Consider the following 57671-nt stretch of genomic DNA (forward strand, 5'->3'; position numbering starts at 1 on the left):
AATCCTGTGGGATAACAGCCCGGATTGCTAACAAACTGAGCGTTGGCAATTTTCTCTCGCTGCCCTGGATTCAATTCTGGGAAGCCATATGCCCAACCTTCAGCTGTTCGATAGGCAGTACTGGCATCAAGAATTTTCACCTTATCACTGCTAACCAAGCCAACAGCTTCGCGGGCTGCATCATCGGGCAAGCAGAGAACAGCAACGTCAACAGCATTAATTAGTTTTGCTCGCTCAGTTGAATCCTTGCGCTTGGATGCCTCAATACTGACTAACTCAATGTCATCCCGTTGGTTGAGACGCGAGTAAATTTGTAAGCCAGTGGGTCCCGATTCCCCATCAATAAACATCTTTGGTTTATAGGTCATATAAATTTTTAAACCAGTTGACAAAGGTTTGCGCTTTTGGGTGTTGTGGATTCAGAATACGTTCCATGATAGCGTTATGCAATTGCCTTCCAGGGGGATTTTGCCATGCCAACCAAGTATATATTTGTGCCTTATCAACATGAGGATTGATGAATTCTGCTCCTCTACTTTTTGCTTCTGCTACTACTTCTTGAGTATATTCCCAAAGTGGTTCGCTTCCATCTGGAATCATATATGCTAAGAAAGTTTCTAACATACCTTGCATTTGATTATCTGGCATAAGCCAGACACCAAACTTAATTCCATTGGTCGTGGTATGAACTAATCCCGTGTTTGGCAGTTTCTTAGGAATATCAGGCATACTTTTTAAACAAGCATTTCTAATACTTTCCCATCTTCCTGATGGATTCTCATCTGCATCTACCATCAATCCAAGTGCAGTCAATCCTGATGCTTTTAACTCTGTAGAGATAACATCTGCATCAATAAACTTGTCGCTTCCATAGGGTTCAATATGGACAACTGCTTTCTCCTTTGTGTTTCCCCAAGGAATTCCGTTAGCTTCAATCAGATATGGTATGACTCGTTTATCTTGCTCACCTTCTACTATCAGCTTTTTGGCTAAATACTTACTTGCCATTACTAACGTACCTCAATTCCTCTTTGAGTAGCAATGACAATTTCACGTTGAGTAAAGGCTACAGCTGTTTGCTTCTCACGCTCAACACGTTGAATTGTGATTCCATCTTCTGTTGCGTCTTCCTGATTGGCAATGCTAGCTAAACTTGTCCAACAGTCACTATTGTGTGTAGTTGCAAAAACTTGTACATTCAGTCTTGTTGCAGTTTTCCAAACAAGCTTCCACATATCGGACATGGCAGTGAAGTGCAGCCCAGTATCAATTTCATCAACAAATAGAAATCCATTTTTAGCACAGACAGTCGAGAGCGCAAGCCCTAAGATACGCCATATGCCATCCCCCATACTACCTATAGGTACTCGTTGATTGCTATCAGAAAGGCGGATAACAAATCCACCACGAGAATCAATGGAAGACCTTCGTTGAGTAATTGAAGCAATACGCTCGATTCTTGGTTCAATTGTCTTAAGAGCTTCTTGTACAAGAGTCTCTTCTGGTGTTAAAACCACTCGATCGAACAACTCGATCATCTTCTCAGTTGTTAAGGAAGATGATGTAATGAATTGTGTTCTTGGTAAAGTATTTTCCGTGCTTCTACGATAAATTGGTCGAAAAAACTCAGTAGAAAGACCACCATCGGATGATATGGAAAACGCTAAGTCTTCTGTTTCACCTCCATAAATCCATTTGACGATAAATCCAAGTTTTTTGATATCATTAGAATCTTCATCCAACAGGCTAAGTTGTTCATCAACATCGGAATCATCATGAAGCTTTGGACGCTTTGAACGCCGTATTGCTATCGAGCCAACAACGTGCTCGCTGATATTGTCATTCATGCCCCATATTGTAAATCTACTGCCTGTTTGAATTTCGTGCCCATAAAAAAGGTGACGTATGTCAAGCTGACGGCTTCCCCTGCCATCATTCCCAAAAAAATATTCACCCCGGTTTGTCATGACCTCAGCTAATGGCTCAAGATTATTGCGGGAGCACAAAAGCTGAATAGCTTCGAGTATGGATGTTTTGCCACTGTTATTCTTCCCAACCAGCAGGTTTATCCGACCTAGTTGCTGAAGCTCGAAGGACTGAAAACCACGGAAATTTTCTATTTTTACTGTTTTCAACATAATTTTCCAGGTCTAAGAGAACACTCAGGCAATGCCCGATCGGCAAATCAGTGGTCTTTACAACTCTCACTTTAGCAAAAGAACAGTTTCTTAATTCAAAAAGGAGCGATCGCTGTTCATGATTCACTTAAATTCACAAGGGATTCCGGAAAAAATCAAAAATCCTTAACCATTACTTAGAGCTTACCGAGTGAAAAAAGTAGTAATGTAAAGAAGTTCACTTGTCCGATTGCGATCGTTCCCTGAACCTATCAGGACGAAAAGCTTCCTGTGGGCATTCACTTCAAAAATACGGTAATTCAACTGCTGCCTTTTAACCTCGATCGAACTCACGTTATTCCATGCCTAAAAAAGTACGATCTTCACCCAAAGCCACTACAATAACAACACTGGCTCTCTCCTCTGTTCATCTCCGTTTAGAAGCCATAGAAAAAGAACATCAATGGCTGCTGAAACAAATCAAGAAAAAACAAACCGAACTGAACAACTTTGTTGAGCAGATGCGTTCTCTAGCTACGGACATATTTCATAGAGCTAGTCCTAGCGTCAAGAAATTGGCAGAACTCGATAAAGAAATCCATGCTCTGTTTGATGAAATATTCGCTACCAGAAAATTTGGCAAGCAGACGAAGAAAGATGTTGAAGGAATCTACCGTGACCTTCAGATGATGGGAATCATTAGTCCCAAGTCTAGCAACCAGGAAGAAGATTTAGAACTGGATCAACTGTTTGAGACTGATGAACAGGAGAATGATTTTTCCCAGTCAGGCGAAGAAGGACACTATCAACATCAGGGAACAGAACACAATTTAGGATCTTCCTTTGAAAAAAAAACTGATGCTTCAAAAAAGATTCGCCAGACGTTTTTGCGGTTAGCTGAAATCTTTCACCCAGATAAGGTGACAGATGGGGAAACACAGATGCGTCATACAGAGATTATGAAGGAACTTAACAAAGCTTACCAAGAGGGGGACTTGGCGCGGCTGTTGGAAATTGAACGGCAATATCAAGCAGGCGAATCTGTCGCAAGTAACAATGAAGATGATTTGACCAGAAAATGCACGCGGTTAGAACAGGAAACTGAATTTCTTAAAACCCAATATGAAAACCTGAAACAAGAACTGCGTCTGGCGAAACATAGCCCGGAGGGTGCGATGGTTTCTGATTATCGTAAAGCGACTCGTACAGGAATCGATCCTCTGGGACAAATGTTAGAACAGGTTGAAGCTGAGCTTGAGATTGTTGCCGATATTCGTAATTTTGTGAGAGATTTTCGCGAGCAAAAAATAAGCGTTAAAGAATTTCTCTATGGTCCGCCAATTATGCGCCGGAGAAATCAAGACATTATGGAAGACCTACTCGAACAAATGTTGGAAGATTATGATAAGATAGTAATCTTTTAAATTTCCTATCTCTGACAAATATCTTACCGTAAGGCAATGCCACTAAATTGTTGAAATAAACTTGTAGCGTAAGAATCTGTCATGCCAGAAATATAATCTGTCACTCTCAAAATTTTGTGATAGGTATCTTCTTCAGGGGTAGGGCGATCTTCCTTGGGAAGCAAATGATAGACAAACTTCCCTTTTTTGCTTCTTTCCAAAACTGCATCAACAAATTCAGCAAATAGTTTTCCTAACACTTCATACCCAGCAACTCTAATACCAATAACACTGGGGTGGTTGAAAACATGAGTGCTGGTTGTCTCCGCAATGACTTCAAGATGTTTGGCATAGGTACTTAAAGACAACAAATGTCGGTCAAACTCACCGGAGAGTATGTCTTTTTCGTATTCCAGGAAAATAGCAGCCGCCTCTTGAACTAATTTATTGATTGCACCAGCACGCAGATGCTTAACTTTTTCTTCATCGCTTTCTTGATTGTCTTTAAAGTCAATTTCTGCAATTTCATTCAGCAAATCCTTTGCTAGATGAAAAGGAATGTAACCCATACGGTGGCTGTCTTCTACATCTACAATTGAGTAACAAATATCATCTGCTGCTTCCATTAAAAAAGTCAGAGGGTGGCGAGACCACCATGCTGCATTATCGTGACGGCGAATTAACCCAACTGTTTCTGCAACCTCAGCAAATAAATCTTTCTCTGCTTGAAAAAAGCTGTATTTTTTAATACTGCTACCAGCGTAACCGTTGAGGATATCCTGTGGGATGTAAGATTCTCTGGGGTATTTTGTGAAAGTCGCTAAAGTTGGACAGGTGAGTTGCATTCCTCCAAGTCTTTGTGACATCTCTAGTTTGGAGAGTATACGAAATCCTTGGGCATTACCCTCAAACAAATCAAAGTCAGTTTTTTGATGTATGCTGAGCAATTCTTGTCTTTGATGGTTAACAGTTGTGCTGTACCACGCATCAAATCCAGCCCGAATTGCATCTTCCCCAGAATGACCAAAAGGCGGATTCCCAATATCATGTGCTAGACAAGCAGCAGCGATAATATCACCGAAATCTGATGCACTCAATCCAGACTCATCCAGGTTGTGTCTTTTTATAATTGTGGTTCCAGCAATTCTACCTAAAGAACGACCAACACAGGAAACTTCTAAGCTGTGAATGAGACGAGTCCGAATGTAATCATTTCTGGGCAAAGTGAAAACCTGGGTCTTGTCTTTTAGGCGACGAAAAGGAGAGGAAAATACTAAGCGATCGTAGTCTCTCTGGAAATAAGTGCGGTCTAACTCAAGATTTTCTGGTTCTTTCTTGCCGAGTCTTTTTGGTGTTAGGAGTTTTTTCCAGTCCATCATGGAGGTGTTTTGAAAGTAAATTTGTCATTTAATTCGTAGGTAGGGCTAAAGCCCACTAATAATATGAGAATGTAGTTCTAAGGGCTCTCAACCGTTCGCCCCTACCGATGTACTTCATTTACCTAAAAAATACTGTATATCTACTAAACACTTATTTCAGAAACACTCGCAACATTTGTCAAACTACTATCCACTTTAGGAGTAACACTAACAGTAAGTTTTAATCCCAGGGCATTTAACCAATTACCTAAGTTATAAATTGCCTCAGCACCAGTTTGTGAAAGTAATTCATCTAATTTTTCCAGGTGTAGTTTTGCTTGTTCTGGCGTCATGTGTTCTTCTCCTAGCGCTTTTGCTACATGAGTTAACGCCAGTTGAATTAATCTAGCATCGAATTCTTCTCCCTCTTCCGATTCCAAATGAGTATCAAGATAAATTGCAGCATAGTTTGGATCTTTTAGACGTAAAATTAAATCATCAAAATAACTATCACTAGTTGGCATTTTCTCTGCTCCTAAATTCTTTCCAAAATTCTATTGCTTTGAGAATATCTTGCTCTTGAGTACTTTTATCGCCTCCACATAGAAGCAGTACAATTGCTGTTCCAATTTGTCCAAAATAGATACGGTATCCACAACCAAAGTTGATTTTTAATTCACACACTCCTTCTCCAACCGAACGATAATTACCAAAATTGCCAAGACTAACTCTGTTGAGCCTTTTTTCAATGATAGTTTTGGCTTTGCCATCTCGCAATGATTCAAGCCATTCGGCAAATGGAACCCTGCCATCACTGGTAATGTAACGTCGGATATCTCTTGGTTGTGCTTCCATAATTTATAGCGATTCTCATTTAAATCACATACATTACCACGAATCATCTGAAGATGCCTGAAACAGCGCGTCTCAACATCTATGTACTTTATGGAACTGAGAATCTCTATATACGTAGGGGAGGAATTGCCCACCAAACCATTGATATACAAGGCTTTTTGTGCCATTGCACTTCAAATGCCTTACACAAATCGTCTCTTTCATTTTGTCATTCAATCAAAGGTGGTTGGCATCCACCAGATAAACACTAGCCAAGTTCAGCTTATATATAAACTTTTGTAAAGAATTGCCGATTTCCAACCCTCCAACTCCGATAACCCTTCAGATAATTCAGGGGAGGACTGGTGCTGTGATGATATTCAAACGTGAACTACCCACACTTCCGCTGACGCGGTAAGTGTTGGCTTCTAGTTTCATCAGCCGATGCCTTCAAATCTTGCGACTTGCGGGTCTTATTCCGCTTCAACCTAGCAGTACCGGGGAACCCTCCGGCAGTGACTTCAGGACAAGCCTGAGAGTTTAGTATTCGGATACCTTCGTTCCGTATGTTCAGCGATGCGTTCCCGTCTCTATCGTGATGAGTTTTACAGGATGGGCAATCCCATTCTCGGATATCCAATGGCAACTCATACTCAACATGACCACAATTTGAACACATCTTAGAACTGGGGAAGAATCTGTCAATTTCTATGAGCTTTCCGTCTTTACGTTTCAGCTTATAATCCAAGAAATTAACAAACATTCCCCATCCGGCATCCGAAATAGATTTGGATAACTTACGGTTCCGTACCAGTCCCTTTACGTTGAGGTTTTCAACTGTAATGATTTCGCTTTCATCTACAAGCTTTCTTGATACTTTATGCAGAAAGTCTTGACGGGAATTTGATACTTTTTCGTGAACTTTCGCTACCAGTCTTTTAGCTTTAGCACGAGACTTACTACCTTTCTTCTTCCGAGCTAGTTTCTGTTGTTTTCTAGCCAGGTTTTTCTCGTGCTTTTTTATATGCTGAGGATTTGAATATTTTGTAACACTCGTACCATCGTGGACAATAGCAAAATCTTTAATTCCCAGATCAATACCAAGAACTTTATCGTCTATGAATTGATTTTCACCATCTTCTGTCTCACACAGAATAGACGCAAAGTATTTGTCTGTAGGAGTTTTGCTGATAGTGACAGTCTTGATAATGCCTTTAATTTCTCTGTGAAAAACAGCTTTAACCACCCCAATCTTAGGAATATTCAAGCAGTCTTCAATTAGGGACTTCCAGATAAAAAAATATTCAACTTTCTCTTGTGGTGCGGGCATCTTGAGAGCCACTAATTTAGAACGGGCGTCCTCGCCCGTTCCACAAGATGGATAATTCCCATGCTTGACACAAGGCGAAATCTAGTCTTAGGATATATAAGATACAATTAAAAGCAATAGCTTCGCTACAGCATAGTGGCAGATCGGCTAAGTTTGCGAGACGAGAGCGATCGCCATAAGAACACAAATCCCATAAAAAGATGCTCCACAAGAAAGAAGCTCCTTAATCAGCAAGCAGTTTGTATTAGTGAACTCCACAAATGGCGGCTCTTGGTGGGAACTATCAAATGTGTCCTTTGCAAAACAACACTTTCGTTGTAAAAAAGACAGTATTTACACGCAAAACACAATATAAAATCTTTACTAACGAGTAAGGATTATACGGAGAAAAAAACTCAGTCTGCCTGTGGAAACTATTAAACACGGCAAAATGTGAATAAATTCTTTTTTTCTGCGTCCGTCAAGCGATCGGAAAGCTCTCCATAAATTTTCTGGTTGTTATCGAAAAACAAACGAAGTATAACGGTTAAGATAGAATTATTAAGGCTTGTTTACAGAATTTCTATATTTTCCCAAATTCTGTTACGGCATTAGACCGCCAGATATAAGTTCTAAAATCCCATCTAGAGTTGACGAAACATACTTATGACGCTCCCAATCCGTAACGTCGCAATCATTGCCCACGTTGACCACGGCAAAACATGGCTCAAAAATTCTATCTAATATTTCCTTAGGGATTCCGGTTCCCGTGTCAGATACAGTAAGAGATATGTAGGGACCAACTTTTGCTTCAATATGATTGTAGGCGTATTGTTGGTCGATCCAGAAATTTTTAGCGGAAATCTGTAGAATACCACCTGTTGGCATGGCATCACGAGCATTGATGCTGAGATTCATTAAGACTTGGTGCAATTGAGTTGCATCGCCCGAGATATTCCAAAGATTCGATGTTGGTATATCTGTACGTATTTCTATGGTTTTGGGAAATGTTTGCTTGACAATTTGTTCAATTTCCGAAATTAAACTCTTGACTTGCAAAGGTGTGAATTTACTTTCTAGCCCTCGGGAAAACCACAGCACTTGTTTGACTAAATCTGCCGCACGTCTAATGTTAGTTGCTAATATTGAAAGCCAACGTTGACTTTTGTTATCTGAAAGGTTCTTCTCCAAGAGTTGAACCGTCATCATCATTGGTGTTAGCGCATTGTTAAGGTCATGGGCAATACCGCTTGCTAGTGTTCCCAAGCTTTCCATGCGTTGCGCTCGCAGCAATTGAGTTTCAAACTGTTTTTTCTGTGTAATATCAGTGTTGACAGTTAAGATGGCTTTGACTTGTCCCTCAGAATCCAGCATTGATGTCCAACGACTCGAAACGATGATTTCCTTCCCTTCTTTCGTGATTTGATGTAACTCACCTTGCCAAGAGCCATATTCAGCCAAAGCTTTTTCGATGTTTTGGGGTTGAGATAAATTTTCTGACCGATACAGAAGTGCATTAGCATTTTTACCAAGCGCTTCCTTTGCTTTCCATCCGTAAAGATTTTCAGCCCCTTTGTTCCAAAATTTAATTTGTTGGTTACTGTCGTGGACGAGAATTGCGTCTGTTGTAATATCGAGTAACGCAGCTTGTTCGCTGATTTTCTGTTCTGCTTGCTTGCGTTCTGTTATATCAAGGACAAAACCTACGGTGGTTTGTTGCGACTCTTCCAAAAGAGCACCAGCGACCATCACGGGAACACGGCTTCCATCTTTGCGAATATATTCCTTCTCGAAAGGCGTACAAGCTCCAGAACTGTGTAATTCCGCGATCGCTTTTTCTTCTAAGTGCCAATATTCCGGTGGAGTCATTTTATCCCAACGTAATTTTCCAGATCTCAGTTCTTCTCGTTCATGCCCCACCATCTCGAGAAAGGCATCGTTTGCCTCTGTAATTTTGCCGTTAAGGTCTGCTAAAATAATCCCGATAATATTTGATTCTACCAACCGTCTAAATCGAGCTTCGCTTTTTTGGAGTTTGCAAAACGCCGTATCGAGTTTCTTTTCCGAACGCTTGCGATCGCGGATTTCCTTTTCTAAACGTTCATTTTGTTCCGTGAGCCTTTTTGTTAAATTTCTCAGACGCAGGTGAATCTTCACTCGCGCCAAAACCTCTTCATGCTCTAATGGTTTAGTGATGTAATCGACTGCTCCGACATTTAAACCTTTGACCCTTTCCGTTCTCTCTGTGAGAGCGGTCAAGAAAATCACAGGAATTTCTTGAGTAACAGGATTTATTTTCAAGCGACGGCAAGTTTCAAAACCATCAATTTCAGGCATTAAGACATCTAACAAAATTAAATCTGGCAATGCACATTCTGCCATTTCTATTGCTGCTTCTCCATCTTCTGCAACCAAAACTTTAAAACCCTCATTTTCTAGAAATCTAAATAAAATTTCTAAATTAATCGGTGTATCATCGACAATTAAAATTACACCTTTTTCCTCTTTACAAAAATTCATTTTTCCTCTTGAATATCAAAATATTTTTTCAATTTTTTAGCTTCAATTGATATCTTGTCTGAAACCATCTCAATGTCTGATTTCCTGAAATTACCTACGATTAAAAATCAAAAAATGTCATTCAAATTTATGTAAATTCTAGCAAATAGTCGCAGTTATAAAGTAGAGGTAATACCTAAAATTTCACTACTATAAATGTTATCTACTATACCTATTTTTCTTTGACTCCCTTCTAACCAGAAGATTACCTAAAGAGGTATCTATTGGTGGGCAGTGCCCACCCTACAAAAATCGGAAATTTTAGAGCGGAATGGGAGTAGTATTGCCTTGTTAGAGTGGCAATTACTCCTTTGACAAAAAGTTTAATCTTTGTAGTTCATGAAACTTTATAAATTCCAATGACTTGATAATATCTTCTAAAGAGCTTAGCAGTCAAAGAGTATGAGTTTCTAGAAATTAATTTCTATTATCATACTTAATGACGTTGGTGCATGATATAACACCAACGCACCCTATAAATATTAGCGATTTTATGCATGAGTTGGGAATTACTCAAAATATTGTAACAATTGTGTCCGAACACGCCAAAGGGACAAAAGTAAGACGAGTATTACTAGAAATTGGTAAACTTTCAGCCATTATGCCTGAGGCTGTAAAATTTTGTTTTGATGTTTGTACTCAAGGGACTATTTTAGAAGGTGCAAAGTTAGAAATTTTGGAAATTCCCGGATTAGCACATTGTTGTCAATGCGGAGCAGAAATTCCTTTAGAAAAGCCCTATGGTCATTGTCAGTGTGGCAGTATACATTTTAATTTAATAGCAGGTACAGAATTGAAAATAAAAGAAATAGAAATTGAAGAAGCTAGCTATCCGATGTAGTAGGCAGAATCAGTGCCGCTCGAAATATTTCTTCACTGTATTTACTCTTGACTTTTTTCTTACCTATGTGTGTAACCTGCGGTTGTTCCGATAACACTGAAGCTAAAATTACTAATCTTGAAACAGAAGAAATACAAGTAATGACGAGTAACGGAAAGGCGCACCCACATTATCATACTCATACCTTACCCGATGGTACAGTCATCACCCATTCTCACAGCGACCACCCAACAGAACCATTTCACGTTCATGCCAAATTACACGGCACAACTATATCCTTAGAGCAAGATATTTTAGGCAAAAATAACCTGATAGCAGCACAAAATCGAGGATGGTTCAAAGGTCGAAATATTCTAGCTTTAAATCTCATGAGTTCTCCTGGTGCAGGAAAGACAACTTTGTTAACGAGAACTATTAACGATTTAAAACATCAGTTGGCTATAAGTGTCATTGAAGGTGACCAAGAAACCGCTAATGACGCCAAAAAAATTCAAGAAACAGGCTGTAAGGTTGTACAAATCAACACTGGAACAGGCTGCCATTTAGAAGCAGCAATGGTAGAACGGGGGTTACAACAACTCAGCCCTCCGTTAAATTCGGTTGTGATGATTGAGAACGTGGGTAACCTAGTGTGTCCCGCCTTGTTTGATTTGGGTGAAAATTCCAAAGCCGTGATTCTCTCAGTGACGGAAGGAGAAGATAAACCAATAAAATACCCCCATATGTTCCGTGCCAGCGACGTTATGATTTTGACAAAAATTGATTTGCTGCCTTACGTACAGTTTGACGTTCAGCGTTGTATAGAGTATGCCCAGCAAGTCAATCCTCAAATTCGGATTTTTCAGGTTTCTGCATTGACTGGCGCTGGGCTTGAAAATTGGTATGGCTGGTTGTTGGAACAAGTTTCTTTGAACAGTTAATAGTACAGTGTAGAGACGTAGCACGCTACGTCTCCAATCTTATCTGAACCGTATTGATAACTGTCTACAGCCAATCTCTATAAGCTGATATTTCATTTACACTAACTTCTATCGGTGCTCCTTTCCCAAAAGGAGGATGAACCGTGATTTTTGCGTTACTAGCAAACCTCTCTAGCCTATTCCCAATTTGTGGAATATTACTGACTATATGCCAATAAGTGACTATGTCAGGGCAATCAATAACCAGGGTCAAAATACCGTCATTTGTTGTAATATACCACTGACAACTGTACAACAAGGCTCTTGTAATCTGGTCGCAGGCTTCAAAGAAGCATCTGCCGGTAGAGCGTTCAAGCTGCCAACGCAGGATTCTATCAATTTGCGTTGCTTCAGTTGGTGGCATATCTTCCGGAGGAAGGAAGGGTTTCTTCATCATAATCTTGGGGATTGTTAGTAGTTAGTGGTCAGGGGTTAGTGTTAGTTGTCAAAAATCACTGCTAACTACTAATGACCAACCACTAACCATTTTCTCAGACATAGTTCCGCACTTCTTGGTTGTAGCGCGTCAAACTTTCTAGGTTCTTTTGCAGTATTAAAGATAAAGGTTTGAGTGCCAGTTTCCCTAAATTTAGTTCATCCTGAAATCTTTTAATGCGATCGCGACAAGTTGCAACATCACCAATGATTGAGTTTTCGATTAAATAGTCCTCATCAAAGCAGATGTTGGTGCGGTCAAAAGGTTTCAGATTTTTATTTGGGCTGTTCTGCATAACTTGAGCAGCGTTAGCTTTCATCTTCATACTAAATTTTTTGATGAAAGGTAAAGCTTCACTGACTGCTTCATCACAAGTCTTACCGACATAAAAGAAGCGTGCCAGCATCAAATCTTCAGCACCACTAGAATTTAAGGCACGATATTTGGCAACTGTAGCCTTCAATCTTGTTAGGGAAAACGGAGGTCCTCCCATTAAGCCAAAGGAATGTTTTGCGGCAAAAGCGATACCATCGTCATCACCGCTTGCTATGTAAACTGGAATTCTCTGTTGTAATGGTTTTGGGTGAATTGTCAGGCTAGAGCACTGAAAATATTTCCCATTGAACGATACATTCGTTTCGTACAAAAGCTTGTGAATCAACGCCGTTGCTTCAAGCATAATAGGACGAGATTCACTCATAGAGATGGCGAAATGCTTGTTTTGTTCTGGAAACGGCCCTCCTTTGGCTACTCCAAATAAGAGTCGTCCATTACACAAATTGTCTAGCGTAGCAATGTCTTCTGCCACTCGAATAGGATTATGAAAGGGCAACAACACTGCTGCTGAACCCAGTCGAATTCTTGACGTCACACCTGCTAAGTGCGCCATCAATAATAAAATTGACGGGTTGAGATTGGATTCGTTAAAATGATGTTCTGCAACCCAGGCTTCTTCAAAACCCAGGCTTTCCGCATGTTTCACCAGCATGACTTGCTCTTCAATAGCAAGACGGGAGTTCTGGTGATGGTTTTCGTAGTTACAGAAAAGTCCAGTTTTCATTGCAAGCGTTATTTTTTCTTCCTAGGTTGAAACCCAGTGCAAATCCAACCACAAGCGCGGATGTGCGTCTTTAAGCTTAGACATTGGATCGCGCAGCAATCGCGTTGCATTTAGGAAAACTACCTGAACCAGCCCCATGTTTTCTGCAACCTCTCGAAGTATTTCTTTTTGAGATTGCACATGATGCATGATATCTTCAGAGCAATAAATACCTAAATATAGCAACCGTTTGGGAGGCCGTCCCCAGTAAGTAGAGATAACTTTTACATAACAACCGTCTAGTAGCTCCCCTACTTTTGGGTAATAGTGATTGACGACCCTGAGAAATTCTTGGGCTAGGATGTCTTCACTAATCATTACGACACGTGATTTTTGTAGGGATTATATCACTTTCTTTAATATAACATACATTTGTTATATTAATATGACAAATATTGAATTTTTGACTAAATTAAGAATTCAAATAAAGTATGAAAGATGAAATATAAAGTATGAAGGATGAAGGATGAAATATAAAGTAAACCCCACCAATAAATTGAGGGGCTTGTATCCATATATCAACCTATTTTTCATCGTTTATACTTTATCCTTTATCCTTCATACTTTTTTTCACCTGATATTGCGTTCTGATACCAAAACCTCAGCCACCAGATATGGCAAATCTTTGAGATCGGTGTGACCTTCTGAGCCAGAGATAGGAGAGACAAATATATAGTTTGGGTCACAGGCTCCAGTATCGTAGACTTGGATATACCATTTATCAGGAAAACCTGCTACACAGATTTCTACAATATACCAAGATTGACCAATAAGGCGAGAATTAACAATGACAAACCACTCTCTGTCCTCATCTGAGATATTCCACTCAGCCATGAGAAACTCTAACGCGATTTGTGCTGCGTGAGTTTCTGTTAATAACATTGTTACTCCTGCGCTGCTTCTGCTGAATTTGGAATTTGAGGATAGAGTCCTAGTTGTTTAGAAAGCTCGCGTGCAACATGAATGAGAAACTTGGCACCATCTTGATTGCCTTGGTGTGCAAATCCAGTTGCCACTTGCAACATTGTCTGTATTAAGCCAGCATCAATTAATTCTAAATGAGCTTCTAAAACTTCGGGTTCTTGACCATTAGGACAACGCAGCAGTTGGTCAATGAGGTTGAAATATAAGTTTTGACGTTGTTCTGCAGTTTCTTCCGAAATTGGTTCTGTGATTGGTTCTGACATAATCTTTTATTACTCTATGTTTTGTTGCCAAACTCTTTCCAGCATTTCTACTTGTTGCTGAAAAATAGCAGTACGGTAAATAAGATATCTATCGTACAAAATAACGAACACTCCTACCAAGATAGGAAAAAATAAGAAAAAAAATTGTATTATTCTAACAATTCGGTATTTTTCAATTGGATTTAGGGATGATTTTGTAAATTTAGTATCAAATAGTTGAAATTGAGATTTATCCGAGTAAGAATTCCTACTTTTTTGCATGGGTACTAATTTAGCTTTGCTTTCATAGTTCTGCTCGGCTTCACAACCTAATGCCCGTGTTTGCACTAAATCTATGTGTTCTTCCCAAATCATGCCAAACACAACTATTTCTGGAGAAAGCACTATTAAAGTTACTAAAAAAACTGTGAAAACCCGAACAATTCTAGACTTCATATAACAGTTAGTAGTTAGTAGTCTGTAGTTTGTAGTTAATAGTTAATGCTTAACTGTTTTAAGAAGCCCCCCCTAGTTCCTCAGCTTTCGCCTTAGAATATAGGGGGGTAGAGGGGAATCTCTGCGTAAATCCTATAGCTTTTATATCAGGAGTGTTGGTGCAGAATAGTTTTACTCAACGGGATCAAATTAATTAAATTAATTAGGGCTGTACTCAAAGTCTGGAATCATTACTAGATAAACTTTTTAAGAATTTTCTGGGTAAAGGGTGCTAGATTTTTGGCTGACGGGTACTAGCCTTTATGAAATGAGGTGCTGGCATTTGTGTACTCAAGTTTTTCTTCTATGCACTCATTCGCTACAGCTTTATCTAAGTCGGTACAAATAATGTGAACTGGTAAGGGTCGTTCTTTGATATTCGTCGTTCGTCATTTGTCTTAAACAAAGGACAAAGGACAAAGGACAAAGGACTCTCAAGATAGTGATATTGAATTCTGCCCACTTACTTAAATGTCTATTTTTAGGAGCGGATTGATGCGGATTGCTCGTGATGTGACAGAACTTATTGGACGGACTCCTCTAGTTCAGTTGAACAAAATCCCTCAGTCTGAGGGTTGTGTGGCTCGGATTGTGGTGAAATTGGAAGGCATGAATCCGGCGGCGTCCGTAAAAGACCGTATTGCTGCGAGTATGGTAAAAGCAGCAGAAGAGAGAGGGTTGATTGAGCCGGGAAAAAGTATTTTGGTCGAGCCTACATCCGGTAATACGGGAATTGGGCTGGCTATGGTAGCAGCGGCGCGGAACTACAAATTGATTCTGACTATGCCTGAAACAATGAGTTTGGAACGACGCGCTATGCTGCAGGCTTATGGTGCTTCTTTGGAGCTGACACCGGGAACTGAGGGTATGGGAGGGGCAATTCGCAAAGCAGAAGAAATTGTTGCCAACACTCCCGGTGCTTTTATGTTACAACAGTGTCATTTGTCATTGGTCATTGGTCATTTGTCATTTGTCATTGGTCATTGGTCGTTGGTTATTGGTCATTTGTCGTTGGTTATTGGTCATTGGTCGTTGGTCATTGGTCGTTGGTCGTTGGTTATTGGTCATTGGTCGTTGGTTATTGGTCGTTTGTCGTTGGTTATTGGTCGTTTGTCGTTGGTTATTGGTCAATGGGAAGTGGGGGTAGTTCATGAAATCTGCTTCAAGCGGTATCCCAGACCGTGAACTGTCTCAATCAAATCTTCTGGGGCGGCTACAGCTCGCAGTTTCTGACGTAAAGCTTTGATGTGAGCCTTAACTGTATCCTCTTCTGGGGGGTTTTCACTGTTCCATAAATTTTCCAAAATAACCGCACGGCTGAGAACTCTGCGTCCATTGCGGAGTAATAGCTCTAGCAGACTAAATTCTTTGGGAGTTAACTGCAAAGGAACATTAAGATATGTGACTTCGTAGGTACTGGGATTGAGGAGTAAGCCACCCCACATGAGAACGGGGGTAGAGGCAAAACTTCCCCGCCGTAATAAAGCACGGATACGAGCTAATAATTCTTGCAAATCGAAGGGTTTGACGACATAATCATCTGCACCTGCGTCTAACCCGTTCACTTTATCCGTCTTGGTATCACAGGCTGTTAGCATTAGTATGGGTAAGTTATGACCTTGCTGGCGCAAGCGCTGACAAAGACTGATACCGTCTAGCATGGGAAGCATGATATCAAGCAAAATCAAGTCGTAGGCTATCATCTTCACCTGTTTCCAAGCAGATTCGCCATCTTTCACTAAATCTACTACGTAAAGCTGATCCGTTAAAGCTTCACATAAAGCTTCTGCTAAGCGACTATCATCTTCAACAAGCAACATTCGCATATCAACTACAAAGAAATATTGAAAAAATCTTAGTTCAAAAATCAGGGAATGCTATCAATCATCATATAAATTTTAGAGAGTTCCTGCTGTGTTGCAAATGAAATGGTTGATAGAAAGAAAAATTCTAACTTGTGGATTTGGACTTGCTGTACTCATTCTCGCTGTTGTTAATACTGTGTCATATCAAAACACAGCAAAGCTGTTTACCAGGCAAAAACAAGTAGAGTCTTCCTACGAAGTTTTGCAAAAAGTTAGAGATATATTAACTACACTAAGAGATGCTGAGAGAGCAAGACGTGGTTATATTATTACAGGCAAACAATCTTATCTAGAAACTTACGACACCGCTATTCAAAGTATTAATACTGAATTTAAAGAAGCTCGAAGCGCTACTGCTTATAGTTACAAACAACAACAGAAGCTCAATCTTATTGAACCTCTTATAACTGAAAGAGTTAACTTAATCAAGAAATCAATTCAATTATACAAACAAAATCGATATGATACCACAAATCAAATAGCCCTGACCGATAAAGGTTTAATGCTCCACGACCAAATTTGGCGTATTATTGCTGAAATTGAAAACGAGGAGCAGTTACTATTACAGCACCGCAGAGCAGAATCAGAGCAAAGTTTTCAATTCACAACAACGATGACGATCGCTGGTTCCTGTTTTAGCTTTGGGCTATTGTTTGCCATTTACTCACTCCTTCAGGAGCAAATTTGCCAACGACAGCAATTAGAAAAGGTTTTAAGAGAAAGCAAAAAAAGATACCGGAAATTATTTGAAGTTAATCCCCATCCTTTATGGGTTTACGATTTGGAAACTCTCAAGTTTTTAGTTGTCAATGAAGTTGCTGTTAAACAGTATGGTTACTCTCAAGCAGACTTCTTATCTATGACGATTAAGAACATTTTTCCACCAGAAGATATTTCAAAGGTTCTTAATAGGATTTTGCAACTCTCCTCAGAATTTAAGCAAGTGGCGATCGAGAGACATCAAAAGCAGGATGGTACCTTAATTGATGTTGAAGTCACCTCCCACGAACTTATTTTCAGAGGAAGACTGGCAAGATTAGTACTTGCTCGAGACATCACTTTAGAAAAACAAGCACGAGAGGCAGCAGAAATCAGGCGAAACTTGGAAAAAGAACTAGAAATGCACGAACTCAAAACTCGCTTTTTTTCTATGGTGTCTCATGAATTCCGTACTCCTTTGAGTACTATTTTAATCTCAGCCCAGGTTCTGGAAAACTCTAAAGAATGGTCGGAAGAAAAAAAGCGAAAAAACCTCCAGCGAATTCAATCTTCTGCTAAAACAATGACACAGCTGTTAACAGATATTCTTACTCTTACTAGAGCAGAAGCCGGAAAATTAGAGTTTAAGCCCCAACCTCTCAATTTAGAGGAGTTTTGTTATTTAATCGTGGAAGAAATCCAATTTAGTACCCGTGCTCAACAAGAGATAATTTTTGTGAATAATTCTTGGGAAAAAATAGCTTGTATGGATGAAAAACTTCTCCGTTCAATTATCGGCAATTTACTTGATAACGCTATCAAATATTCGCCTCCTGATAGGCAAATATACTTTACCCTTACAAAGGAATCAGGACAGGCTATTTTCCAGATTAGTGACCGAGGAATTGGAATTGCTCAAGAAGAAAAAGAACAATTGTATCAAGCTTTCCAAAGAGGTAAAAATGTGGGTGATATCCCTGGAACGGGATTGGGTTTGGCTGTTGTGAAAAAATGTTTAGAATTGCATGAGGGAACTATCACTTTGGAAAGTCAACTTGGGATTGGAACTACGTTTACCGTTTCACTTGCCTGGAAACAAGACTGTTTTGAACCAGGAACAGTGCCGAGACAGGGATTCCTTAAGGATATCTGTATGCCTGAGACTAAGACAAACCAAGTACAGTATTTCCTCAAAAAAGATGAATAAAAACCGAGCAACTAAAATTTTAGGATATACTGACGCCATATCTTCAGGAGTGTCACTATGGCGAGCCAACGCTTGAGCAAACTGCTGAGTTTCAGTTTTGTCAGTTTGTGTTTCTGCTTTGGTATTGGTATCGGGTTATTCATTCGTTTTGGTCAGTTACAGCAAACGCAAGCTGCCACGACATCCACAGATACCTTGCCAGTACCTTTCTCAATTCCAGAGTTCCCAACATCAGATACCATCACCATCCAAGCTGTTGGAGATATTATCCCCGGAACAAATTACCCTACCAATAAACTTAAGCGCGATCGCAACCAGTTACTCCCAAAATCAGTGCGAGCATATTTACAAAGAGCCGATCTTCTCTTTGGCAATTTTGAAACCAGCTTAACAAACCACCCCTACAGTGCCAAGGATATCACGCGAGGGCGGGTTTTTGCTTTTCGTTCCCCACCTTCATATGCTCAACTTTTTGCTGATGTTGGGTTTGATGTCATGAACATAGCAAACAATCATGCGCGAGATTTCGGGTTAGTGGGACTCCGAGATACTGTCAAGCATCTTAAAGCCGTAGGTATAGACACATTAGGTCACAAAAATCAAATTCTTGTATTAGAACTTGACAATGTTCGGGTTGCGATGATTGGCTTTGCGCCCTATGAATATTACAACTCCATCCACGATTTAGAAACAGCCACAGCACTGGTACAAGAAGCAAGAAGAAATGCAAACATTGTCATTGTCTCCATGCATTCGGGTGCAGAAGGAACGGGGGCATTGCATGTTAAAAACAAAACCGAGTATTTCTATGGCGAAAACCGAGGAAATTCCATCTTATTTGCTCGGACAATGATTGATGCAGGAGCAGATTTAGTCCTGGGACACGGACCTCATGTTCCGCGAGCAATGGAAATTTATAATAACAAACTTATCGCATACTCTCTAGGCAATTTTCTAGGATACCGAACTCTATCTACAGCAGCCCAAACAGGTTACTCAATGATTTTAGAAGTCAAGTTCAACTCTCAGGGAGATTTGGTATCGGGTAAAATTATTCCCGTTCGTTTGGATCGGCAAGGCATTCCTCGTATCGATCCCAGTTTTCGCACAGTGGGGCTTTTGCGTTATTTAATTGATAAAGATTTTCCTAACAAACAGGTGAAAATTGATAAGAAAGGTGGGATTGTAGTCGAGAATAGCGATTTAGTCGCGGAAAAGGAATAGGCACGGTGGGCAGTGCCTACAAAAATCGGTCATTTTAGAGCGTCCAAGGAGTCATTCTACTTACAACGCCTGTTTTAAAGCTTCCCGATTTAACACCTGATTTAACTTCCCACTGCGATAACCTTCCAAATCAAGGGTTACGTAGGTAAAACCAAATTCTTGAAATGCAGAAACGACTGGCTGCAAATCAGTCTTCAACACAAATTCCTTGATTTGTTCTGGTGGCAATTCTATCCGCGCCGTATCTCCCTCAGAACGTACTCGCAAATTGTTATAACCTAACTTTCTTAAGTAGATTTCTGCCCTCCCCACGCGCTGTAGCTTAGCTACAGTAATCTCTTCGCCGTAAGGAAAGCGCGAACTCAGGCACGGTTGTGCGGGTTTATCCCACCAAGGCAAACCCAGTTCTTGGGAAAGTTGCCGAACTTCAGCTTTAGTGATACCAACTTCTGCTAGGGGAGAACGGGCACCTCTTTCCTTTGCCGCCTGAATTCCCGGACGGTAATCGTGTAAATCATCGGCATTCACTCCATCCACTACATATGGATATCCCAATGCAACCGCAAGTGGCTTGAGTGTATCGTGCAGTTCGCTCTTACAAAAATAGCACCGATTCACGGGATTAGAGGTGTAATTGGGATTTTCCATTTCGTGTGTTTCGATGATTTTATGAGGAATCCCAATAGTTGCTGCTTGAACCTTGGCATCTTCCAATTCTTCTGGTAATAACGACGGGGAAACAGCTGTGACAGCCAAAGCACGTTCGCCCAAAACATCATATGCTACCTTGGCTATCAACGTACTATCCACACCACCAGAGTAGGCAATCAATGCCTTCTCCATCTCTAGAAAAATACTTTTGAGTTCCTGAAGTTTTTTTACCAGCATCATTTTGTTCACTTGCGCCCATGATAGCACCCAACTATCCCCATTTTAGTTGGGCAACCAACAAAATGAAGTCAATTGAGCTTGGGCGCTATCGCTGCAGCCTTTTGCGCGGATCGCGATAATATTCTCTAGATAGTGCTGAAAGATTGTATATGATGCCAAAATTATGGATTTACAACTAGCTCAATTAATAGTTAACGGTATTGCTGTGGGAAGTATTATTGCTTTGGCAGCAGTGGGACTAACGCTGACTTACGGAATTTTACGCTTATCTAACTTTGCCCACGGTGATTTTTTAACATTAGGGGCTTATCTGACGTTCCTACTAAATACGGTATTTAGGATAAATATTTGGTTGTCTGTGGTAGTGGCGGCAGTGGGGACAGTTGCCGCAATGATTTTATCAGAAAAGTTGTTGTGGTCAAGAATGCGCTCTATTCGTGCCACATCTACGACATTCATTATTATCTCCATTGGGTTAGCTTTATTTATCCGCAATGGCATTATCTTTATTTGGGGGGGAAGTAATAAAAATTACGACCTACCCATTAGCCCTGCTTTAGATATAGGTGGCTTAAAAGTACCGCAAAATCAAATTTTGGTCTTGTTCTTGGCTATACTAGCTATTCTGGCGCTGCACTACCTTCTGCAAAACACCAAAATTGGCAAGGCAATGCGGGCTGTTGCTGATGATTTGGATTTGGCTAGGGTTTCTGGTATTAATGTTGACCAAGTTATTTTGTGGACTTGGGTGATTGCTGGGTGTCTGACATCTCTTGGCGGCAGTATGTATGGCTTGATTACGGCTGTGCGCCCAAATATGGGATGGTTTTTGATTCTACCGTTGTTTGCATCAGTCATTTTGGGAGGTATTGGCAATCCCTACGGTGCGATCGCTGGAGCTTTTATCATAGGTATTGCCCAGGAACTGAGCACTCCTCTGCTGGGTTCTCAGTATAAACAAGGTGTAGCACTCTTTATCATGATTTTAGTGCTCCTCCTTCGTCCCAAAGGCTTGTTTAGAGGCACTATTTAACTATCAGTAGAGGCAACAGCCAACAGTCAATAGTTAATCGTGTTTGGACTGTTAACTGTTGACCATTGGCTGTTGACTCTCGATTAATGACTATGGATTAATCAAATGGAAGTAAATTGCTGCCACCAAAATGTTACCTGCTAATAAAACGAGGCTAACTGCAGTACGAAAAGGAAAGGGTGGTTTAGCTCCTGTTTTAGCAACATCAGTGCCAACTTTTTTCTCAGCTGGTGCGAACTTAGCTTCAGCAGTCATTGCTTGCTCTCCTAATTTTAAAGACTTATTAACAAATACCAAAGAGCGGTGATATACAGCAAAATTCGTTAGAAATATTTGTCAGCCACTCCTAGGATTGGCAGGAGTACGTCCCTAGATTGCTCCAAGGCTCCCGATCTCACTGACAAAGGTTTACCGCTCTTGATGGGAAACGCCATAGAGATTCCTATTTCCCTATTTTTGGGGAATTTTGCATGAATGTTAAGCTAAAAGACACAAAATGTATCACTTCTGCTTGCTACTCGTTGCAGTTTTTGACACTCCCCACGGATAAATCCGGGGGATTCTAGCATCACTGACGCTCTTTGCTTTTGCAGGTCTTGCGACCAACAGAAGTAGGGATCGCATCTCCACTAGCGTTACTTCCGGGTTGCCCACCCGTAGCACCGCAGTTTCTTTCGGAGGGAAACCCCCCTCCGAACTGCTCGTTTGCACGACTGAGAATTACTTTGGCGGCGTTCACATCCCGTTGCTCAATGTGTCCGCAATGAGGACAGGAGTGAGTGCGAGTGCTGAGAGTTTTATACACTGTTGCACCGCACTTTGAACACTCCTGAGAAGTGCCGTGAGGGGGAATAGCAATTACCTCACGCCCAAACTTTTCACCAAAGTATTCGAGCCAACGGCGGAACAAATACCAAGAGGCATCGCTAATACTCTTGGCTAGCTTGTGGTTTCTCACCATGCCCGAAATATTCAAGTCTTCCAAGACGACCTTAGCGTTAGCCAGGGTTAAGTTACGCGCAAGTCTCAAAGCGTGTTCGTTCCTTTGTCTTGTTACTCTTAAATGTTTTCGAGCATAAACACCACGCGCTTTCTTCCTACCAGATGACCCTTTCTTCTTTTTGTAAATCAAGCGCTGTACCCGTTTAATATCTTTCTCGGCTTTGCGAAGATATATTGGGTTTTCTTCATGATTGCCGTTGCTATCAGAATAGAAATACTCCAATCCTACGTCAATACCAATCTCAGATTTAGTGGCAGGAGCTTGCTGTTGATTATCAACAGAAACACAAAATTGCACGTAGTAGCCATCTGCACGACGCACAATTCTAACTCTTTTGATTAGCTCAACTGGATATGTATGGATATCCCATTTACCTAAGAGTTTGAGTGTACCAATACCTTTTTTATCAGTAAAGGTAATGCGACGTTTTGATGGGTGCAGCTTCCATCCCGATGTCTTGTATTCAACACAACGGCTATGTTTTTTGAATCTTGGATAGCTCTTTTTACCTGGCTTGTTGTTCTGACAATTATCAAAAAATCTCTTGATAGCCCGTTCTACGTTTTCTACCGATGCTTGGCAAGCATGACTGTTTAAGTCTTTAACAAATTCAAACTCCGCTCTCAACTGAGTGTTGTACTGGTACAGTTCTTTTTTACCTACACCACGATTATCCATCCAATATCTCAATACTTTATTACGCACAAATTGACTCGTGCGGATAGCTTCATCTATAGCTTTTGATTGGCTTGGTTTCGCGACTGCTTTGTATTCCAGTACCAACACTCTTGAATTTGGTCATTTGTCATTGGTCATTGGTCATTTGTCATTTGTCATTTGTCATTGGGTATAGGACATTGAGCATGAGTTATCCGATACCTCACTCCCTCACCCCCTCACCCCCTCACTCCCTCACTCCCTCACCCCCCTTTAAAATGTTTACCCTTTTCTACCGCAACCGCCAACTTCTATTTCTCACCTTGACACTGATTGTTGTCTGGGGACTATCTTCTTTCTTTGCGCTTCCTCGTTTAGAAGATCCGGAAATTACTCAGCGCTTTGCGACAGTCACAACCTTATTTCCAGGAGCAAGTGCTGAACGAGTTGAAACGTTAGTGACAGAGCCAATAGAGCAGGAATTATCTGAGATTGAAGAGGTAAATACCTTAGAATCTCGCTCTGATAATGGAATTTCAAGTATTACCATAAACCTGAAAGAAACCGTTAAAGATGTTGATAAAGTTTGGGCAAAGATTCGCAGTCAGATTAATGATGTAGTTCCGCAACTACCACCAGGAGCATCACAGCCAAAGTACGAAGACCTAGAAGTAAAGGCAAATGCCCTGATTGTCGGTTTGACTTGGGAGAGAAATACCCCTGCTAACTATGCAGTTCTGCGTAGGTGGGCAGAAACGTTAGAAGATAGAATTCGAGCACTTAATGGCACTGACAAAGTGGAATTATCCGGAGATCCACACGAAGAAATCAGAGTCGAAATCAGTACGGCTGATTTGGCAAGAATAGGATTAACTGCCGAACAATTATCCCAGCAGATTCAGGCTAGTGATGCTAAGGTCAGCGCCGGACAACTCCGCAGTAAAACTGATGAACTGTTGTTTGAAGTTGCAGGAGTTTTAGACTCTCTCGATCGCATTCGCAACATTCCCATTCGTACAAGTACTTCAGGACAAGTCACACGTTTGAGTGATATTGCCCAAGTTAGTAAAGGTATTGTTGAACCAGCCAATAGTTTGGCGTTTATTTCTGGTAAACCGGGTGTGATTGTTTCGGCTACGGTTGAGTCAGCAATGCGAGTCGATGGCTGGGCGGAGTCAGCACGTAAAGCTCTCAAAAAGTTCCAATCCGAACTACCTAGTGGTATTGGTGTCAAGATTATTCTTGACCAAAGCCATTACGTACAAATCCGTATTCAAGGGGTCATTCAGGAATTGGTCACTGGCTCATTACTGGCACTGCTTGTGATTCTATTTCTCATGGGTTGGAGGTCTGCTTTAGTAGTGAGTGCAACTTTGCCCGTGACCACCCTGTTTGTGTTTGGAGGTATGAGTGTCTTGGGAGTTCCCTTGCATCAGATATCGATGACGGGATTGATTATAGCTATTGGGTTATTAATTGATAATGCCATTTGCATGACAGATGAGATGCAAATTCGACTGCATGAGGGCATGAAAATAGAGGAAGCCATCGTTGACAGCGTGCGTCACATAGGTGTTCCCCTACTGAGTTCAACAATAACAACAGTACTAGTATTTTTACCAATTGCTCTAGCTCCCGGTGGTACGGGTGAATTCACAAATACTATAGGATTTAATGCGATTCTGGGGCTGTTAGGGTCACTTTCGATCTCACTCACTATTCTGCCTGCATTGTTAGGGTTACTACATAGGTGGAGACACAATCTCCGAATCCCAACTTGGCTGGAACAAGGTTTTTCCCATCCTAAATTGACCCAAATTTATCGATGGACATTGCGGAAAACATTCAGCAGACCCATGCTTGCGGTTAGTCTAGCGCTGATTTTGCCAGTGACTGGGTTTAGTCTCAGTTTTCATCTCAAGCAGCAATTCTTTCCTTCTGCAGGTAGAGACCAGTTTTATGTGGAATTTGAATTTCCCAATCAAACTGCTTTAAGCCAAACACAAGCCCAAGTCTTACAGGCACGGGATTTAATCCTTAAGCATTCTAACACTGCTGATGTCCATGTACTGGTAGGAGAAAGCGCTCCAACCTTCTACTACAATGTCATTGGTAAGCGGGAAAATGCTGCCAACTATGCTCAAGCATTGGTGCAAATGCAACCGAATGTTTTGCCCGGTTCAACTATTCATACCTTGCAGGACGAGTTGGATCGAGCATTGCCAAACGCCCAAGTTCTTGTACGACAGCTTGAGCAAGGACCTGGAGTTGATGCACCAGTTGAAATTCGTTTATACGGACCGGATTTAGAAAAACTTCGGGAACTAGGTAACCAAATTCGAGGAGAACTAGCCCAGATTCCAGACGTGATTCATACTCGCGCTAGCTTATCAGAAGCCCAACCCAAACTGGAAGTCCGAATCGATGAAGAACAAGCACGATTGGCGGGGCTTGACAGGAGCGCGATCGCCCGCCAGTTAGACACAAACCTTGAAGGGATCGCTGGAGGTTCTGTACTGGAAGCGACAGAAGAATTACCTGTGAGAGTGCGGGTGTCTGACTTCAATCGTAGCAACTTAGATCAAATTGCTACCCTCGATTTATTGCCTAACAAAGGCGCATCTGGAGACAACAGCCAAACTATTCCCCTCGCATCTGTTGGTGACATTCAACTGGTTCCAGATTTAGCAGTGATTCCCCGACGCAATGGACAACGTGTTAATATTGTCCAAGGCTTTATCAAAGCGGGAACGCTTCCTTCGGTCGTTGTATCTGAGTTTCAAAAGCGGTTGCTCTCAGGAAAAATAAAGTTTCCTCCTGGCTACTCGTTCGAGTTTGGTGGAGAAGCTGAAGAACGCGGTACTGCAGTCGTGAATTTGTTATCCACAGTTGGAGTGTTGGGGTTGCTCATGACAGCCACGCTGGTTTTAACCTTTAACTCGTTTGCTCTGGCTGGAAGCATCGCCATCATCGCATTACTTTCAGTAGGGTTAGGGCTGTTAGCTCTATGGGTATCTGGCTACCCCTTTGGTTTTACAGCAATCCTCGGCACCATTGGACTTATCGGTATTGCAGTTAATGAAGCGACTGTTGTTTTAGCAGCCTTGCAGGCTGACTCTCAAGCAAGTTTGGGCGATCCTAAAGCCGTGCAAGAAGTTGTTGTTCACTCTACCCGCCACATGATTGCTACAACCATCACGGATACGGCTGGCTTTACACCACTTTTGTTTGACCCAACAGGTTTCTGGAATCCTCTGGCAATTGTGATTGCTGGTGGTTTGTTTGGTGTAACTGTCCTCTCGCTGTACTTCGTTCCCTCAGTATACCTGCTCTTAAGTCGCAGGAAAGGATTTGCCCGAAGCCATTCCCACAAAATCAACAATTTAAAAACAGCGCATTAAGCTTTCATCTTTCCCAGTCACCTAAAATCTTCTCTGCATCTTGACAAAGAATCTCATGGTATTGACCGTTGCTAGCGAGCAACCCTCCCCACTGATTTATATCACCAGTGTTGTACTGCAGTGGGGAGCCGTCAAAATGAGTGTATTTTCCACCCGCTTCTGTCAAAATCAGTTCTGGGGCGGCTATATCCCAATCTTTCGGTGCAGACTTGCCAGATAGTGAAATGTAAACATCTGCCCGTTGTTCCACAATTGTGGCGATTTTACATCCCACACTGCCCACAGCTTTCTGATTTTGACATGGTAGTTGTTGCAGCAGGTAATCAAGTCTTTCATTGCGGTGAGAGCGACTGACAACTACTGTTAAATCCTCAATACGTTCCCGTGATGATACTTGTAACTGCAAAGCTTGCCCATCGCGTGTTTCTACAAATGCACCGCCGCCTTTGATTGCATAATACAGCTTTTCTGACTCTGGAACAGCAACCACGGCTAGCACCGGGCGTGTTTCTTTGACTAAGGCAATATGAATGGCATACTCCCCAGTTTTTTCAATGAAGTCTCGCGTCCCGTCTAAAGGATCTACGATCCAAACCCATTCCCGTTTTGCTTGTTCGCCTGTGTACGTCTCTTCGGAGATATAAGCAAAATCTTCCGTTCCCAAAGCGGCTTGTAGTTTCTCTACAATGTGTTGGTTTACAGCTATATCTGCTGCTGTTACGGGTTCATTCTGCTTGTATTGCACGTTTAAATTGCGATCGCCTGTTTGGTGATAGTATGACTGCAGTATATCTGCTGCTTCCCAACCAATGGGACGAACTATAGTTAGTATTTCTTGTAAATCTTTCATCGATTTTAGGTTACGCTTCCTTATGAGTCCATCCAACGGCGCGTGCCAAAAAACTGACAGGCGAAAGACGCAACACGAGATGCTTGCTCAAGTGCAGTCGTGAAACTTTCCTGTAAGATGTAGTGACAAAACGCACCGTGAAAAATATCTCCAGCCCCCAGTGTATCAACAGAACGAACAGGCGGCACATTTAAAATACCAGCCTTGCCCTTTGTCAGATACTGAATGGGTTTTTCCCCGTGAGTGATAGCGATATGGGAAATACCCTGTTCGCTAAGATACGCAAAAATCTCTTCCTTCCCATCGCATTGCGGGGGATGAAAATTGGCAGAACAAATGGCATAATCCCCAAAGGGTAATATTTTTTCAAACCCTGGTTTCCAACTACCACCATCGATAACAACAGGGATATTATTGGATTTAGCGATTTGAGCGATCGCACTTCCAACTGCCATCTGATGCCCATCAATAAGCACAATATCAACAGTTTGTAAAATATCTGATGAAATAGATTCGCCGGATGCTTGTGTTTTAATAGCATTGATGGAAATAACCGCTCGTTCACCAGTTGATTGGGTAACCATAATAGAAGAAACTGGTGGTGGATTGTGTGTCGTGGGGTCAAGGTCGGTGATTTCTACTTTGTAGCGTGCCAAATCTTCTTTAATCAGTTGCGTCATTGGGTGACAACCCACTATCCCCAACACAGTGGCTTGATTTCCTAAATGGCTGAAAGCAACAGCAGCATTCGTTGCTGGACCCCCTGCAGCAACAGTGTAGTCAGAAGCTACTATTTTTTGGTTATTCTGAGGAGGAGACTCTGCAAGATAAATTAAATCCAGAGTGACTAAACCAACAAAGAGTCCGCGATTAGTCATTTGTTAGTAGTTAGGGTTGGGAGTTAATAGTAAAAAAGTACCATTATTTACTAGTTACTATCTACTCAACACTAGCTAATTATTTATGGAAACTACAGATCCGAAACCAGGAACACTTTACATTGTCGGCACGCCAATTGGGAATTTGGAAGATATGACCTTCCGGGCGGTGAGAATTTTGCAGACTGTGGATCTCATTGCAGCGGAAGATACCCGTCATACGGGAAAGCTGCTTCAACATTTCCAGGTGAAAACCCCTCAAGTTAGTTATCACGAGCACAATCGTAGCAGCCGTGTTCCGGAGTTACTAGACCAACTCAATCACGGCAAAGCAATAGCCCTCGTTACCGATGCTGGAATGCCAGGAATTTCCGATCCTGGGTATGAACTTGTTAAAATTTGTCTTGAGGCAGGGATACAAGTGGTGCCCATCCCTGGCGCAACCGCTGCAATTACCGCATTAAGTGCAGCTGGATTGCCAACAGATAAATTTGTGTTTGAAGGATTCTTACCAGCAAAAAGTCAACAAAGGCGATCGCATTTGGAGTTGCTCAAAGTAGAATCCCGTACTCTCATTTTCTACGAATCTCCCCACCGTTTGCGCGAGACTTTACAAGATTTGGCAGAAATTTTCACAAATCAGCGTCAAATTGTTATTGCACGGGAGTTAACTAAGTTATACGAGGAATTTTGGCGGGGAACTATAGGAGAGGCAATAATTCATTACAACCAACGCGAACCCCAAGGAGAATATACTTTGGTTGTAGCAGGGACGCCACCCACTCAACTACAGTTTTCAGAAACAGAGATTAAAGCGGAGTTGGAGAAGATGATAAATCAGGGAATATCGCGATCGCAAGCAAGTCGTGAATTGGCAAAAATCACTTCTCTTCCCCGGCGTCAGCTCTATCAATTAGCTCTTAAGATTGAAAGGAAAGAAAGTCAATAGTCATTGGTGATTAGTTGTCAATTATTTGCCATTCAACCCCTAATAGCTACGCCTGATTGGGTATTCCTTATTTCCTATTTTCATTAGAGCCCCCTACTCTTAATCGTAGTGAAATGTCAAAATGGGAGGGATATCGAGATAATGAGGAACAAGAATGACCCAAGTGGTATTAGGTGAGAATGAGGGGATTGAATCAGCACTGCGTCGGTTTAAACGCCAAGTATCTAAAGCGGGAATCTTAGCTGACGTTAAGTATCACAGGCACTTTGAAACACCTTTAGAAAAGCGCAAGCGCAAAGCAGTAGCAGCCAGACGCAAGCGCCGTATGAAGTAAAGCTGTTAGATGCCGAGGTTGCCGACAATTATCAATATTGACCAAGCGTCAACGGATTTACGGTATATTAGCTCACTCAGCAGTATCCATGACACAGCTAACTACGTAATATAGAGAAATCGCGGGAGTTGTCGCTAGCGGCAACTTTCTGGCTTTTTTAGTCACGTTTTAAAGATACAAAAGCTTAAGATTCAGAGTTGTCAAAAGAACGGCTATTACATACATTCATTGCCTTTTCGACGCCCTGCTTAAGACACATTTCTGTACATTCAATAATAAATTGAAGTACAACAGACATGGTCTGATTTTCAGCAACAGAAAATTTCCCCAGTACGTGGGAAACTGTTGCTGAATCTTCGTCGGTCACACCTTTTGGTTTGCCAATACCTATACGCAAACGAGGAAAGTTTTGGGTACCTAGATGGGCGATCGTACTCTTCATCCCATTATGCCCCCCAGCGGAACCCGACAGGCGCAGGCGTGTTTTACCAATGGGTAAATCCATGTCGTCATAAATCACCATAACCATCTCAGGTGGTAACTTATACCAACTTGTCACTGCTTGTATTGACTGTCCAGAACGATTCATATAGGTCAGGGGTTTTAGCAGTCGGATTTTTTCTCCGTTGGGTGCAAATCCTTCACCGTACTCTCCCTGAAACTTGCGATTCTCTGCTACAGAAATTTTCCAAGAACGAGCTAGGGCGTCTATAGCTGCAAAACCAATATTGTGGCGTGTCTGGTCGTATTTTGGTTCTGGGTTCCCCAACCCCACAATTAGCTGGGGAATTACAAGAGCTTTTTTCGCAACTGCTTCTGTCATTTTGCCTGTTTGTCTAGCTTTTTTGAACAGAACTTGCAGTATCGTGTTCTTGAGATGCTTCTATTTGCTTTGGTTCCAATTCGGCTGTAGTTTTTACAGCTTCTTGTATCTGTGTCGCTTCTTTTTGAAACTCATTTTGAAACTCCTTAGAAGCCTCCTGAAAACCGCGAATCGCTTTTCCCATACTGCGACCAATTTCTGGTAGCTTTTTGGGACCAAAAATTAACAGCGCTACGATAAAAATAAGAGCCATTTCTGGCAAACCGATACCAAATACGTTCACACGCTTTCTCCTCTAGACTGAAAAACCGCCGACAACCCACATATAGTTTAGTGCATTGGGTTGGTGGTTAGTAGGGGCGGGTCTGTCGCGTAATCTGATGTTAGCTAGCAGCTATAATGTTTTCACGCCCGTACTAAAGAAAAAAACCCGGAAAACCGGGTGCGAGTTAGTTCGTTATGCTTTCTTTGTAACTGTAATTTACTTTTATGTAGGTTATCTGCCCAAACTCCGCCAATCAACAGACACGTCTTGAATCATGATTGACTTGTTGTAAAGCTGCAGAATAATCAGCAGAAATACGAGAAATAGTGCCATAAAAGCACCCATGAGGGGAGTAGTACCCCAACCTGGGGCAACTTTACCATACTCAGAGTTAAGAGGTCTGAGGATATCTCCCAACCGATTTACACGATCCTTTGGCAATGGCAGTTGCTATCGAGCCGAGTTTAGTAAAGACTGAATTACTTTATATGATGGTTGAAACTGAAGGACGATTTACCACTGGGCTATCACTAGCAGATCGGCGTGCTCGCCGAGATGAAGCAACCAATCCACCTAATGTAGAAGCCTGTTTGGATGTTGATACCGAACAATTTTTAAAGCTGTTTGAGGGACTTGTCTGATGTTACTTAACTGAAGTTGAAACTTCCATCCTCGTTATTCAAGAACTCAAGCATAACCAGAGTGAGTCGAATCCATCGTTTCATGCTTTTGAAGCTCATGTTTGATTACTAGCAAGGAGAGTTGCATAATGCAAACAACATTTCTAAACACTTTAGCACAGCCCAGTCAAAATATAAAAAATCATGGTAAAGACGTTATTCAAGGCTTAAATAAATATCCAAAAATTTTACCGTCAAAATATTTCTATGATAATCGTGGTTCGGAAATTTTTGAAAAAATATGTGAATTACCAGAATATTATCCAACCCGGACAGAGGCATCAATTTTGCAGCAATGTGCCGATGAAATTTCTCAAATCACAGGGGCTTGCGAACTGGTAGAATTAGGTAGTGGCAGTTCTACAAAAACTCTGTTCCTATTAGATGCTTATCAAAAAAAATCCAATTATTGTAGATATATACCTGTAGATGTGAGTGGAGGAATGCTCAAATCTACAGTTCTAAAGTTACAAAAAAAATATCCTATTTTTTCTATTGAGGGATTAATAGGAACCTATGAACAAGCTTTGGTGAAACTAGAATCTACATTTGCGCGATCGCGGATGATTTTTTTCTTGGGCAGTTCTCTGGGCAATTTTCCTCCACAAGAATGTGAGATTTTTTTAAAGCAAGTTGCTAGCACCTTACAAGCAGGAGATTACTTTCTTTTGGGAATTGATTTACAAAAATCTAAGGAAATCCTGGAACCAGCCTATAACGACAATCAGGGGGTAACGGCTGCTTTCAATTTGAATATGCTCTCCCATTTAAATTGGCGCTTTCAAGGCAATTTTGATATCAATTTATTTACCCATAAAGCAATTTATAACCAAGCTGATTCTCAAATTGAAATGTATCTGCAGTGTCAAGAAAATCATTGGATAACTCTAGAAATTTTAGATTTAAAAGTTTCTTTTCAAGCAGGGGAAAGTATTCTCACTGAAATTTCTCGCAAGTTTAATTTAGTAGATATGCAAAAACAACTGGAGGAAAAAGGGTTAAAAATTGTGAAAACTTGGACAGATCCACAGCAGTGGTTTGGCTTAATTCTTTGCCAAGCATAGAATTTAAATCACCTCCCACTTAATGTCAGGTAGGCACTACCAAAAACAGAAAAATAAGATGGTGAATAGACAATACAAACAACGTCTATTCTACAAGCAATAAGTAAGTCAGTGTGAATAAACAGAAATATATTACAAAATGTAAACGCAGCTGAAACTCTTACAAATGACCCTCCGGGTTCGCCAGTCCCCTACGGCGGGAAACCCGCCTACAGGGCTGGACTCACCAATGACAAATGACTAAGGACGACCCTCACCAGTTACTTTTTTTCTTACCGACCTACTTAGTACCTTTTTTATGTTAATCCTTCTAGTAGAAGATGACTTAGCTCAATTAGAGCCTTTGCGAGCTGCCCTGATCAAAGCAGGACATACTGTTGATGCTATCGAGGATGGAGAAACAGCCCAATGGCTGCTATCTCATAAAGATTATGACTTGTTAATATTAGACTGGATGTTGCCAAAGGTCAGCGGGGTGGAGCTTTGTCAGCAATATCGACGGGCTGGAAAAACATCCCCAGTGTTAATGCTTACCGCTAAAGATAGCACTTCCGATAAAGTTTATGGTTTAGATGCTGGGGCTGATGATTACTTGGTTAAACCAGTCGATATCATGGAACTACTGGCAAGAGTACGAGCACTGCGACGACGTTCTCCACTTTGGCAAGGAGATAGGCTAACATTAGCGGATTTACATCTAGACTTGAATAACCTGACTGTTGAGCGCAATCAAGCAAGTACCCAATTATCCGGACGGGAGTTTCAACTCATGGAATATTTGATGCGCCACCCCCGTCAAATTTTATCGCACAATCAAATTGAGCAGGCTCTTTGGGGATGGGGGACAGAACCTGAAAGTAATGCAGTGACAACGTTGGTACGCCGATTGCGACAGCGCCTGCAAACAATTGGAGCCAAAGACTGGCTGGAAAGCGTCTATGGTATGGGTTACCGTCTTAATGTTCCTGAAAAATGACTTGGGTTGGGAGACCAGGGGGACAAGGAAGACAAGGAAGAAAGACCAAGGACAAATGACAAATGACAAATGACCAATGACTAATGACCAATGACCAATAACCAAATATGTTTATTCGCAGCCGTCGTAATTTAGCATACTTATTTACTATCTCAATGGGGAGTATTCTTGTTGCATTTGCTGGTGTCGCCTATTATTTGGTGGTTCAACAGCAATTGCAAGCTTTTGATGATAGACTTTACTCCACAAGTAAAACGATTGTCAGAAATGCACAGTATCGTCAGTACAACAAACGATGGCAGTTTGAGCAAAAGGACGTTCCAGTATTTGACGATGCATTACCATCAGTTAACAGTGATATTATTTACGTCCGTTTGTATAACCTTAGAAAAGAATTAGTGGACTATAATAATCTACCTGGTTCGGCTCACTTAGTAACTGCTCCTGGTTACCAAACTATTCAAATCCCAAGCAACCGACCCAGAGCAATCCCCAAGAACGAGTGGGTTCGAGAATTAACTTTACCAATTGTAAAAGATAATGTCCTGCTGGGATATCTTCAAATTGCTGTCCCTCTCAATTCTTTACGCGAAAGCTTAAATCGAGCAAGGTTATTTGTAACGCTGGGTGTACCACTGACTCTGGGGTTAATTGGCGTCACCGGCTGGTTTCTGGGAGGGCTTGCCATGCAACCTGCTGTTCGCGCTTACGAACAACTACAGCGCTTCACTGCTGATGCTTCCCACGAGTTGCGTGCTCCCGTTGCCGCTATTTTAAGCAACGCACAAGTGGCTCTCATGCCCCCACACGATGAATCCGAGCAGCTTTATCGTTTAGAAAATATCGTGGAGATTGCCAAATCAATGAGCGATCTCATCAAAAATCTGCTGTTCCTTGCTCGTCATGATGGACCGTTAGATACTGCAAAACTAGAAACTATTGACCTTGTTAAACTCCTGCAACCGTTGGGTGAGGGATATCAGCAACAAGCATCTACACACAATCTCAACTTTACTTTTCACATAACCAAGCAACCCGTGTATCTCAAAGCCGATGCAGATTTGTTAAAACAGGCTGTTATGAATTTACTCAACAATGCTTTGAAATATACTCCTGAAGGGGGTACAGTGGTGCTTAGACTCCTGACACAATCCCACCGAGCCATTATCCAGGTAGAAGATAGCGGTATTGGTATTCCAGAAGAAGACTTAACCCATATTTTTGAACGGTTCTACCGCGTGGATACAGTGCGATCGCGTCAAACAGGTGGCTTTGGTCTGGGATTGGCAATTGCCCAGCAAATTGTGCAAGCGCACCAGGGTCATATCGCGGTCAAGAGCTTACTAGGACAAGGTTCCACTTTTGAGATAGAAATTCCTTTGAAAGGGAATAAGTAGGTCGGTATGAAACAAGATAACTGGGAATGGTCGTCCTTAGTCATTTGTCATTTGTCATTAGTAAGGCTTTCCGGGGCATTGACATTTTTTTGTCATACTTACCCATCACACTAGGAAATAACAAGAAACTTAGCCAAAAGCTCAGTACCGCCATGAATAATCAGCAACAAGACAACAAAGCAATGCTTAACAAAGGGCTTGTACACGCTGCAATAACTGCGTCAACAATTGCGAATTACCTGGCAGAGGAGAGCCGTAAAGCCAGTGTTCGTAGGAATCAGACGGGTAAGCACCGGACACGGAAAGTCGAAAATAACTAAGTTATTATTCAAGCTAGATATAGAACCCACAATACTCATCCACAGTGCTTTTTATAACTTCAGGTATAAGTTTGTGACAAACATTCAAGTCCAATCGATCGCGCCGCCCGACGAAAAACAAACAAAATCTTGGTTAAAAACTGCACTGGTGGCTGCTTTGATTTGGCTTCCAACAGCTTGTGCTGTTCAGCCAAATCGTGTTGGGGAAATCATCCAATCTCCAGTTGTTGCACAGACGAACAAACCCAGCCGCACCTTTGCTGATGTAGAAGCTTTGGTGAATCTGGGTCCAAGAGTAACTGGTACGCCAGTCATGGAAAAAGCCAGTAATTACTTAATTGAGGAGTATCGTAAAGCCGGTTATGTGACAGAACTGCAAACTTTTACTTATTCAAAGTTTCAAGACTTAGGTTCCAAGCTGACCGTTAATGGAGAGATAATTGAGGGAAAAGCCCTTAGTGGCACAATTCCGGGAAATATAAATGCACCTGTTGTGGTAGTTCCCAATGTCGGAAGAAATGCCGATTTTGCTGCTGTAAATGTCAAAGGGGCAATTGCGATCGTTCGGCGCGGTGAAATCCGCTTTTCCGAAAAAGCAAAAAATGCTGTTGATGCTGGGGCAGTTGGTTTGGTCATTGTCAATAACAAATCAGGTGATTTATATGGTGCTTTGGCAGCAGAGGTGAAGATTCCAGTGCTGGCACTTAAGAGCGAGAAAGGCACGCGCTTGATTCAACAAGTACAAAAAGTAGCGCAAAATGCAAGTTTGCAGGTCAATGCTCAAAGGTACACTGTGACAGGACGCAATGTGATTGCTCATCTTGCGGGTGTCACGCAACCAAAAATTGTTATTGGGGGGCACTACGACTCCGTACCCGGTTCACCAGGAGCAAATGATAATGCTTCAGGGACAGCAGTTGTATTGGCACTTGCTCGCAATATGTCAAATACTGAGGCTGCCCGTCAAGCCTGGTTTGTTGCTTTCGATGGTGAAGAAGACGGGCTACACGGTTCGCGAACTTTTGTTAAGACAAAAGGAGCAAAGTTTCTTTCAGGGCTTAAAGCTATGCTTAACTTCGATATGGTTGGGGTTAACAAGCAACTGGGTATTGGTGGCACATCGTCTTTAACGGCATATGCTCGCAAGATTAACTCAGGAGTTAAAACCTTTGGATCTAGTGGTGGTAGCGACCATGCAGCTTTTGCTGATAAGGGTGTACCTATTCTCTTTTTCTATCGAGGTCAAGAACCGGGCTACCACACGCCAAATGATAAAAAAGTAGATCCAAAACTGCTGGATGAAACAATGCAAGCAGGTCTGGATATTGTTAAGCAAATTCTAAGTGCTAATTAATTTGTGGGTGGGGAAAACGGAGTTCGTTTCCAAAAAATTTGTGTAAATTTATCCTCCTAAATTTATTTACAGGAAGTCTGCAATGCCCTCACATTTTTCTATGAAAAAGTCATTAACTCATTTGTCTTTGGTTTCTTTTGGAGCTTTGACAGCCCTTTTAGGGGCACATTTTATGCCCACAAATCCGGTGCTTTCTGAACCAATAGCTCAAGTCCCATCGGGTTCCAGTAACAGCGCAGAAACTAACTTTGTCTCTTCTGCGGTAGAAAGAACTGGACCCGCAGTAGTGCGGATAGATTCTACACGTACTCTTAGAAGCCGATATTATGGCAGGCGGGTGGCACAAGGAACGGGGTCAGGGTTTATTATTCGGTCAAGTGGTGTGATTCTGACAAACGCTCACGTTGTTGGTGGTGCAGATACGGTTACAGTCACCTTAAAGGATGGTCGAAGCTTCACTGGCAGAGTGGTAGGGGAAGATAGAACAACTGATGTCGCTGTTGTTAAAATTCAGGCTAGCAATCTCCCAACTGTCAGTATTGGCAATTCTAACCAGCTCAAACCAGGACAATGGGCGATCGCAATTGGCAATCCTTTAGGTTTGGACAATACTGTCACAGTTGGCATCATTAGTGCAACAGAGCGATCGAGCCGTGCCCTTGGAGCTAGAAATCAAGGAGTTGGGTTTATTCAGACGGATGCTGCAATTAACCCCGGTAACTCCGGCGGCCCCTTACTCAATCAACGAGGACAAGTTATTGGTATGAACACCGCCATCATTCAAGGTGCTCAAGGACTTGGCTTTGCCATTCCAATTAACGCGGCGCAGCAAATTGCCAATCAGTTGATTGCCCAAGCTAGTTAGTCAGCCCGAAAAATACCATCCACCGTAGGTTGGGCAGCCACTCGCGTGCGGGGGTTTCCCCCGTTGAGCGATGTGGCGTTTGAGGAACGAAACCCAACACACAATCAAGTATAAAGGATGAAGTATGAAGGATGAAAAAATAAGCATTGTAGTAGCGCGTCTAGTCGAATTTGTTGGGTAGGAATTAATCGATTGGTTGGGCTGTTTTCTTTCCCCCCTGCATAAGGTGCATCCCTGCACAAGGTGCAGCCTCAACCCACCATTTTAGTGTGGACACGGTAGTAGGTTGGGTTGAGGAACGAAACCCAAGACCATCGGTGATTTTGTAGGTTGCTCTACACCTAGAACCAACCTACAATTTATCTTAACACTTCGTATTAACTCATAAATTTAATGACGGTTTCCCTGTTGTAGGGAAACTTCTGCTTAAAAGTACTTCAAACTTAAATTTTCTTTATTTAAAGTATTACATTCTAATAGTTCATTCATTGGAGATGAACATTCACTGTTGAAGTTGTTGTGGCTGTATGAAATCATAACCGCGATTGAAGCAACAAATATTCACGCAACAGCCTCGTAGTTAAAACACCTCCTGCGATCGCAGCGTAGAGCCCTGACTCAAGCAACCATCGTTGGGTTTTATCAATCTCTTCAACAGCTGTTGCTTAAAACAAAAAGTGGCAGTTTTAAAACCATAAAGTGGCAGCAGTCAAAAACCTATAGTGTTCGTGTATTTGCGAGATTTTAATGCGATAGCGAAGCTAACGGCTTAAGCCGTATCGCTTGCAAATCATGTATAACGGGAAAATCAGCGTTCTAGCTCCCCTGGATCTGCCACTTTATACTTTAAAAACTGCCACTTTATCTTTTAAGTTACAACAGCTTTCTCAGAATAAATGATTTCCCCTAGCCATGATATGACAAAAATAACATTTTCGCAGCAAGACCTGCTTCTACTTAGAGAGTTACAATGCTCTGTTCATCAATTGGAGAAATACCAACAACTTCATAAATCTTTGCTTGTAACTGCTGTTCTTTGAGATTAACAGTGCCTAAGGCTGCCAGCACTTGTAAATAACGGATATAAGTTTGATATGGTTGAGTATAATTTTGTTCCACTTCAGCCAAGTCTTGAAGAATTTTATCGAGGTAACTAGTTAGTGTTTGTTCGCGCTAGAGCTATTGTCCTACTTCATGCCTTCCAAGCTTAAAATATGTACCCGTCCTGAAGCTTCACCTGTTACAAGCGGAGTGCCCTTGGACGAAACAGCACAGCAAATAAGAGAACTTTCTCCGCCCCAAGTCGTCAGGCAATTGCCGGTGTTTAAGTCCCATAACTTCAGCGTTTTGTCATTGGATACGGAAACAGCGTGCCCTGTGTCTGGAATGATTGCCACGGATGCTACCGAACTCTCATGTCCCGCAAAGGTACGCACGCAACTGCCAGAGTGCAAATCCCACAACTTCAGCGTTTTGTCGTCCGATGCGGAAACAGCGTACTTTCCATCTGGGGTAATTGCCACGGCAACTACCGAATCCTCATGCCCTACCAAAGTGTGTACGTTGACCAACTTCCATTGCAACAAGGTCGTTGTAACTGTCCGAAGTGATGGGGAAGTATTTACCGAAATGATAAGCGTTGACTATATGATAGCTAAGTTCTTTAACCCAATTGGCAGCTTCATTTATGTACCCAGCAGCATTAAGTGTTAGGAGTCCCAAGGCAATGTCGATCGCATGACCGTCATATCGGGGAGTAAACGCAGGAGGATTGTTCTTAATTAGACCTGCAAGCATCTGTGCGATCGCTTGCATCTGCCCAGAGTACTCCTCACGAAGCTGTTCATCGCGTGTAAACGCGGATAAATTCTCAAACGCTATGCCCAGTGCGCCAAGAATACCGATGACTTCAAAAGTGCGAAGGGGGTACTCCAGTTCATCTGCACCATAGCCAAACAAACCATCCCTTACAAAGCAGTGTTGCTGAAGCTTAATGGCATATGCACCAGTAACCTTAAGGTACGTCAAGAAAAGTTGGGTAAATTTCCCGCTCGTTGTCTTACAATCGAAAAGCTCGTTTTGACGCATCCAGTCCCAGGTACGAAGAATGGCGCGTTCGGCACAGAGTAAAGCAGGTCGGAGATTATCAGCTTCTTGACACCAATGGAAAACAATGTTCAGACTCAAATTGAGCAAGCAAAGTGCTTTCTGGCGCTTGCGCTCAGCGCTTTTATTTTTCTCAGAGGGCAAGTCGCGTTTAAACAGAGTTTCCTCAATGAGCGCATAGAAGAAACGCGGTTCATCCTCGTTTTGGTCAGCTAGTGCGATCGTTTTACGCAGATGCTTTTGAGTGGATTCTGGAAACAAGTACTCATCAAGAAAATACTGTTCGATAAGCAAAGTCAGCCGATCGCCACCCCAAAAGTCAAACTCAATCTCGCCATATTTTGGATCGATCCCCGTGTACCTATGAACAAAGTTGACCCAGTCCGGTTCAACATCTTGTTTTAATTCACCCCCAGTAGCAAGGATAATTTTCTTTGGTAGTGCCTCGTGTTCTGGTCGGACACGGTTACGCAAGTACGAGTCAAGTATTTCGTTGAGCGACGGACGCACGGCATTTTTCCCTGCATCCCAGTCGGTGCGAGAAATATCCCCCTCTTTCACAGTGAATAAAAATAGTTTCTGCTTGTTGTCTTTAGGGTCAATACCAACAGCAGGAATATCAACACCAAATTGGCGCGGGCCACCAGCAGGACGACTTAATAAATCAATTCCCATCATCAAAAGAAGGTCGGGGAGTAGCGCATCTATCTCTTTTGACTCTTTGAGCATACTGAGATACTCGCGGATAACCAACTTCATACATCATTCTCCTCGGTGATTTCATCTTCTGTTCCGTTTTGCTTATCTTGCAACCCAACATTCTGCCACTGAAGACGTTGATGAAATTGTCCGAGGGGGTCGATAAATTCTCCTTGTGGCAATTCGCACTCATAGGAAAACGCGGCAAATGGGGACGGGTCTGTAAATTCCCCATCTCGCTCATAGGAAATACCGCGACCGTACTTAATTCTGACCTTTGGTAATATACTCGCAAACACAGAACGTCGTTCTGCTTCTTGCATCATTGCGGTCTGCTGCTTCCACTTGGCTATTCTGCTATGTCGCAGATGATGACCTTCCTATTCCTGGTAACACCTACTATAGTGTTGGTGCGATTCAAGGGCAAACCAAAGATCCTAAGTCAGAGGCAGCTCTACAGAAATGGGAGCGTCAGGTAGGTAAACAAGAAGCGGAACGCATTCGCAACGAGGCGATCGGTGCTGGGAAGGCAGCCCATGCCGTTCTTCACTCCCGCCTAACTGGAGAGGTTTCCAGCCCTGTTAGCAGTCGCTACGAGCCTTACCTTCGCGCCCTTGAGCAAGTGCTTCCCAACTTCGACCAGCCGCTCCTCTCCGAGCAAATGGTTGTTAACTTCAAGTACCGCTACTATGGCGTAATAGACCAACTCTGCCCCTATAAAGGCAAGCTCACTCTAAGTGACCTCAAGACATCCTCTAAGGCAAAGACCTCGATGGACTGGATTCAAGATAAGGTACAGCAGTTAGCGGCTTACTACCTGGCGCTGGAATCGCTGTACGACTTGGAGCAGGCAGCCCTTATTTACCTTATTGGTGACGCTACCCACGACGAATTCATCTTTACCCCAGCACAGATGGAACTCTACAAGCATAACTGGCTCGAACGCCTTGACCTATTCCGTCGGCGGGAGTTGGTAGGCTTTGACTCCTCTCGCCTTGAGGAACCGTGTCTTTTAGTTTCTAAACGCTAATCCACCTTTTAGGCGCGGATGCACTGCTGACAACCAACGGTGCATTTACCTTTCATCTTGCAATTTTTCGTATGGAGTATTATCAATGAGCATAGTTTGGGACGATTACGAATTTGAAGGACCGTGGAGTCTAAATACTTGGAACCCGCCCGATCGCGCAGGTGTATATGCCATCATGTGCAAGCCTTATCCTCTAACCCAGCCAGACACGTATCAAATCATTTACTTTGGTGAAACTGAGAACTTTGCCGATCGAGGTTTTCCTAGGAGCCATCATGCCTCTCAATGCTGGATTAAGCAAGCGGGCAATCAATTGAACCTTTATGTGGGCGTGTATCGTATGCCAGGATCTACCAAGGCTCAACGTCTGTTAGTAGAGAGCAAGCTGACACAGAGATACCGTCCAGCTTGCAACCTTGGTGTCTAGAGTGGTTGTATTGCAAAAACAGGGAGGGGTGGTCAAGTAGGAACTTACCCCTGCTAATAACTTGGGACGTAAAGTTGAGGAGAACATTATTACTCTACCCCCTACTTGCCATCCGAAAGCAAATCCCGATACTCCCAGTGACCGCGTTCGCCCAAACGGTGGATAATAGACTCAGCAACCTGTCTTGCTTTGTCATTGTTGCCCTTAATGGCAGTAGTCAGGATAGTTTTAGCATCATTATGCCAGCCATAGATACCCCACCCTTTCTTGTCTTTCTCGATTATCAGTTTGAGGCACTCAACTGCTGACTCTGGCATCACATCAGCAAGCTTAGCTAGATGTTTCAGTACCAAAAACTCAGGATCTACTTTACCAACTAGCTCAAGAACCTGTTTGAATTGTGCAATAGCCCAACAATCATCGAATTTTGCGGAGCCGAACCACCAACCAAAAGTAGCAATTTCACTAGCATAGGAACTAGGGCCAGTAGAACTACGTACTGTGTCAATACGTTTTTCCCAAAGCAATTGAAGCCGATTAAGGATTTCTGGAGCTATCGCGTTTTTTGCCTTGTGGAGGCTTCGCCCTACAAATTCGAGAGCATAACTACGCAGCGCATCAGAAGCTAATTCAAAGAACCGTGCCAGTAATCCTTCTGACTCATCCAAATTTAGCTTTCCACGCCAATAGAGGGTCATCAAGTGCTGAGAAAGACCTTTATCAGGATGTGTCAGTTTTGGTGTTTCAATCAAGGCTGAGGCGATCTGTTCGACTGTATAGCAGTATTCTTCACGCATTATATCGAAAACGTTGTCATACACATTAGAATTCGTAATGTAGCTTTCCCAAGCAGCACGTCGCATATCGCTGAAAATCTCATCTCGTGGGAAAATTTTCCTTATACTCTGACTTGCCCAGTGCCGATCTAGTAAATTTAGCCAAGGAAACCACTCACCATAGACTGTGCGGATTGCAAGGGATGGCTCTTTGTCTGGGTTAAGATGCTCATCAAGTACGAGCCGTACTTCAGGCATATTGTCAAAACCCTGCTCCAACCGCTCTGTTCCCTCAGATATTTGCTCAAAATGGCGTCGAATCCAGAGGGCATAGCGCACAACTGTACGCATCGCTTCCCCACGAACTGTATTAATCGCGAGTTGACTGGGATTATTATTAGAGCTACGATAGCCCATCTCTCTTTCGGGCGTGGGGTCTGGATCTTGAGTTAGAAGACTGAGCGTATTCCAAACGTGTTGGCGGAGATTATACGGAATTCCAATTGTATCAACTGTCAATCCGACTCCAAGCAAGTCTGCTACTGTTCGGCAAGGTTCAAGCCAATCCCAATTGGGGTTGTTATCAGTTGTCTGAGACTTTTGAACTTGCTCAGACTCCTGGGCTAACCAACCGCAAAGACTGAGAACAGATGCCCAATCAAATTCTTTTACTTCTTTCTGTTGTCCTGACTGATTATTTAAAGCTTGGCGCAGCCCTCTAAGCAGGTTCGTTAGGTATATTGGATGCAAACCTTGGAACTGAGCGGATGCTTGTGCATAGCGTTTGGGATTTTTTTCAGCTAGCCTTTCCAGAGCAGATCCGAACCCTTGACGTGACGGTTCTTCAAAGGAATGTGTAGAATTTGGTTGCCATGTTCTGAGAAAGGAAACGAGTTCCTCAATACTCATAGATTCCAATTCTAAATCTGTCTTTGGACTTACAACGCCTAAAATCTTAACTTCACCTACTCCTCCAGAAACAATTTCTGAAAGTTCAACAGCACCAAACTCATTAATTAGTTGGTCATAACGTTGTTGCCACTGTGTTGGAAGGCTGTCTTTTAGTAGTTCCAGCTTGTTCATCTGCCAATATCTTACCCATTCAGCTTTTTTCTCGCGATCCTCTAGCCAAGACAAGTCAAGCTCAGGAGCTTCAATCCATCTAAAAATCTTCTCTTGCTCCTCCCTAGGAAGTTGAGCAAAATGCTCTTTGAGTAAAAGTGCATATTCATAATCCTCGTAAGAACTGGTATCTGTGAAACGCTTACAGTCAACCAGCCTTTCAATAAGTAAATCGGGGTTTGCATTTGGGAACTTACGAATCAGGTAAAGTGCGATGCGATGAAAAATTCGCCAATGCCACTGTTCCAGAGTAAGGACTATAGCTCCCATGTTCGCTGGCTCGTCCTTAATAATCTGCTCTGCGCCATCTCTAACTGCTTCTACCAGAAGTTCTTTAACCTCATAAGGAGGATCGTTTCGAGGGTGATCCTCAATTGCATATCGCCAGTAACGTGAATTATCCTCCCAGATGGGTGAGTTTTTCTGCAGTTGTTCAATTTCTTCATCGCGGTGGGAGAACTTAATCGCATCAAATAGCAGAAAACCCAACATCTTTAAAACATCTGTTTCATCTTTACCTGCTACTTTCACTAATTCAGGCAATTCCAGCACATACTTTTTAAGAATTTCTTCATAGTGCCAGTTATCCAACCGTGTTCGCGGTTCGGGGCGGGGACGGTAAACTCTGTTGTCATTTGCTTCCTTATTATTCACATCAGGGTCTGGCATAACAGCGAGTAGCGTTCGAGCTAAGTCTAGTGCCTTTTTAACTTGACCACCCTTGGCAAGATGTACTATGAAAGCACCAATTTTCTCTGCAAGTAAACTTAACGAGTATGATGATTCAACCCAAGTTTTAACTTTACCAACCAGTTGCACCGCTATTTCAGGACGCATCTGAAGTGCAGCGTCAACAAAGTCTTCATGGACACTGGGATTATTTGTTTCTATTTCTTGTGCAATTTTCAACACAGCATCCTGTTGGTGAGTAGCCATTCGTGCTAGATAGCGAGACTGGGGCCACATTGGAAAGCTAACAGTGCCTTGGCTTACATCTTCAATAACCTGGGGAGGGTTCTGGAAAAAACCTTTGTCCTTCAATGGCTTAATCCACTTTGGATTTTGTAGATGATTGAAAAAGTAACTGAAATGCTGAGGGTGAATCAGCAATGCCATAGCTTGTTCAAACTGTTTAGGATTGGCTTCTTTTAAGATTTCATCGAGTTTATCTACAGTGTCGTAAAACTTTTGAGAAACTGCGGCGAGAAATGACTCGAATACCTCAAACTGCTGGCGGAGTTTCTGCTCATAGGAAGCTAGTTTATCTTTACCACTATCGTGGGTGTTCTCCATGAACCACTCTGTTACTTCCCACCAATGATCGACTATAGGAAGCAATGTATTGCGGATAGGTTTATTTTCAAAAATACACGACTCAAAAAAGCGAATCGCTTTTTCCTTGTTATTTACACTTACTGCTATATGTTTTTTGAGAAGTTTTTGTATATTATTAAAAAGTTGAAGCGGAATGGGAATGTTTCCGTCATTTGAAGGTGCTTCATTCAAGCTAAAGCCACTACTTTGCCAAATTGCTAAAAGTTGATCTACTTCATCCTTATAGTTAAGCCTTTCGCCACTTTTTTCATTAGAGATATAATCAGGCAACCGATTACGGATCTCACGAACAGCATGAGACACAAATCGTAATCTCCCACGAACTGGTCTTTCAAAAATTAAGCAAACTGCACCCTCATAAAGTTCTGCCAAAGGGGGAGCCTGTTCATTTAACCAAGCACATATCGACATACGGGTAGATGTCCAGTGTGCTGGTGGTATTGGAGGTGCATCAGACAAGATAGGATTTAGCTGTTTACTATTAAATTCCATAACTTCTGGGAAGGAACAACGCGAAAAAGTGAGACCCGAGCCTCGATGTAACTTTAATAGCTTTTTTATCTATTGACATTAGTACAAACACTGGATAAACTAGTAGTCTTATCTACTACATCATCAATAAATCACTTTTATTAAGAAGAAAAATCAACTCTCACAAAATCGTATTGCGCTCATAAGTTATTTAGCTTAGCAAAAATAACTGAAATGTTTATTTCTAAAGATGGTTCAACCATTTAGTTCTCCAAACACATCAAAAATTAACTTCAGGTAACTTTGATTTCTGCAATAGCTTCTTCTAAGTAATGTCAATCCTATTTCTCTTTCACAAAGACCATATCAATCTTCCTACGTTAGCAGCGCTTCCATCTGTGCCAACAAAGATTCTAGTTTCTTCCGTTTGCCAGGATTATCCAACACCTTTGACTTTTTAATTTTTTTGTAGGTATCCTCCATGCGCTTAGTCAGTTCCCCGCTTTCAGACGAGGGTTGGTAAGCCTTTACCCATTCTCGGATTTTGCTCAGGCTCAGATTTTGTGTCAGCGCCTCTTCTAAAAGAGATGTACGGTCAGGTAAGGACTCTATCTTAGCTATCTCCTTGGCTTTAGTATATTCTATGCTTCCAGAGCGCAGAACATTTAAGATATCACTGGGAAGGTTAAGCAACGGCAGCCTGTGGGTTCTAAATGCCTCAGGAGTCATAGTGCCAATGCTTTTAAATATCTCTTCCACTAAGAGCTGCTCTTCTGGGCGGACATCATTGTCCGCTAAACCTCGTTTGACTTTCGCTCTTTTATTAAGCAGCGAGATAACTCCTGCCCTATCTGTTGACAACCTTAAAGCCAATAAATCTAAAATCCCTTCTGTCTCCTCCACCGGGTTCAAGTCCTCACGCTGCAAATTCTCAGTTAGGGCATACTGTATTGCTTGAGTATCAGACATTTCCCGAATGGTTGCAGGCACTTCAGTTAAACCGACATCCTTTGCCGCCCTATAGCGCCTCTCGCCAGCTACTAACTCATACTTATCACCCACAGGTCTTACCAACAGGGGCATTAAGATACCTTCGCACTTGACTGATTCTAACAGCGATCGCATAGCCTGTGGGTCAAAATAACGTCGTGGCTGACTGCTAGGCATGACAATCCTATCCAAAGCCACCATCTTTGCCGCTGCTAAAGAATCTTCCTTCTTATCCACAGGTTCAGAGGTCGTAGCCGCCACTGAGGAACCTTCTTCTTTCTTTTTAGCAGGATTTTTCCGGGGAACATTTCTCGGCTTTTTTGTTGTTGCAGCCGAGCGTTGGGTGGTTTGTCTGGGGCTCACGTTCAACCTCCGTACAAGGTGCTATTCAGTACAAGCGTGCAATCTCTAAGCACACATTGCTCACACCATTTTTTAAATATAGGACTACTGTTTAACCCAGTATAGTTACTAGGATAATGGTAACGTTTTAACATAAAAAATGGTGAAAACATGATTGGGCATCGAGCATCGGGCATTAAATTTATACTCAATACCCAATACCCTATGCCCAACGATGCTAAAGTTGCTTGCTATCTAGAGTTTGTACTGCTAGTTTCTGGACAATTTAGTAAGCTAGACCCATACTGCGAGTGGTTTCAGCGCCCAAGTAAACCCGGATGCTTAAAAAGTCAGTGGGGCAAGCCGTTTCACACCGCTTGCAACCCACACAGTCCTCTGTACGGGGTGAAGAGGCAATTTGACCCGCCTTACAACCATCCCAAGGCACCATTTCTAGTACGTCAGTGGGGCAAGCGCGGACACATTGTGTGCAACCAATGCAGGTATCGTAGATTTTTACGGTATGAGACATTGAAAAAAAGCTCCTTTCAGAGTATTTTTCTGGTGCTAAAGAATCAGAATCATGGCTTAGTTTACCGCAGTGACTTAGCGTCCGTAATTAAAAGGCTACATAACTTCAAACAATGTAATAAGCACTTTGATATTGCTCGGGGTCTGGAGTGACTTTCAAGAGGATGTATAAAGCTGACGAAAGACTTGTGGCGGCTGGTTTCCAGCTTTTAATTTTTGGCTTTTGTCGCCTTCTGTTGGCATATAAGCTGCTTTACAAATTGCTCTAGCTTTTCTGCTCTCTAACCCAAAGATTGGATTATAGGTATTTATGAAGAAAAAGTCAATCAGAAAAAGCTAGAGAGCCGCGTTAAATCCGGCACTGAGCGGTTGGCAAGCGTGCTATTAAATCAAAATTAAGTTTCTTGAAATATATCGGATTTTAAAAATTTGTAATTAAATGTAAAGATGATTCTAATAATTTAGGGTTGCTATAGATAAACACAAAGAAATTGAATTATTCATCAAAATGACTCACTTCCTGCTAGAAGATTACCTCAAGACCTAGACGTAGGTAGGGTTAAAGACCACCAGAAGCTAAGGTGAGCTGTGCCTCCCTAGCCCTGTCAAGGTGACTGTAAGTACGCGAAACCCTCATGTTTCCGTTGAATTATCTTCGGCAATGGGGAAAGCCCTGCCTTCGGCGATCGCGATGGTCAAGTCTCATTAGATTTTTCAGATTATTAAGGAAATGAATTTACGGTACGAATTTCATTTGCAGGGATGTAGTGGGCAGTGCCTACGAGTTGAGGTGTTGGGGATGTGGTGGGCAGTGCCCACCCTACTTGGGGGAGGTGGAATTTGTTCGTTGGTAAGATGTCAGATTCTTTTACAGAGTGTAAAATCATATTAAGAAGTGATAAATTCTGGTGACTGCTCCCCAAGCCCTTTTCTGCTGTTCGGGAAGAGGGTTTATGGATGGTGTTTGTTGTCTTCCTGCTTTGGTGGTAAAAATCAAGAGGAGATAAGTATAAATATGTATTTACGCGAAGTGCTTTTTTACAATTTATTAGTAAATCGTTAACTATAACATAAACAAAACTAGCCGACATGGGCTTGTGCGTTACCATCCTATTAATGTAAATCTCATTACAAATATTTATGGAACCAGATTCTCTACCAACTGAGGTGATTCTGACGCATCCGCGTCAGACAATCGGTAGTGTACTGCTCGATTGGACTCCACAACCGGGAAACTATCTTGACCTTGAAGGAAAAACTTACGCAGTTTTGGAGCGTCGCCACCGCTATCAGTTGAAGGCGGGGCGCTATCGTTTACAGAAAATTGCCCTTTACGTGCAGTCTGCAACCCGTCCAAGCGAAAAGAGTTTTGTAGGAGGACGCTGGGTGATTGGGGATGCGACCTGCTGCTACAATGCTCGTTCGGAAATGATTCGCTGTGCTGTTAACCCAGAAGGACCCTGTGAGACTTGCCGCTACTATGAAAGGATGGAGCAGGGGTGAAGTGTCGTAGTATCAAGTTATTAAGTAAAAATTTTTCATTCTTTAACCTTCAAACTTCTCTCCTACTGCTAAACGGGTACCATTGACAAAATCCCAACCTGATTGAGGACGTTTGCCTGCCGGTTGAACTTCTCTTAATAGCAGTAAACCATCTCCAGTTTGCGCGATCGCTCCTATCCCCTTGGCAATGCTAACAACTTCCCCAGGATTACCCACAACTGTTGATAAATCGGGCAATTTAGATTGTATTTCTTCTATTTCTGGTGGTCGCTCATACCCGTAAGTAGAGCCAAGGGGGACAGTGGCAGTGATTTTCAGGGGTTGATTGCGAAAGGTGGTCATGCAGTCAGGGTAAAAGCCTCTGATTTGATTGTGTAACTGTATAGCACTTTTTGACCAATCCAACCTATAATCTTCTTTTTTTATTAATGACGCATAAGTGGCTTGAGAATTATCTTGGGGAATCGGTTTTATTTCCCGATTTTTTAACTTTAATAGCGTCTCTACCAATAAGTCTGCACCCATCACTGCTAGCTTTTGTGCTAAGTCATGGGCATTTTCCAAAAATCCTATCGGTGTTGTAGCGGTTAATAACATTGCACCAGTGTCCATTCCCGCATCCATAAGCATTGTTGTAATACCGGTTTCAGTTTCACCGTTATACAAACACCACTGAATGGGTGCGGCTCCCCGGTACTGAGGTAAAATTGAACCATGTACGTTGATACAACCCAATTTGGGCATATCTAAAATTTCTTGAGAGAGTATTTGCCCGTAAGCCACAACAACAAATGCGTCTGCACCAGATTCTCGGAGCTGGGTCAAAGTTTCTTCATCTTTTTTCACCCTTTGAGGTTGCCATACAGGCAAATTTGCAGCAGAGGCAACTGTTTTGACCGGAGAGGGTGTTAGGGTATTACCACGTCCCCGTCTTTTATCTGGCTGAGTCACAACTGCTAGAACTTCAAAGTCTGAATGGTTCAGCAGTTTCTCTAGAGTAGGTACGGCAAAGTCTGGAGTTCCGAAGAATATGATTTTCATAGGGTCATTGGTCGTTGGTCGTTGGTTGGTGATGAAGGGGATACTTGGATGGGGGTCGGGGATCGGGGAAAACGCTGCCCACAATCGACGATCTTTTAACCTTCAAGAAAAAATGTCAATCGCCCACCATTCCACCCTAACTTTTCCCCTCACCCCTAACCAAACCCCTTTGGTTAAGCCTTATTAGCGAATAGTCAAGAATTCCTCACTATAAATTCAGAGGGATTGGCTTTTGGCTGTAGGATTGAGCCGATTATTGAGTTTTTATCGACAAATTTCTTTGATTTTCCAAACAAAAGTTGCCTAAGTAGGGTTATAATGAACTCGCTGGAACAAAGCCAGCAACCTATGCATCTGCTTGAGCTAAGTCTAACTGATGGGCAGTTGTCTGTAGTGCCTCTCAGGGATCAACTCGGGGTCTTGAAGCAGAGCTTTGAGGGAATGCCTTAATTGTTTAAGTGCAGAACTCAGTGCAGGATGTTGCTTTGCGCCATGCTTGTTCGATGGGACAAGCTTTGCGAACAGCGATCGCACTTGGCTTAACTTCTATATATTTTAGAACTCTGCGTCTATACCAAACTGCCAAACCAGAGATGTGTTCCCTTAACTGTTGTAACTGGTAATCGGTTTTAGCAGTTTTACTTTTATGTCCTTTCTTCGGTTAGATGCCAGAAGCGCTCGTTAAGTAAACTTAGCGATGAGTTTCATTTGCAAAATTTTAAAGTAGTGCCATACTTGTACCGAGATCGGTATTTATGGTGTGGTATCAACCTATAAACAAGTGATTGCCACTCCTCGCACTCAGACTGAGTAAGCACTTGCTGCGAGTATTAGTATTCAAGCTAGTACGGCGATACTCATTGAACTACACCCGATTTGGGTATTGCTAGGTGCGATCGCTAGCATGGTGTAGAAAGTTATTTCTCACTTAGTCTGTACAAATATCATACTAACATCTTCTCGGAAAACTCAGTAGCAACGATGCGTAGTTAAAGATACTCAATTTTGTAAAGGTATGCGAAATTTGAGTAAACGACCTCGTTAAAATAGAGAGTTCCTTGTTATACATATTATTGATAGTTAGACCGTTTGCTGTAACAGGCGCTCCTCCTCACACAGCAACCGCCCTTTAGAGAGTCAGAAAATGCTAAAACACCTATTATTATTAGAACGGTTATCCATTCAACCATTTCAAAAATATATAATTTTTGTTATGCTGATCGCGCCTTTATTGGCGGCGTCCGCTCACTCTACCTTGGCAAAACAAACACAAGCAGCTAGAAGCAAACCCGTAATTCCAGAATCTAATGCTGTAGCATCTGGCTCGGTGTCAATGGAAACGACTGCGGTAGGCGAACTAAATTTAGATGAAGTATCAAAAATATCTCAAGACACCTTTGTTTCTAAATCACTATCCATACCGATATCCATAGCTGCACTTAACCAAGCCCAACTACCAGACCGTGAACTTGAGGGGTTAATACTTGAAGATGATTCTCTGTCCAGAGAAATTGCAGCACCTGATGAAGAACTACTAGCAAAAGTGGAACTTGCTCCAACGCTCGTCCCACAGCAATCTCTGAGCGAAAACTTTTCCGAGCGCCAATCAGATGTGGTGCAAAGATTGAAAGCCGCTAAGATGAAGTCTCAGGCAATCTTCAATCATGATTCTGCCTCCAAACAAGTTTTGACTGCCGAAGTGTTACAAACAGCTAAAGTTGCGCCTTCGATAGATACCTTAAAATCAGTTACCGCAGTCCCTGTGGTTGAAAAACCACCAGAAGGAGCTGAAGTACAAGTAGATCCTATAGGTAGTCCTCATGCCATTCCTTGGCAATGGATACAGGTTACACAAGAGACCATTGCTTCAAAAGGTGCTTCTGGAATACGTTACTATCGCAGCGTACCTGTCATCTCTCCAGATGGAAGATACGCAGCTTACAGTCGCGTGCAAATAGAAGTTAAACCAGAAATGCACAATAGCCGCGTGAGTAGCATTCTCTTTGTAGAAGATAGACAAACTAAGAAACTGCGAGTGATTAGTTCTACTTCTGCCTTAAACGACCCACTCTTAAAAGTTAATGTCACTGCACCCAATAACGATACACAAGGAACTATTGGAGTATTGGTTCCTGTCAGCTGGTCGGAAAAAGGCGATCGCTTTCTCGCTCGTAAGTTTGAAGGCTACATGAACACATCCGACGTTACAGATCGTGCTGTCATTTGGGATTGTAAGAACGGTCAGTCGCATTCCGTGACACCTTCTCAAGACCAATACAAGCATGAAATTGCTGTCTTGTTAGGTTGGAGTAAAGCACAACCCGAACAGGTACTATTCCGCGCTGGTGAATTAGGCGATGAAGCATGGCCTCTCGTGACAGTTGGCTATGATGGTACAACCGTAGCTGCAACCAGCACCGATCGGGCAGTGACCTTTGGTGAAAAAGTAAAAGAGATTTGGGGAGACCCTCCAGTCGCCTATAGGTAGTTTTTGAACTCTCCACACTTTGAAAAACGCGGATTTTGAACAGTTGTCACTGCGCCGGATTTGTCCCACGTAGTAAGGTTAGTTTTTTGGCATCAAATTGATATGGTGAATAAATTAAGTTTCACCTCAAAACCGGGCAAATTCTAAACCGCCGCTTTTCAAAATTATTACCATTAACATAACCGTAGGGGCGAACGGTTGTTCGCCCCCGGTTGTTCGCCCTCTCATGTGTATTGCACTTAAGTTAAAAAATATAAACATTTCTGAAATTCTGACAATTAACAAATGACAAAGAATAGCTTTAGCCAGTTAATTTTATTGACGCAACCTACTTAAATTTATGAGTGGCTGCGGTCTGCTGAAGGCAGTAGGGAAGCTATCGGCATAAATTGTCAACTTCTACTTTTTTTGCAACAAGAGCACAGCAAAGCTACATCAGGCTAGTGGCTGGTATTAGAAACGTAAAGGAATTGAACTTGCCTTCTAGAGAAGATTTTGCTATCACAGCATTTGTAGGCGAAATGCTACCACAGTCTCTGGTTTTAAGTTTAAGCTAGTGGATTAGAAACTTAACTCGTAAAGCCGCAGTACTACGGATAGATCCAAAGAACAGCGGTTTGATAACACCAGAAACTAAAAGCTAGGGCTTCCGGGAAAATAATTTTCGGTAAAGATTACAGAGATGAATGAAGCTGATACTCCGAATAATGAGGCTTTTGTTGAACCATTAGAATCGAGTAACTCGCCGTCACCGGAACAGGGGAGTTGCCCGTTTTACTCTGTCTTGGTTAATGAAACAACAGCCATTGCGAAAGTTCCACTACTAGCACCTGCCCAAGATAAGCAGTGTGAGAGCGCAATTTCATCAGACGATGCTCCTCAGGAAGACTGGGTAGCAGAGCCCGATCGCGAAAAACAGCAGGCAATAGACTCTGAATTCAAGAAATTATTGGCATTGAACGAAGAACTGCGTTCCACCAATGATGACTTGTACGACCAAGTACAGAAGCTCCAACTTGCCCTAGCTGAGTCGGAAAAAGCTGTGGAGTGGCAGAAAAAGCGCTCAAGTGTCACAGAATCGATGCTGAACCAACAAGCAAAGGAATTGACTGCTGCCCAAGAGGAAATGCAGTCACTATATCAACAGCTAGAAACTGCAACTGCAACCGTTCAACGCCAAGAGAGTGTCATCGAAAATCACAAAACGCAATTAGAACTCAACCAACAACGCCTTGCCCAGTTAGAGCGGGAATGCTCCCTTATTCAATCTAACTATAACGAACAGTCTCATCAGTTAGTGCAAGCAGAAAATGCTTGTCGGGAGTTACGGACTCGTTTAATGCGACAGCAACGCCAGACTTTGCAATTTAAGGCAGCGCTAGAAAAGTGTTTGGAGGCTCCTGTCCCCAGCTACGATGCCTTGGATGATAGCAACGTACCTAGCAAACCCTCAAAACTCTCCAAGCCGGTGAATTCTTTGTTTACCTACACACAACAACCCATTAAACCTTGGTCAGGAGAACAAGAATCTTTTACAGATGATGATGACGATAATCCTTGGGGAGAATCTTCCGTCACAAGTACCCAAATAGGAAATATTCCCATTAAGAACCAATCATCTATTTGGACCACCGTAGATGACGATGAACCACTAGCCCCAACACAGCCAACTGATACACCAGAAATTCCACCAGTGTCTGTCGTAGGTGCTAGTGGTCTAGAACAGCAATTAGATGATGTCATCCAAATGTTTTTCGCTGCTCATCCTGCACCTGCATCGCCACCCTCCCCTTCAGCAACGAATGCAGATAGCAATCCGGCGGCTGCAGCTATTTGGGAAACAACGGCGACACCTTTGGCAGATGAATCAGAAACACCTAAATCAGCCATTACAAGTAATTCTACTGAGGAAATTAAACAAGATTGGTCAGAGCAATTACCAGTCATCAAACTATCGGGAACTGCTCTTACCCAGGAACAGCTGATGAATGAATCGACTAATTCTAATTCCCCCTCTCCCCTGCTTTATCCGCACCGCCCACCAAAAGGGCGAAAGTCTTTCTCGGCTGTTGAACTGCCGCATTTTCGTCCAGAAGGTCAGTAGTCAAGGGTCAAGTCGCTATCTCCCTGCTCGTAATTCGTAATTATTACCCCACAGAGAAATCTGGGGGCAGTCGCTTTAGTCGCTTTGCCCCAATTCGTAATTCATGAAATTTTTAACTACGAATTACGAATTATTTGGTCAAAGGTCAATAGTCAATAATTAAAAACAATTAAACCAATAACCAATGACAAATGACAAATGACAAATGACCAATGATAGCAAAACGTTGATATCTTTAATCAATTGTTCGCGTTCCTGTTCGGTTTTCATAATTAAGCCTCTTTCAGATTGTTGATTTTGATTAATTTCTCAATTCTATTTTTTAGAATGTTTAATTCAGTTTGGTAAGTATCGCAATCGCTATCAATACCCAAACCAAGAAAACATCTAAGGGCTTTATTAATTATGTCAGATTCAGATATATCTGTAACGGCTTCTAGCTTCTGCTCCAAGTTAGACAAAGAGTTCTCTAACTTTGCTGTCGATTGGCGATCGCCAAAGACGCTGATAACGACACATTGACCTTTTCACTGGTCAGCAAGCCAGAGGGGATGACAGTCAACCCCAGCACGGGAGTTGTGAGTTGGACTCCCAATGGCAATCAATTAGACACTTATAACGTGACCTTAGCTGTAACGGATGGCAAGGGAGGAACTGCACAGCAAGTCTTTAAAGTCAAGACTCAGATGGGGCTTTATCAAATCAACGCTTGCGTGCTTTCTTACGTGCTGCATCGCGCACTTGTTGATTCAGCAAGTAACCAAAACCAGCTTTTTCCATACGGCGCACAAACTCTTCACGGCTATCACTGAGTGAGGCTGCAGTAGCGTCCACATTCCAATTGTGTTCCGCTAATTTGCTGAGCAAGTAAACTCGTCGGGTTTGTGCAGCTGATAGACGGTAGGTTTTAAGGTATTCCAACTCTCCATTCTCTCGCACGATCGCTTCCCCAATATGATTTTCTTCTTTGGGTTTCAAGTTAGAAATAAATCGTTGGAGAAAGAAAGGTTTAGCACTATAAACTATCTTAGACTGAACGCTACATTCTAAAAGCCCAGAAGCCATAAAACCTTGAAATGATGCCCAATCAGAACGCATTGTTTGTATAGCTTGCCTCAAAGAAGCCAAACTATTAACTTTAGACTCATCCACAGAAACATCCATTGGAAAAGTCGTATCGTACAGAAAGCCGTACTGATAGAGCAATTCACCGTAAAAGTCTTCTAGTAAACTCGTATGAAGAAGTCGATAATCTTCTGGAGTGGGAACCACAAATGCTGAGGCAAGGGCTTCTGCAACAAACACCAAAACTCCAACCTGCCCTTCATGAATCTCAAATACCCGCAAAGCTTCTTCTAGCCCAGCAATATAATGCCCACTCACAGATGTTTCAAAGCGGCAACCCAAACCGTAAGAGAGGGCATACTTGGAATATTCACTCCAGGCAATATCAGGACCCGAGAAGAACATCGACAGAAAACCTTCCATCGCCAGGTGTAGGGGTAAAAACCGCAATTGGTTAGTCCCCTCCCGCTTCGCCATGCGATGCATGAGTCGCACAGTTGCACAACCCCAATCAAGACGTTTTCCATCAGATTTCACCATCTGTCCGCCAAAAGTTGCTAGCGGGCTACCATCATTTGTCCAAGACAATACCAGTCCGTGAGGCACATAAGAAACGTACTTCATCCCTGGTTCCGTCATCTGCCCTTCCAGAGAGACGATTGTCATGTCTTCGTTATAATTGCGTTGTAGTAAGCGCAAATCACCACGTACCTGACGGCGCAGCAGTGGTACAAGTCGCACTGTACCCCAAACTTGAGAAGGGGCAATTTCTAGTCCTTTTAAAGATAAATTGGATATTAAGTGAGTTTTTTGTGCCATAAAAATTTTAGATATTTGCTAATGGCTAATTGTTCATTGCCACTAACCACGAACCACTAACCACTAACCATTAACAGACAACAACAATTTCACTCGTTCTGCCAGATACTCTTCCAGTTCTGACAAAGGTGCAGAACCATCAGCAAACCGGGCAAAGCCCAGCATAGTAGGTAAATCCTCCGCATCTCGCAACCCTACGGTAGGAATGCTAGAACTCAGAGAAACCAAAGAATAGTCTTCTGAATTAAAGACAGGATTGCAGTGAACTATGGAGGTGCGCTGCATGGGGTCTAAACGGGTGCGGAAAATACGCAGCAGTTGTGCAGCACCGCAGGGAGGATCGTTCTCACAACCATCAGAAACAATTACCACCAAGTCTGCACCCCACTCTAAAGCATTAAGTAGGGGAGTCCCTAAGTCGGTTTGTCCGCGAGGATGAATGAGTAGTGAATTTTCTACAGGTGCTGTCCAAAAGGCACGGTATTCTTGGGATGCGGCTTTTAATAGATAATTTGTAGCTAATGCTACACCTAACGGACGGCGGCGTTTTTCTGAAGAGCCGGAACTAGAGTAGCTGCAATCCAAAACGGCTGCGACTCGCCCAAGTTTTAGAGGTGCTTTTTTTAACGTAAACCGAGCAGAGTTTTCTAATGCCTCGTTTAAAGTCTGCCATTCCTTTTGTCGAGTTTCCACAGGTAAGGAGAGAATATACAATGCCAGACGAGTTAGGGGAAGACGACCCAAATCGAGATTGATTTCCACTTGTTCGGTACGTTCGGCTGCACTCTGAAAACGCAACTTCTCAGTCAAAGTCATGCGTTGTTGAATGCGAGACAAGAACACTTCACGCTTAATTTGATGTTTTGCAGCCAAACCTTCTGCAATTGTAAAGGGCAAATCGTAAACTGCTTCGGCGCTGTAATGTGCCTGACGAAACTTTTCAAATAACTCTGTTTCGTATACCTTTTGTTTCCAGTTACGGAAAAGAAAGTTACCCAGTTCGCCTTGTAGTTTGAGGTGTGCATGAGACACAATGGCTCTCACTTTTGCCCTATACTTAACAGCATCAAAGCTGATATCTCGGCGGTGCTGAAGATATTCGCGAGCGATCGCACGACTGCGACGGTTATTAATTCGTTGTTTCCGCAGCTGCTGCAACAGTCCCCAAGCGCGTTGAGGTGGTAACTGTCTCAAGGCTGCTGCAATTAATGCACCTTCTTCCTCGCGATGTTTTGGGTTAGTTTCCCGCCCTGTTGCTAACAGTTTTAAAATAATTTGTGCTTGATTAAAGTGATTGATGCCAGCTGCTAAAGTGCGAGCGTATAGCAAACGATAATTACCAAGAATATAGTCATGTAAAAAATCAATGGACACTCGCTGACCGTAAGCATCATCATAAAATTCTTTTTGTCCAGTGCAGGCAAGGCAGGCATTAATAAACATGACTAAATCTTCCCGTGCCACCTGCTCAACTCGATTATTATAGTTAGCAGTCATAAACCCGACATACA

56 protein-coding genes and 4 pseudogenes are annotated in these 57671 nt (G+C 42.3%); 25 read left to right on the forward strand and 35 right to left on the reverse strand.

The annotated features are described in order from the left end of the window. The 3 genes and pseudogenes from ACYRY3_RS10310 to ACYRY3_RS10320 form a co-directional block, all read right to left on the reverse strand. Positions 1-368, reverse strand: a pseudogene (locus tag ACYRY3_RS10310) (N-acetyl-gamma-glutamyl-phosphate reductase); the annotation flags it as partial. Further along, a complete protein-coding gene (locus ACYRY3_RS10315; RefSeq protein ID WP_460201588.1) occupies positions 358-1008 on the reverse strand; it encodes a DUF3226 domain-containing protein in 651 nt (216 codons plus the stop codon). The gene ACYRY3_RS10315 and the pseudogene ACYRY3_RS10310, both read right to left, overlap by 11 nt. 2 nt (positions 1009-1010) lie before the next feature. Next, positions 1011-2138, reverse strand: a complete 1128-nt coding sequence (locus tag ACYRY3_RS10320) for an AAA family ATPase (protein WP_460201589.1) — start codon at positions 2136-2138, stop codon at positions 1011-1013. 341 nt (positions 2139-2479) lie between these two features. On the opposite strand from ACYRY3_RS10320, the gene ACYRY3_RS10325 reads away from it, so the two are divergent. After that, entirely contained in the window at positions 2480-3541 is a 1062-nt protein-coding gene (locus ACYRY3_RS10325) for a molecular chaperone DnaJ (RefSeq protein ID WP_460201590.1), read from the forward strand. A gap of 23 nt (positions 3542-3564) precedes the next feature. Here ACYRY3_RS10325 and ACYRY3_RS10330 read toward each other — a convergent pair whose 3' ends face one another. From ACYRY3_RS10330 to ACYRY3_RS10350, 5 genes are all read right to left on the reverse strand, one after another. Further along, entirely contained in the window at positions 3565-4899 is a 1335-nt protein-coding gene (locus tag ACYRY3_RS10330) for a deoxyguanosinetriphosphate triphosphohydrolase (protein ID WP_460201591.1), read from the reverse strand. Between the two features lie 143 nt (positions 4900-5042). Continuing rightward, positions 5043-5402 (reverse strand): helix-turn-helix domain-containing transcriptional regulator, encoded by a 360-nt coding sequence (locus ACYRY3_RS10335; RefSeq protein WP_460201592.1) that lies wholly within the window; start codon positions 5400-5402, stop codon positions 5043-5045. After that, positions 5392-5733, reverse strand: coding sequence for a type II toxin-antitoxin system RelE/ParE family toxin (locus ACYRY3_RS10340; protein WP_460201593.1), 342 nt, complete (start codon positions 5731-5733; stop codon positions 5392-5394). Before ACYRY3_RS10340 ends, ACYRY3_RS10335 begins: the two co-directional genes overlap by 11 nt. 370 nt (positions 5734-6103) lie before the next feature. Then, positions 6104-7042: an RNA-guided endonuclease TnpB family protein gene (locus ACYRY3_RS10345; RefSeq protein ID WP_460201594.1), complete on the reverse strand. Its 939-nt coding sequence runs from the start codon at positions 7040-7042 to the stop codon at positions 6104-6106. 16 nt (positions 7043-7058) lie between these two features. Next, on the reverse strand, positions 7059-7253 hold the full coding sequence (locus ACYRY3_RS10350; RefSeq protein ID WP_460201595.1) for a hypothetical protein: 195 nt from the start codon (positions 7251-7253) through the stop codon (positions 7059-7061). A 434-nt stretch (positions 7254-7687) separates the two neighbouring features. Here ACYRY3_RS10350 and ACYRY3_RS10355 point away from each other — a divergent pair. After that, positions 7688-7762: pseudogene (locus ACYRY3_RS10355) on the forward strand (GTP-binding protein); the annotation flags it as partial. Between the two features lie 39 nt (positions 7763-7801). Here the strand turns inward: ACYRY3_RS10355 and ACYRY3_RS10360 are convergent. Then, a pseudogene (locus ACYRY3_RS10360) lies at positions 7802-9541 on the reverse strand (PAS domain S-box protein); the annotation flags it as partial. Positions 9542-10073: 532 nt separating this feature from the next. Between ACYRY3_RS10360 and hypA the strand changes: the two are divergent. Next, entirely contained in the window at positions 10074-10421 is a 348-nt protein-coding gene (gene hypA / locus ACYRY3_RS10365) for a hydrogenase maturation nickel metallochaperone HypA (RefSeq protein WP_460201653.1), read from the forward strand. Positions 10422-10486: 65 nt separating this feature from the next. Beyond that, positions 10487-11341 (forward strand): hydrogenase nickel incorporation protein HypB, encoded by an 855-nt coding sequence (gene hypB / locus ACYRY3_RS10370; protein WP_460201596.1) that lies wholly within the window; start codon positions 10487-10489, stop codon positions 11339-11341. Positions 11342-11405: 64 nt separating this feature from the next. Here hypB and ACYRY3_RS10375 read toward each other — a convergent pair whose 3' ends face one another. From ACYRY3_RS10375 to ACYRY3_RS10400, 6 genes are all read right to left on the reverse strand, one after another. Then, entirely contained in the window at positions 11406-11777 is a 372-nt protein-coding gene (locus ACYRY3_RS10375) for a hypothetical protein (RefSeq protein WP_460201597.1), read from the reverse strand. 94 nt (positions 11778-11871) lie between these two features. After that, positions 11872-12876 (reverse strand): LLM class flavin-dependent oxidoreductase, encoded by a 1005-nt coding sequence (locus ACYRY3_RS10380; protein WP_460201598.1) that lies wholly within the window; start codon positions 12874-12876, stop codon positions 11872-11874. 21 nt (positions 12877-12897) lie between these two features. Beyond that, positions 12898-13233 (reverse strand): hypothetical protein, encoded by a 336-nt coding sequence (locus ACYRY3_RS10385; protein WP_460201599.1) that lies wholly within the window; start codon positions 13231-13233, stop codon positions 12898-12900. A gap of 252 nt (positions 13234-13485) precedes the next feature. After that, a complete protein-coding gene (locus tag ACYRY3_RS10390) occupies positions 13486-13797 on the reverse strand; it encodes a hypothetical protein (RefSeq protein WP_460201600.1) in 312 nt (103 codons plus the stop codon). Between the two features lie 2 nt (positions 13798-13799). Next, on the reverse strand, positions 13800-14102 hold the full coding sequence (locus tag ACYRY3_RS10395) for a hypothetical protein (RefSeq protein ID WP_460201601.1): 303 nt from the start codon (positions 14100-14102) through the stop codon (positions 13800-13802). Between the two features lie 9 nt (positions 14103-14111). Beyond that, positions 14112-14537, reverse strand: a complete 426-nt coding sequence (locus ACYRY3_RS10400) for a hypothetical protein (RefSeq protein WP_460201602.1) — start codon at positions 14535-14537, stop codon at positions 14112-14114. A gap of 534 nt (positions 14538-15071) precedes the next feature. On the opposite strand from ACYRY3_RS10400, the pseudogene ACYRY3_RS10405 reads away from it, so the two are divergent. Then, a pseudogene (locus ACYRY3_RS10405) lies at positions 15072-15512 on the forward strand (PLP-dependent cysteine synthase family protein); the annotation flags it as partial. A gap of 212 nt (positions 15513-15724) precedes the next feature. Here ACYRY3_RS10405 and ACYRY3_RS10410 read toward each other — a convergent pair. Next, entirely contained in the window at positions 15725-16402 is a 678-nt protein-coding gene (locus ACYRY3_RS10410; RefSeq protein WP_460201603.1) for a response regulator transcription factor, read from the reverse strand. A gap of 97 nt (positions 16403-16499) precedes the next feature. Between ACYRY3_RS10410 and ACYRY3_RS10415 the strand changes: the two genes are divergently transcribed. Together ACYRY3_RS10415 and ACYRY3_RS10420 are read left to right on the forward strand one after the other, a co-directional pair. Continuing rightward, on the forward strand, positions 16500-18347 hold the full coding sequence (locus ACYRY3_RS10415) for a CHASE3 domain-containing protein (RefSeq protein ID WP_460201654.1): 1848 nt from the start codon (positions 16500-16502) through the stop codon (positions 18345-18347). Positions 18348-18404: 57 nt separating this feature from the next. Continuing rightward, positions 18405-19571, forward strand: coding sequence for a CapA family protein (locus ACYRY3_RS10420; RefSeq protein WP_460201604.1), 1167 nt, complete (start codon positions 18405-18407; stop codon positions 19569-19571). A gap of 60 nt (positions 19572-19631) precedes the next feature. Here ACYRY3_RS10420 and larE read toward each other — a convergent pair whose 3' ends face one another. After that, a complete protein-coding gene (gene larE, locus ACYRY3_RS10425) occupies positions 19632-20462 on the reverse strand; it encodes an ATP-dependent sacrificial sulfur transferase LarE (RefSeq protein WP_460201605.1) in 831 nt (276 codons plus the stop codon). 163 nt (positions 20463-20625) lie between these two features. Between larE and ACYRY3_RS10430 the strand changes: the two genes are divergently transcribed. Then, the gene (locus ACYRY3_RS10430; protein WP_460201606.1) at positions 20626-21495 is read left to right on the forward strand and encodes a branched-chain amino acid ABC transporter permease; all 870 of its coding nucleotides are present in this window, start codon (positions 20626-20628) and stop codon (positions 21493-21495) included. Positions 21496-21585: 90 nt separating this feature from the next. Here ACYRY3_RS10430 and psaX read toward each other — a convergent pair whose 3' ends face one another. Beyond that, positions 21586-21750, reverse strand: a complete 165-nt coding sequence (gene psaX, locus ACYRY3_RS10435; RefSeq protein WP_460201608.1) for a photosystem I protein PsaX — start codon at positions 21748-21750, stop codon at positions 21586-21588. Positions 21751-22063: 313 nt separating this feature from the next. Then, on the reverse strand, positions 22064-23284 hold the full coding sequence (locus ACYRY3_RS10440; RefSeq protein ID WP_460201609.1) for an RNA-guided endonuclease InsQ/TnpB family protein: 1221 nt from the start codon (positions 23282-23284) through the stop codon (positions 22064-22066). A 149-nt stretch (positions 23285-23433) separates the two neighbouring features. On the opposite strand from ACYRY3_RS10440, the gene ACYRY3_RS10445 reads away from it, so the two are divergent. Then, the gene (locus ACYRY3_RS10445) at positions 23434-26556 is read left to right on the forward strand and encodes an efflux RND transporter permease subunit (RefSeq protein WP_460201655.1); all 3123 of its coding nucleotides are present in this window, start codon (positions 23434-23436) and stop codon (positions 26554-26556) included. A 4-nt stretch (positions 26557-26560) separates the two neighbouring features. Here the strand turns inward: ACYRY3_RS10445 and ACYRY3_RS10450 are convergent, their stop codons facing one another. Continuing rightward, complete coding sequence (locus tag ACYRY3_RS10450; RefSeq protein ID WP_460201610.1) at positions 26561-27406, reverse strand: 3'(2'),5'-bisphosphate nucleotidase CysQ family protein; 846 nt, start codon at positions 27404-27406, stop codon at positions 26561-26563. A 20-nt stretch (positions 27407-27426) separates the two neighbouring features. Beyond that, positions 27427-28284, reverse strand: coding sequence for a sugar kinase (locus ACYRY3_RS10455; protein ID WP_460201611.1), 858 nt, complete (start codon positions 28282-28284; stop codon positions 27427-27429). A gap of 85 nt (positions 28285-28369) precedes the next feature. Between ACYRY3_RS10455 and rsmI the strand changes: the two genes are divergently transcribed. Both rsmI and rpsU read left to right on the forward strand, forming a co-directional pair. Continuing rightward, on the forward strand, positions 28370-29233 hold the full coding sequence (gene rsmI, locus ACYRY3_RS10460; protein WP_460201612.1) for a 16S rRNA (cytidine(1402)-2'-O)-methyltransferase: 864 nt from the start codon (positions 28370-28372) through the stop codon (positions 29231-29233). Positions 29234-29387: 154 nt separating this feature from the next. Then, complete coding sequence (gene rpsU / locus ACYRY3_RS10465) at positions 29388-29567, forward strand: 30S ribosomal protein S21 (RefSeq protein ID WP_460201613.1); 180 nt, start codon at positions 29388-29390, stop codon at positions 29565-29567. Between the two features lie 184 nt (positions 29568-29751). On the opposite strand, the gene pth is transcribed toward rpsU, so the two are convergent. The 3 genes from pth to psbH form a co-directional block, all read right to left on the reverse strand. Continuing rightward, the gene (gene pth / locus ACYRY3_RS10470) at positions 29752-30390 is read right to left on the reverse strand and encodes an aminoacyl-tRNA hydrolase (protein ID WP_460201614.1); all 639 of its coding nucleotides are present in this window, start codon (positions 30388-30390) and stop codon (positions 29752-29754) included. Between the two features lie 13 nt (positions 30391-30403). Beyond that, positions 30404-30673 carry a TatA/E family twin arginine-targeting protein translocase gene (locus ACYRY3_RS10475; protein WP_460201615.1) on the reverse strand — a complete coding sequence of 90 codons (270 nt, stop codon included), beginning with the start codon at positions 30671-30673 and terminating at the stop codon, positions 30404-30406. Positions 30674-30886: 213 nt separating this feature from the next. Further along, the gene (gene psbH, locus ACYRY3_RS10480; RefSeq protein ID WP_460201616.1) at positions 30887-31096 is read right to left on the reverse strand and encodes a photosystem II reaction center phosphoprotein PsbH; all 210 of its coding nucleotides are present in this window, start codon (positions 31094-31096) and stop codon (positions 30887-30889) included. Between psbH and ACYRY3_RS10485 the strand changes: the two genes are divergently transcribed. The 7 genes from ACYRY3_RS10485 to ACYRY3_RS10515 all read left to right on the forward strand — a co-directional run bounded on the left by ACYRY3_RS10485 (position 31096) and on the right by ACYRY3_RS10515 (position 37311). Then, a complete protein-coding gene (locus ACYRY3_RS10485; protein ID WP_460201617.1) occupies positions 31096-31296 on the forward strand; it encodes a hypothetical protein in 201 nt (66 codons plus the stop codon). The genes psbH and ACYRY3_RS10485 overlap by 1 nt on opposite strands. A gap of 128 nt (positions 31297-31424) precedes the next feature. Continuing rightward, a complete protein-coding gene (gene egtD, locus ACYRY3_RS10490) occupies positions 31425-32399 on the forward strand; it encodes an L-histidine N(alpha)-methyltransferase (protein WP_460201618.1) in 975 nt (324 codons plus the stop codon). Between the two features lie 298 nt (positions 32400-32697). Next, a complete protein-coding gene (gene rppA, locus ACYRY3_RS10495; RefSeq protein WP_460201619.1) occupies positions 32698-33375 on the forward strand; it encodes a two-component system response regulator RppA in 678 nt (225 codons plus the stop codon). 107 nt (positions 33376-33482) lie between these two features. Continuing rightward, positions 33483-34772 (forward strand): sensor histidine kinase, encoded by a 1290-nt coding sequence (locus ACYRY3_RS10500; protein WP_460201620.1) that lies wholly within the window; start codon positions 33483-33485, stop codon positions 34770-34772. A gap of 152 nt (positions 34773-34924) precedes the next feature. Next, a complete protein-coding gene (locus tag ACYRY3_RS10505) occupies positions 34925-35092 on the forward strand; it encodes a hypothetical protein (RefSeq protein ID WP_460201621.1) in 168 nt (55 codons plus the stop codon). 73 nt (positions 35093-35165) lie between these two features. After that, entirely contained in the window at positions 35166-36446 is a 1281-nt protein-coding gene (locus tag ACYRY3_RS10510; protein ID WP_460201622.1) for a M28 family peptidase, read from the forward strand. Positions 36447-36528: 82 nt separating this feature from the next. After that, positions 36529-37311: a trypsin-like peptidase domain-containing protein gene (locus ACYRY3_RS10515; protein ID WP_460201623.1), complete on the forward strand. Its 783-nt coding sequence runs from the start codon at positions 36529-36531 to the stop codon at positions 37309-37311. Positions 37312-38268: 957 nt separating this feature from the next. On the opposite strand, the gene ACYRY3_RS10520 is transcribed toward ACYRY3_RS10515, so the two are convergent. The 4 genes from ACYRY3_RS10520 to ACYRY3_RS10535 form a co-directional block, all read right to left on the reverse strand. Beyond that, entirely contained in the window at positions 38269-38430 is a 162-nt protein-coding gene (locus ACYRY3_RS10520) for a hypothetical protein (RefSeq protein WP_460201624.1), read from the reverse strand. A 68-nt stretch (positions 38431-38498) separates the two neighbouring features. After that, complete coding sequence (locus tag ACYRY3_RS10525; protein ID WP_460201625.1) at positions 38499-38882, reverse strand: WD40 repeat domain-containing protein; 384 nt, start codon at positions 38880-38882, stop codon at positions 38499-38501. Beyond that, on the reverse strand, positions 38851-40176 hold the full coding sequence (locus ACYRY3_RS10530; RefSeq protein ID WP_460201626.1) for a hypothetical protein: 1326 nt from the start codon (positions 40174-40176) through the stop codon (positions 38851-38853). Before ACYRY3_RS10530 ends, ACYRY3_RS10525 begins: the two co-directional genes overlap by 32 nt. Further along, positions 40173-40442, reverse strand: a complete 270-nt coding sequence (locus tag ACYRY3_RS10535; RefSeq protein ID WP_460201627.1) for a hypothetical protein — start codon at positions 40440-40442, stop codon at positions 40173-40175. The genes ACYRY3_RS10530 and ACYRY3_RS10535 overlap by 4 nt, the downstream gene beginning before the upstream one ends. Here ACYRY3_RS10535 and ACYRY3_RS10540 point away from each other — a divergent pair. Beyond that, entirely contained in the window at positions 40442-41146 is a 705-nt protein-coding gene (locus ACYRY3_RS10540; RefSeq protein WP_460201628.1) for a PD-(D/E)XK nuclease family protein, read from the forward strand. The two genes, ACYRY3_RS10535 and ACYRY3_RS10540, sit on opposite strands and share 1 nt — an antisense overlap. 85 nt (positions 41147-41231) lie before the next feature. Then, complete coding sequence (locus ACYRY3_RS10545) at positions 41232-41573, forward strand: hypothetical protein (RefSeq protein ID WP_460201629.1); 342 nt, start codon at positions 41232-41234, stop codon at positions 41571-41573. A gap of 101 nt (positions 41574-41674) precedes the next feature. On the opposite strand, the gene ACYRY3_RS10550 is transcribed toward ACYRY3_RS10545, so the two are convergent. The 4 genes from ACYRY3_RS10550 to ACYRY3_RS10565 all read right to left on the reverse strand — a co-directional run bounded on the left by ACYRY3_RS10550 (position 41675) and on the right by ACYRY3_RS10565 (position 48027). Then, positions 41675-45298 carry a hypothetical protein gene (locus ACYRY3_RS10550; RefSeq protein ID WP_460201630.1) on the reverse strand — a complete coding sequence of 1208 codons (3624 nt, stop codon included), beginning with the start codon at positions 45296-45298 and terminating at the stop codon, positions 41675-41677. Between the two features lie 354 nt (positions 45299-45652). Next, positions 45653-46630: a ParB/RepB/Spo0J family partition protein gene (locus ACYRY3_RS10555; protein ID WP_460201631.1), complete on the reverse strand. Its 978-nt coding sequence runs from the start codon at positions 46628-46630 to the stop codon at positions 45653-45655. A gap of 265 nt (positions 46631-46895) precedes the next feature. Then, a complete protein-coding gene (gene psaC, locus ACYRY3_RS10560) occupies positions 46896-47141 on the reverse strand; it encodes a photosystem I iron-sulfur center protein PsaC (protein ID WP_009556083.1) in 246 nt (81 codons plus the stop codon). Between the two features lie 721 nt (positions 47142-47862). Continuing rightward, a complete protein-coding gene (locus ACYRY3_RS10565) occupies positions 47863-48027 on the reverse strand; it encodes a hypothetical protein (RefSeq protein WP_460201632.1) in 165 nt (54 codons plus the stop codon). A gap of 253 nt (positions 48028-48280) precedes the next feature. On the opposite strand from ACYRY3_RS10565, the gene ACYRY3_RS10570 reads away from it, so the two are divergent. After that, positions 48281-48643, forward strand: coding sequence for a DUF6464 family protein (locus ACYRY3_RS10570; protein WP_460201633.1), 363 nt, complete (start codon positions 48281-48283; stop codon positions 48641-48643). A 42-nt stretch (positions 48644-48685) separates the two neighbouring features. Here the strand turns inward: ACYRY3_RS10570 and fmt are convergent, their stop codons facing one another. Beyond that, positions 48686-49684 (reverse strand): methionyl-tRNA formyltransferase, encoded by a 999-nt coding sequence (fmt, locus tag ACYRY3_RS10575; RefSeq protein ID WP_460201634.1) that lies wholly within the window; start codon positions 49682-49684, stop codon positions 48686-48688. 470 nt (positions 49685-50154) lie between these two features. Here fmt and ACYRY3_RS10580 point away from each other — a divergent pair, with 470 nt between their 5' ends. The 4 genes from ACYRY3_RS10580 to ACYRY3_RS10595 all read left to right on the forward strand — a co-directional run bounded on the left by ACYRY3_RS10580 (position 50155) and on the right by ACYRY3_RS10595 (position 55088). Then, positions 50155-50307: a hypothetical protein gene (locus ACYRY3_RS10580; RefSeq protein ID WP_460201635.1), complete on the forward strand. Its 153-nt coding sequence runs from the start codon at positions 50155-50157 to the stop codon at positions 50305-50307. Between the two features lie 521 nt (positions 50308-50828). After that, positions 50829-52172 (forward strand): hypothetical protein, encoded by a 1344-nt coding sequence (locus ACYRY3_RS10585; RefSeq protein ID WP_460201636.1) that lies wholly within the window; start codon positions 50829-50831, stop codon positions 52170-52172. A gap of 682 nt (positions 52173-52854) precedes the next feature. Then, entirely contained in the window at positions 52855-54276 is a 1422-nt protein-coding gene (locus ACYRY3_RS10590) for a hypothetical protein (protein WP_460201637.1), read from the forward strand. Between the two features lie 518 nt (positions 54277-54794). After that, positions 54795-55088, forward strand: coding sequence for an Ig domain-containing protein (locus ACYRY3_RS10595; RefSeq protein WP_460201638.1), 294 nt, complete (start codon positions 54795-54797; stop codon positions 55086-55088). On the opposite strand, the gene ACYRY3_RS10600 is transcribed toward ACYRY3_RS10595, so the two are convergent. After that, positions 54979-56160, reverse strand: coding sequence for an ARPP-2 domain-containing protein (locus ACYRY3_RS10600; RefSeq protein WP_460201639.1), 1182 nt, complete (start codon positions 56158-56160; stop codon positions 54979-54981). The genes ACYRY3_RS10595 and ACYRY3_RS10600 overlap by 110 nt on opposite strands. A 63-nt stretch (positions 56161-56223) precedes the next feature. Then, positions 56224-57657: a hypothetical protein gene (locus tag ACYRY3_RS10605; RefSeq protein WP_460201640.1), complete on the reverse strand. Its 1434-nt coding sequence runs from the start codon at positions 57655-57657 to the stop codon at positions 56224-56226. Positions 57658-57671: the final 14 nt, after the last annotated feature.

It is taken from the genome of Scytonema sp. NUACC21, from assembly GCF_054684315.1.

What these genes read in the sequence shown, in the direction of transcription:
- ACYRY3_RS10330 (WP_460201591.1), bottom strand. Translation starts at nt 4,899, where the DNA reads ATGATGGACTGGAAAAAACTCCTAACACCAAAAAGACTCGGCAAGAAA.
- rpsU (WP_460201613.1), top strand. Translation starts at nt 29,388, where the DNA reads ATGACCCAAGTGGTATTAGGTGAGAATGAGGGGATTGAATCAGCACTG.
- ACYRY3_RS10345 (WP_460201594.1), bottom strand. Translation starts at nt 7,042, where the DNA reads ATGCCCGCACCACAAGAGAAAGTTGAATATTTTTTTATCTGGAAGTCC.
- rsmI (WP_460201612.1), top strand. Translation starts at nt 28,370, where the DNA reads ATGGAAACTACAGATCCGAAACCAGGAACACTTTACATTGTCGGCACG.
- ACYRY3_RS10395 (WP_460201601.1), bottom strand. Translation starts at nt 14,102, where the DNA reads ATGTCAGAACCAATCACAGAACCAATTTCGGAAGAAACTGCAGAACAA.
- ACYRY3_RS10325 (WP_460201590.1), top strand. Translation starts at nt 2,480, where the DNA reads ATGCCTAAAAAAGTACGATCTTCACCCAAAGCCACTACAATAACAACA.
- ACYRY3_RS10535 (WP_460201627.1), bottom strand. Translation starts at nt 40,442, where the DNA reads ATGATGCAAGAAGCAGAACGACGTTCTGTGTTTGCGAGTATATTACCA.
- ACYRY3_RS10530 (WP_460201626.1), bottom strand. Translation starts at nt 40,176, where the DNA reads ATGAAGTTGGTTATCCGCGAGTATCTCAGTATGCTCAAAGAGTCAAAA.
- larE (WP_460201605.1), bottom strand. Translation starts at nt 20,462, where the DNA reads ATGATGCTGGTAAAAAAACTTCAGGAACTCAAAAGTATTTTTCTAGAG.
- egtD (WP_460201618.1), top strand. Translation starts at nt 31,425, where the DNA reads ATGCAAACAACATTTCTAAACACTTTAGCACAGCCCAGTCAAAATATA.
- ACYRY3_RS10340 (WP_460201593.1), bottom strand. Translation starts at nt 5,733, where the DNA reads ATGGAAGCACAACCAAGAGATATCCGACGTTACATTACCAGTGATGGC.
- ACYRY3_RS10410 (WP_460201603.1), bottom strand. Translation starts at nt 16,402, where the DNA reads ATGCGAATGTTGCTTGTTGAAGATGATAGTCGCTTAGCAGAAGCTTTA.
- ACYRY3_RS10380 (WP_460201598.1), bottom strand. Translation starts at nt 12,876, where the DNA reads ATGAAAACTGGACTTTTCTGTAACTACGAAAACCATCACCAGAACTCC.
- ACYRY3_RS10550 (WP_460201630.1), bottom strand. Translation starts at nt 45,298, where the DNA reads ATGGAATTTAATAGTAAACAGCTAAATCCTATCTTGTCTGATGCACCT.
- ACYRY3_RS10315 (WP_460201588.1), bottom strand. Translation starts at nt 1,008, where the DNA reads ATGGCAAGTAAGTATTTAGCCAAAAAGCTGATAGTAGAAGGTGAGCAA.
- ACYRY3_RS10485 (WP_460201617.1), top strand. Translation starts at nt 31,096, where the DNA reads ATGGCAGTTGCTATCGAGCCGAGTTTAGTAAAGACTGAATTACTTTAT.
- psaC (WP_009556083.1), bottom strand. Translation starts at nt 47,141, where the DNA reads ATGTCTCATACCGTAAAAATCTACGATACCTGCATTGGTTGCACACAA.
- hypA (WP_460201653.1), top strand. Translation starts at nt 10,074, where the DNA reads ATGCATGAGTTGGGAATTACTCAAAATATTGTAACAATTGTGTCCGAA.
- ACYRY3_RS10545 (WP_460201629.1), top strand. Translation starts at nt 41,232, where the DNA reads ATGAGCATAGTTTGGGACGATTACGAATTTGAAGGACCGTGGAGTCTA.
- ACYRY3_RS10390 (WP_460201600.1), bottom strand. Translation starts at nt 13,797, where the DNA reads ATGTTATTAACAGAAACTCACGCAGCACAAATCGCGTTAGAGTTTCTC.
- ACYRY3_RS10375 (WP_460201597.1), bottom strand. Translation starts at nt 11,777, where the DNA reads ATGATGAAGAAACCCTTCCTTCCTCCGGAAGATATGCCACCAACTGAA.
- ACYRY3_RS10565 (WP_460201632.1), bottom strand. Translation starts at nt 48,027, where the DNA reads ATGATTTTACACTCTGTAAAAGAATCTGACATCTTACCAACGAACAAA.
- rppA (WP_460201619.1), top strand. Translation starts at nt 32,698, where the DNA reads ATGTTAATCCTTCTAGTAGAAGATGACTTAGCTCAATTAGAGCCTTTG.
- hypB (WP_460201596.1), top strand. Translation starts at nt 10,487, where the DNA reads ATGTGTGTAACCTGCGGTTGTTCCGATAACACTGAAGCTAAAATTACT.
- ACYRY3_RS10400 (WP_460201602.1), bottom strand. Translation starts at nt 14,537, where the DNA reads ATGAAGTCTAGAATTGTTCGGGTTTTCACAGTTTTTTTAGTAACTTTA.
- pth (WP_460201614.1), bottom strand. Translation starts at nt 30,390, where the DNA reads ATGACAGAAGCAGTTGCGAAAAAAGCTCTTGTAATTCCCCAGCTAATT.
- ACYRY3_RS10605 (WP_460201640.1), bottom strand. Translation starts at nt 57,657, where the DNA reads ATGACTGCTAACTATAATAATCGAGTTGAGCAGGTGGCACGGGAAGAT.
- ACYRY3_RS10515 (WP_460201623.1), top strand. Translation starts at nt 36,529, where the DNA reads ATGCCCTCACATTTTTCTATGAAAAAGTCATTAACTCATTTGTCTTTG.
- ACYRY3_RS10415 (WP_460201654.1), top strand. Translation starts at nt 16,500, where the DNA reads ATGAAATGGTTGATAGAAAGAAAAATTCTAACTTGTGGATTTGGACTT.
- ACYRY3_RS10600 (WP_460201639.1), bottom strand. Translation starts at nt 56,160, where the DNA reads ATGGCACAAAAAACTCACTTAATATCCAATTTATCTTTAAAAGGACTA.
- fmt (WP_460201634.1), bottom strand. Translation starts at nt 49,684, where the DNA reads ATGAAAATCATATTCTTCGGAACTCCAGACTTTGCCGTACCTACTCTA.
- ACYRY3_RS10450 (WP_460201610.1), bottom strand. Translation starts at nt 27,406, where the DNA reads ATGAAAGATTTACAAGAAATACTAACTATAGTTCGTCCCATTGGTTGG.
- ACYRY3_RS10430 (WP_460201606.1), top strand. Translation starts at nt 20,626, where the DNA reads ATGGATTTACAACTAGCTCAATTAATAGTTAACGGTATTGCTGTGGGA.
- ACYRY3_RS10570 (WP_460201633.1), top strand. Translation starts at nt 48,281, where the DNA reads ATGGAACCAGATTCTCTACCAACTGAGGTGATTCTGACGCATCCGCGT.
- ACYRY3_RS10335 (WP_460201592.1), bottom strand. Translation starts at nt 5,402, where the DNA reads ATGCCAACTAGTGATAGTTATTTTGATGATTTAATTTTACGTCTAAAA.
- ACYRY3_RS10585 (WP_460201636.1), top strand. Translation starts at nt 50,829, where the DNA reads ATGCTAAAACACCTATTATTATTAGAACGGTTATCCATTCAACCATTT.
- ACYRY3_RS10505 (WP_460201621.1), top strand. Translation starts at nt 34,925, where the DNA reads ATGAATAATCAGCAACAAGACAACAAAGCAATGCTTAACAAAGGGCTT.
- ACYRY3_RS10455 (WP_460201611.1), bottom strand. Translation starts at nt 28,284, where the DNA reads ATGACTAATCGCGGACTCTTTGTTGGTTTAGTCACTCTGGATTTAATT.
- ACYRY3_RS10590 (WP_460201637.1), top strand. Translation starts at nt 52,855, where the DNA reads ATGAATGAAGCTGATACTCCGAATAATGAGGCTTTTGTTGAACCATTA.
- ACYRY3_RS10420 (WP_460201604.1), top strand. Translation starts at nt 18,405, where the DNA reads ATGGCGAGCCAACGCTTGAGCAAACTGCTGAGTTTCAGTTTTGTCAGT.
- psaX (WP_460201608.1), bottom strand. Translation starts at nt 21,750, where the DNA reads ATGACTGCTGAAGCTAAGTTCGCACCAGCTGAGAAAAAAGTTGGCACT.
- ACYRY3_RS10445 (WP_460201655.1), top strand. Translation starts at nt 23,434, where the DNA reads ATGTTTACCCTTTTCTACCGCAACCGCCAACTTCTATTTCTCACCTTG.
- ACYRY3_RS10385 (WP_460201599.1), bottom strand. Translation starts at nt 13,233, where the DNA reads ATGATTAGTGAAGACATCCTAGCCCAAGAATTTCTCAGGGTCGTCAAT.
- ACYRY3_RS10320 (WP_460201589.1), bottom strand. Translation starts at nt 2,138, where the DNA reads ATGTTGAAAACAGTAAAAATAGAAAATTTCCGTGGTTTTCAGTCCTTC.
- ACYRY3_RS10500 (WP_460201620.1), top strand. Translation starts at nt 33,483, where the DNA reads ATGTTTATTCGCAGCCGTCGTAATTTAGCATACTTATTTACTATCTCA.